Annotated in this window: 54 protein-coding genes and 1 pseudogene (1 of these 55 running past the window's edge); 22 read left to right on the forward strand and 33 right to left on the reverse strand. The window is 35.8% G+C overall.

The features are described 5' to 3' along the window. Positions 1–252 precede the first annotated feature (252 nt). From L2737_RS06170 to L2737_RS06180, 3 genes are all read left to right on the forward strand, one after another. Positions 253–639: a hypothetical protein gene (locus L2737_RS06170; protein ID WP_248955130.1), complete on the forward strand. Its 387-nt coding sequence runs from the start codon at positions 253–255 to the stop codon at positions 637–639. 117 nt (positions 640–756) lie between these two features. Further along, positions 757–1,158, forward strand: coding sequence for a hypothetical protein (locus L2737_RS06175; protein ID WP_248955131.1), 402 nt, complete (start codon positions 757–759; stop codon positions 1,156–1,158). A gap of 108 nt (positions 1,159–1,266) precedes the next feature. Continuing rightward, positions 1,267–1,554 carry a hypothetical protein gene (locus tag L2737_RS06180; RefSeq protein WP_133146633.1) on the forward strand — a complete coding sequence of 96 codons (288 nt, stop codon included), beginning with the start codon at positions 1,267–1,269 and terminating at the stop codon, positions 1,552–1,554. Between the two features lie 218 nt (positions 1,555–1,772). Here the strand turns inward: L2737_RS06180 and L2737_RS06185 are convergent, their stop codons facing one another. The 7 genes from L2737_RS06185 to L2737_RS06215 form a co-directional block, all read right to left on the reverse strand. Next, the gene (locus L2737_RS06185) at positions 1,773–3,803 is read right to left on the reverse strand and encodes a hypothetical protein (protein ID WP_248955132.1); all 2,031 of its coding nucleotides are present in this window, start codon (positions 3,801–3,803) and stop codon (positions 1,773–1,775) included. Then, a complete protein-coding gene (locus tag L2737_RS06190; RefSeq protein WP_248955133.1) occupies positions 3,757–4,740 on the reverse strand; it encodes a hypothetical protein in 984 nt (327 codons plus the stop codon). Before L2737_RS06190 ends, L2737_RS06185 begins: the two co-directional genes overlap by 47 nt. Beyond that, complete coding sequence (locus L2737_RS06195; RefSeq protein ID WP_248955134.1) at positions 4,737–5,435, reverse strand: hypothetical protein; 699 nt, start codon at positions 5,433–5,435, stop codon at positions 4,737–4,739. Before L2737_RS06195 ends, L2737_RS06190 begins: the two co-directional genes overlap by 4 nt. A 204-nt stretch (positions 5,436–5,639) precedes the next feature. Next, entirely contained in the window at positions 5,640–6,005 is a 366-nt protein-coding gene (locus L2737_RS06200; protein ID WP_248955135.1) for a hypothetical protein, read from the reverse strand. Positions 6,006–6,271: 266 nt separating this feature from the next. Next, complete coding sequence (locus tag L2737_RS06205) at positions 6,272–9,082, reverse strand: hypothetical protein (protein WP_248955136.1); 2,811 nt, start codon at positions 9,080–9,082, stop codon at positions 6,272–6,274. Between the two features lie 75 nt (positions 9,083–9,157). Beyond that, a complete protein-coding gene (locus L2737_RS06210; RefSeq protein ID WP_248955137.1) occupies positions 9,158–9,709 on the reverse strand; it encodes a hypothetical protein in 552 nt (183 codons plus the stop codon). Further along, on the reverse strand, positions 9,699–10,472 hold the full coding sequence (locus L2737_RS06215; protein ID WP_248955138.1) for a DNA/RNA non-specific endonuclease: 774 nt from the start codon (positions 10,470–10,472) through the stop codon (positions 9,699–9,701). Before L2737_RS06215 ends, L2737_RS06210 begins: the two co-directional genes overlap by 11 nt. 280 nt (positions 10,473–10,752) lie before the next feature. Between L2737_RS06215 and L2737_RS06220 the strand changes: the two genes are divergently transcribed. From L2737_RS06220 to L2737_RS06235, 4 genes are all read left to right on the forward strand, one after another. Next, a complete protein-coding gene (locus L2737_RS06220; RefSeq protein WP_248955139.1) occupies positions 10,753–11,130 on the forward strand; it encodes a hypothetical protein in 378 nt (125 codons plus the stop codon). A gap of 4 nt (positions 11,131–11,134) precedes the next feature. After that, entirely contained in the window at positions 11,135–11,353 is a 219-nt protein-coding gene (locus tag L2737_RS06225) for a hypothetical protein (protein WP_248955140.1), read from the forward strand. Positions 11,354–11,795: 442 nt separating this feature from the next. Next, positions 11,796–12,122: a hypothetical protein gene (locus L2737_RS06230; RefSeq protein ID WP_248955141.1), complete on the forward strand. Its 327-nt coding sequence runs from the start codon at positions 11,796–11,798 to the stop codon at positions 12,120–12,122. 483 nt (positions 12,123–12,605) lie between these two features. After that, positions 12,606–13,754, forward strand: a complete 1,149-nt coding sequence (locus tag L2737_RS06235; RefSeq protein ID WP_248955142.1) for a protein NO VEIN domain-containing protein — start codon at positions 12,606–12,608, stop codon at positions 13,752–13,754. A 19-nt stretch (positions 13,755–13,773) separates the two neighbouring features. Here L2737_RS06235 and L2737_RS22440 read toward each other — a convergent pair. Beyond that, positions 13,774–13,872 (reverse strand): annotated as a pseudogene (locus L2737_RS22440) (transposase); the annotation flags it as partial. 93 nt (positions 13,873–13,965) lie between these two features. Here L2737_RS22440 and L2737_RS06240 point away from each other — a divergent pair. Both L2737_RS06240 and L2737_RS06245 read left to right on the forward strand, forming a co-directional pair. Further along, the gene (locus L2737_RS06240; RefSeq protein ID WP_248955144.1) at positions 13,966–14,577 is read left to right on the forward strand and encodes a TIR domain-containing protein; all 612 of its coding nucleotides are present in this window, start codon (positions 13,966–13,968) and stop codon (positions 14,575–14,577) included. Between the two features lie 53 nt (positions 14,578–14,630). After that, positions 14,631–15,782, forward strand: coding sequence for an SIR2 family protein (locus L2737_RS06245; RefSeq protein ID WP_248955145.1), 1,152 nt, complete (start codon positions 14,631–14,633; stop codon positions 15,780–15,782). 39 nt (positions 15,783–15,821) lie between these two features. Here L2737_RS06245 and L2737_RS06250 read toward each other — a convergent pair whose 3' ends face one another. Continuing rightward, on the reverse strand, positions 15,822–15,995 hold the full coding sequence (locus tag L2737_RS06250; RefSeq protein ID WP_248955404.1) for a hypothetical protein: 174 nt from the start codon (positions 15,993–15,995) through the stop codon (positions 15,822–15,824). A gap of 363 nt (positions 15,996–16,358) precedes the next feature. Here L2737_RS06250 and L2737_RS06255 point away from each other — a divergent pair, with 363 nt between their 5' ends. From L2737_RS06255 to L2737_RS06270, 4 genes are all read left to right on the forward strand, one after another. After that, complete coding sequence (locus tag L2737_RS06255; protein WP_248955146.1) at positions 16,359–19,205, forward strand: UvrD-helicase domain-containing protein; 2,847 nt, start codon at positions 16,359–16,361, stop codon at positions 19,203–19,205. Between the two features lie 519 nt (positions 19,206–19,724). After that, on the forward strand, positions 19,725–20,345 hold the full coding sequence (locus tag L2737_RS06260; RefSeq protein ID WP_248955147.1) for a hypothetical protein: 621 nt from the start codon (positions 19,725–19,727) through the stop codon (positions 20,343–20,345). Positions 20,346–20,480: 135 nt separating this feature from the next. Next, a complete protein-coding gene (locus L2737_RS06265) occupies positions 20,481–21,224 on the forward strand; it encodes an abortive infection family protein (RefSeq protein WP_248955148.1) in 744 nt (247 codons plus the stop codon). Positions 21,225–21,582: 358 nt separating this feature from the next. Further along, complete coding sequence (locus tag L2737_RS06270) at positions 21,583–22,416, forward strand: pPIWI-associating nuclease domain-containing protein (protein ID WP_248955149.1); 834 nt, start codon at positions 21,583–21,585, stop codon at positions 22,414–22,416. A gap of 291 nt (positions 22,417–22,707) precedes the next feature. On the opposite strand, the gene L2737_RS06275 is transcribed toward L2737_RS06270, so the two are convergent. From L2737_RS06275 to L2737_RS06295, 5 genes are all read right to left on the reverse strand, one after another. Beyond that, positions 22,708–24,042, reverse strand: coding sequence for a TniQ family protein (locus L2737_RS06275; protein WP_248955150.1), 1,335 nt, complete (start codon positions 24,040–24,042; stop codon positions 22,708–22,710). Then, positions 24,032–25,027 (reverse strand): TniB family NTP-binding protein, encoded by a 996-nt coding sequence (locus L2737_RS06280; protein ID WP_248955152.1) that lies wholly within the window; start codon positions 25,025–25,027, stop codon positions 24,032–24,034. Before L2737_RS06280 ends, L2737_RS06275 begins: the two co-directional genes overlap by 11 nt. Then, entirely contained in the window at positions 25,027–27,084 is a 2,058-nt protein-coding gene (locus L2737_RS06285; protein WP_248955153.1) for a transposase family protein, read from the reverse strand. Before L2737_RS06285 ends, L2737_RS06280 begins: the two co-directional genes overlap by 1 nt. A gap of 2 nt (positions 27,085–27,086) precedes the next feature. After that, a complete protein-coding gene (locus L2737_RS06290) occupies positions 27,087–27,734 on the reverse strand; it encodes a Tn7 transposase TnsA N-terminal domain-containing protein (protein WP_248955154.1) in 648 nt (215 codons plus the stop codon). 1,172 nt (positions 27,735–28,906) lie between these two features. Continuing rightward, positions 28,907–29,290, reverse strand: coding sequence for a helix-turn-helix transcriptional regulator (locus tag L2737_RS06295; protein ID WP_248955155.1), 384 nt, complete (start codon positions 29,288–29,290; stop codon positions 28,907–28,909). 554 nt (positions 29,291–29,844) lie between these two features. Between L2737_RS06295 and L2737_RS06300 the strand changes: the two genes are divergently transcribed. The 6 genes from L2737_RS06300 (at position 29,845) to L2737_RS06325 (ending at position 34,465) form a co-directional block, all read left to right on the forward strand. After that, the gene (locus L2737_RS06300) at positions 29,845–30,687 is read left to right on the forward strand and encodes a hypothetical protein (RefSeq protein ID WP_248955156.1); all 843 of its coding nucleotides are present in this window, start codon (positions 29,845–29,847) and stop codon (positions 30,685–30,687) included. Further along, positions 30,684–31,163, forward strand: a complete 480-nt coding sequence (locus L2737_RS06305; protein ID WP_248955158.1) for a hypothetical protein — start codon at positions 30,684–30,686, stop codon at positions 31,161–31,163. Before L2737_RS06300 ends, L2737_RS06305 begins: the two co-directional genes overlap by 4 nt. Before the next feature lie 287 nt (positions 31,164–31,450). Next, a complete protein-coding gene (locus L2737_RS06310; RefSeq protein ID WP_248955159.1) occupies positions 31,451–32,344 on the forward strand; it encodes a hypothetical protein in 894 nt (297 codons plus the stop codon). A 116-nt stretch (positions 32,345–32,460) separates the two neighbouring features. Beyond that, positions 32,461–33,231 (forward strand): CBS domain-containing protein, encoded by a 771-nt coding sequence (locus L2737_RS06315; RefSeq protein ID WP_248955160.1) that lies wholly within the window; start codon positions 32,461–32,463, stop codon positions 33,229–33,231. A 79-nt stretch (positions 33,232–33,310) separates the two neighbouring features. Then, complete coding sequence (locus L2737_RS06320; protein WP_248955161.1) at positions 33,311–33,589, forward strand: hypothetical protein; 279 nt, start codon at positions 33,311–33,313, stop codon at positions 33,587–33,589. A gap of 69 nt (positions 33,590–33,658) precedes the next feature. After that, positions 33,659–34,465, forward strand: coding sequence for a hypothetical protein (locus tag L2737_RS06325; protein ID WP_248955162.1), 807 nt, complete (start codon positions 33,659–33,661; stop codon positions 34,463–34,465). Positions 34,466–34,711: 246 nt separating this feature from the next. Here L2737_RS06325 and L2737_RS06330 read toward each other — a convergent pair whose 3' ends face one another. The 10 genes from L2737_RS06330 to L2737_RS06375 all read right to left on the reverse strand — a co-directional run bounded on the left by L2737_RS06330 (position 34,712) and on the right by L2737_RS06375 (position 48,126). Next, positions 34,712–34,990 carry a hypothetical protein gene (locus L2737_RS06330; protein ID WP_248955163.1) on the reverse strand — a complete coding sequence of 93 codons (279 nt, stop codon included), beginning with the start codon at positions 34,988–34,990 and terminating at the stop codon, positions 34,712–34,714. Between the two features lie 583 nt (positions 34,991–35,573). Beyond that, positions 35,574–36,860 (reverse strand): tyrosine-type recombinase/integrase, encoded by a 1,287-nt coding sequence (locus tag L2737_RS06335; RefSeq protein ID WP_248955164.1) that lies wholly within the window; start codon positions 36,858–36,860, stop codon positions 35,574–35,576. Positions 36,861–36,970: 110 nt separating this feature from the next. Further along, positions 36,971–38,053, reverse strand: coding sequence for a response regulator (locus L2737_RS06340; protein ID WP_248955165.1), 1,083 nt, complete (start codon positions 38,051–38,053; stop codon positions 36,971–36,973). Between the two features lie 26 nt (positions 38,054–38,079). Further along, positions 38,080–42,855 carry a PAS domain S-box protein gene (locus L2737_RS06345; RefSeq protein ID WP_248955166.1) on the reverse strand — a complete coding sequence of 1,592 codons (4,776 nt, stop codon included), beginning with the start codon at positions 42,853–42,855 and terminating at the stop codon, positions 38,080–38,082. Further along, a complete protein-coding gene (locus L2737_RS06350; RefSeq protein ID WP_248955167.1) occupies positions 42,842–44,062 on the reverse strand; it encodes an EAL domain-containing response regulator in 1,221 nt (406 codons plus the stop codon). Before L2737_RS06350 ends, L2737_RS06345 begins: the two co-directional genes overlap by 14 nt. 287 nt (positions 44,063–44,349) lie before the next feature. After that, positions 44,350–44,730 carry a SpoIIAA family protein gene (locus L2737_RS06355; RefSeq protein ID WP_248955168.1) on the reverse strand — a complete coding sequence of 127 codons (381 nt, stop codon included), beginning with the start codon at positions 44,728–44,730 and terminating at the stop codon, positions 44,350–44,352. Between the two features lie 495 nt (positions 44,731–45,225). Then, positions 45,226–45,777 (reverse strand): hypothetical protein, encoded by a 552-nt coding sequence (locus tag L2737_RS06360; RefSeq protein ID WP_248955169.1) that lies wholly within the window; start codon positions 45,775–45,777, stop codon positions 45,226–45,228. A gap of 257 nt (positions 45,778–46,034) precedes the next feature. Then, positions 46,035–46,343 carry a YkgJ family cysteine cluster protein gene (locus L2737_RS06365; RefSeq protein ID WP_102527333.1) on the reverse strand — a complete coding sequence of 103 codons (309 nt, stop codon included), beginning with the start codon at positions 46,341–46,343 and terminating at the stop codon, positions 46,035–46,037. 173 nt (positions 46,344–46,516) lie between these two features. Beyond that, positions 46,517–47,269 carry a pseudouridine synthase gene (locus L2737_RS06370; protein ID WP_248955170.1) on the reverse strand — a complete coding sequence of 251 codons (753 nt, stop codon included), beginning with the start codon at positions 47,267–47,269 and terminating at the stop codon, positions 46,517–46,519. A 110-nt stretch (positions 47,270–47,379) separates the two neighbouring features. Beyond that, on the reverse strand, positions 47,380–48,126 hold the full coding sequence (locus L2737_RS06375; RefSeq protein WP_248955171.1) for a hypothetical protein: 747 nt from the start codon (positions 48,124–48,126) through the stop codon (positions 47,380–47,382). A 295-nt stretch (positions 48,127–48,421) separates the two neighbouring features. Between L2737_RS06375 and L2737_RS06380 the strand changes: the two genes are divergently transcribed. After that, positions 48,422–49,402: a hypothetical protein gene (locus tag L2737_RS06380; protein ID WP_248955172.1), complete on the forward strand. Its 981-nt coding sequence runs from the start codon at positions 48,422–48,424 to the stop codon at positions 49,400–49,402. A gap of 204 nt (positions 49,403–49,606) precedes the next feature. On the opposite strand, the gene L2737_RS06385 is transcribed toward L2737_RS06380, so the two are convergent. Further along, positions 49,607–50,725 carry an acyltransferase family protein gene (locus L2737_RS06385; RefSeq protein ID WP_248955173.1) on the reverse strand — a complete coding sequence of 373 codons (1,119 nt, stop codon included), beginning with the start codon at positions 50,723–50,725 and terminating at the stop codon, positions 49,607–49,609. 614 nt (positions 50,726–51,339) lie between these two features. Between L2737_RS06385 and L2737_RS06390 the strand changes: the two genes are divergently transcribed. Further along, the gene (locus L2737_RS06390; RefSeq protein ID WP_248955174.1) at positions 51,340–51,855 is read left to right on the forward strand and encodes a hypothetical protein; all 516 of its coding nucleotides are present in this window, start codon (positions 51,340–51,342) and stop codon (positions 51,853–51,855) included. A gap of 138 nt (positions 51,856–51,993) precedes the next feature. Beyond that, positions 51,994–52,314: a glutaredoxin family protein gene (locus tag L2737_RS06395; protein ID WP_248955175.1), complete on the forward strand. Its 321-nt coding sequence runs from the start codon at positions 51,994–51,996 to the stop codon at positions 52,312–52,314. Here the strand turns inward: L2737_RS06395 and L2737_RS06400 are convergent. The 8 genes from L2737_RS06400 to L2737_RS06435 form a co-directional block, all read right to left on the reverse strand. After that, positions 52,311–52,811 (reverse strand): DUF7000 family protein, encoded by a 501-nt coding sequence (locus L2737_RS06400; protein WP_248955176.1) that lies wholly within the window; start codon positions 52,809–52,811, stop codon positions 52,311–52,313. The genes L2737_RS06395 and L2737_RS06400 overlap by 4 nt on opposite strands. 41 nt (positions 52,812–52,852) lie before the next feature. Beyond that, positions 52,853–53,194, reverse strand: a complete 342-nt coding sequence (locus L2737_RS06405) for a cupin domain-containing protein (RefSeq protein WP_248955177.1) — start codon at positions 53,192–53,194, stop codon at positions 52,853–52,855. Between the two features lie 125 nt (positions 53,195–53,319). Continuing rightward, positions 53,320–53,925 (reverse strand): DUF998 domain-containing protein, encoded by a 606-nt coding sequence (locus L2737_RS06410; RefSeq protein ID WP_248955178.1) that lies wholly within the window; start codon positions 53,923–53,925, stop codon positions 53,320–53,322. Between the two features lie 86 nt (positions 53,926–54,011). Then, positions 54,012–54,452 carry a UPF0158 family protein gene (locus L2737_RS06415; RefSeq protein ID WP_248955179.1) on the reverse strand — a complete coding sequence of 147 codons (441 nt, stop codon included), beginning with the start codon at positions 54,450–54,452 and terminating at the stop codon, positions 54,012–54,014. Positions 54,453–54,661: 209 nt separating this feature from the next. After that, positions 54,662–55,774, reverse strand: coding sequence for a serine hydrolase domain-containing protein (locus L2737_RS06420; RefSeq protein WP_248955180.1), 1,113 nt, complete (start codon positions 55,772–55,774; stop codon positions 54,662–54,664). Between the two features lie 246 nt (positions 55,775–56,020). After that, a complete protein-coding gene (locus L2737_RS06425; protein WP_248955181.1) occupies positions 56,021–56,545 on the reverse strand; it encodes a hypothetical protein in 525 nt (174 codons plus the stop codon). Positions 56,546–56,588: 43 nt separating this feature from the next. After that, positions 56,589–57,014 carry a hypothetical protein gene (locus L2737_RS06430; RefSeq protein ID WP_248955182.1) on the reverse strand — a complete coding sequence of 142 codons (426 nt, stop codon included), beginning with the start codon at positions 57,012–57,014 and terminating at the stop codon, positions 56,589–56,591. Positions 57,015–57,112: 98 nt separating this feature from the next. Next, a protein-coding gene (locus L2737_RS06435) for a hypothetical protein (RefSeq protein WP_248955183.1) crosses the window boundary here: on the reverse strand, positions 57,113–57,671 show its 3' portion. The gene runs 38 nt beyond the window's last position; only the last 559 of its 597 coding nucleotides appear in the window; its start codon lies off the right edge, out of view; it ends in the stop codon at positions 57,113–57,115.

Below are 57,671 nucleotides of genomic sequence, written 5' to 3' on the forward strand. Positions count from 1 at the left end.
CGAAAGCATTTTGTTGTGGTTGGCTTTGGTGAAAGCTGTACACCAAATATAATAAAAGAAGTTTTTTACCAATGAAACATAACAAGCTAATAAATAAGGACAAAAAACAGTTGGCTGTTTTCGTTCCTCAACATTTTAGCCAACAATTTTTTGCCCATTATTAGGGCGTTATATCTCTAGGAGTATTAAGTCATCATTGAGTTACTAAAAAACTATGTATTTTTAGCTCCATACGCAACAACACTAGGTGTTATGGTTGCCTTATATCAAGTTTGGAAAAATACAGAGCAGTCTAAAACAACCTTTGAAGATTCTCTGTCCAAAGAGTATCGAGATATCTCTAAAAACATTCCATATAATGCTTTGATCGGTAAAGAACTTGATGATGATGAAAAGAATCAAGCTTCTAATGAGATATTTAACTACATGGACTTTTGTAACGAGCAAATATTTCTTCGTAAATCAGGTAGGGTCAGAAAAAATACTTGGAACAATTGGCAAGAAGGTATGTGTACCAATTTTTCTCTTCCAATATTCGCAAGCGTTTCGGAAGAGGTATTCAATGAATTACCTGATACATTTCAAGAGTTAAGAAAAGTAATAGAGCAAAAGTTTAATACTGACCCAAACAATTGGTAAGAGATATAACAAGGCAATTAAACGGAAAATTTACAGTTGGCTGTTTTTCGTGCCTCAAACATTTTAGCCAACAGTAATTTTCCGCTTATTGCGGCGTTATATTGCTAAAGGATTATCGTGAATTATTCTAGGATAGTGTTATTTTCAATAAGTATTTACTTTTTATTGGTACTAGCATCAACAATTGCCACATTAACAGTTGGGGCTGGTGATGCGACTCAAAACACTTCTTTTCTTGTAACACTAGAGGTTTTAGGATTCATCATATCTTTGCTCGTGTATGTATATCTTGCTTATAAGCAAGCATCTAAAACCTATCAACATGCTTTTTACGTTTTTCTCCTTTTCTGGATTATTAATTTAGGCTCTAGTTGGTTAATGAATATCTTTCTAGACATACCTCTTTTGGCACTAGCGTTCTTACTTCCTTTTTTACTTAGTGTAATTGCGGTTTTATTAGGTACAGTTCTAGGCGTTCAGTTACGCCAGAAATTAAGTAATGGAGTAACCGCAATATAACAAGGCACTCAAAAGGACAAATAACAGTTGGTTTTTGCTCCTTCGTCGCTTATTTTAACCAACTATTATTTGCCTCTTAGTGAGGCGTTATGTGTTTAGGGAGGTTGGGTGAATATGCATCGGGATTGCAGCAATAGGCTAACATATGATTTTGATCAGATAGCCTCAAATGATTACCATAAAATCACTCAATCTGTTGTTAAAGAATTCAACTTAATTTCCCATTCAGAGTTGACTCAGGGTCTTGACGAAACATTCCAAGATTTTATCTTAAACCAATCAATTGTTGGCTTAGAGTGGGATATTTGGTCAGGTTATATTGTTAATGCTAAAAATACTGATGCTGAGGCACTAGTAGATAAAATCGCTAATTACATCAGTGCTATAAACACATAACAAGCAAATTAATCAGGACAAATAACAGTTGGTTTTTGCTCCTTCGTCGCTTATTTTAACCAACTGATATTTGCCCATTATTTGGGTGTTACCACATATCAGGTCGCCATACTTTACCTAATGGAAGTCGTTGGTTTCAGAGTTTCAGCTCTAAATGATTTCTGTCCAGAAATGGGTTAGGGGGGCTTACCAGGATATAAAAATCATGATTTTCTAAATTAATTTATTTTCTCCAGTAATAGTTCGTAAGTTCCAGAACCTCTAGAGCCACTGACCACAAGATGATGTTCACCATCTTCAACAGTGCCAAATTCCCACTGGGTTGGCTTGTCAGTTCTAATCCTTCCAGATGACGCTAACTTTTTCCCTGCAGGGTTTTGAAATTCCAAGCTAACCAATACACCATCGCTTTGTTTGAGACTTGTCAGTCTATAAGCTGTATTACCTCGTGACAAAATTTTATATACAGCAAATGTACCTGAAGAAATCATCCCTTGAACTGTATCTCCATGCCCAAGCACATTACTTTCAGATATTAACTGTTCAGGGGTTGCTATTACTTCGAGTTGCATTTCGAAATTGCCGGAACCTTTAGAGCCACTCACCACAAGATGATGTTCACCATCTTCAACTGTACCAAATTCCCACTGGGTTGGTTTGTCAGTTCTAATCCTTCCAGATGACGCTAACTTTTTTCCTGCAGGGTTTTGAAATTCCAAGCTAACCAATACATCATCGCTTTGTTTGAGACTTGTCAGTCTATAAGCAGTATTACCTCGAGACAAAATTTTATATACAGCAAATGTACCTGAAGAAATCATCCCTTGAACTGTATCTCCATGCCCAAGCACATTACTTTCAGATATTAACTGTTCAGGTGTTGCTATTACTTCGAGTTGCATTTCGAAATTGCCGGAACCTTTAGATCCACTCACCACAAGATGATGTTCACCATCTTCAACTGTACCAAATTCCCACTGGGTTGGTTTGTCAGTTCTAATCCTTCCAGATGACGCTAACTTTTTTCCTGCAGGGTTTTGAAATTCCAAGCTAACCAATACATCATCGCTTTGTTTGAGACTTGTCAGTCTATAAGCAGTATTACCTCGAGACAAAATTTTATATACAGCAAATGTACCTGAAGAAATCATCCCTTGAACTGTATCTCCATGCCCAAGCACATTACTTTCAGATATTAACTGTTCAGGGGTTGCTATTACTTCGAGTTGCATTTCGAAATTGCCGGAACCTTTAGAGCCACTCACCACAAGATGATGTTCACCATCTTCAACTGTGCCAAATTCCCACTGGGTTGGTTTGTCAGTTCTAATCCTTCCAGATGACGCTAACTTTTTTCCTGCAGGATTTTGAAATTCTAAGCTAACCAATACATCATCGCTTTGTTTGAGACTTGTTAGTCTATAAGCTGTATTACCGCGTGCTAAAATTTTGAAAAATTCAGAACTTCCTTTAAATGCATTTCCTTTAATAACTTGTTTCGAAGAAATTGATGAAATAGGCTTCATTTTTTTAACGCTTTTATCTGCTTGGGATTTGTTAACAGATGTAGATGGTCTTTTCTCGTATACTCCTAACTCAATTAATTCTTTATCAGTAGCGTAGGTCCTTATAACGGAGCTAGATAAGTCTGCCATAGTATCCATTCTTAAAACTGTTCCAACACCTTCATTAACGGAAAGCAACATACCTATAGGATAGTTACCAACATTAATTATTGAGCCACTCATACCTTTAGTAATTGTTTTAGTCGGGTGGTTAATTTTAATTTTGAAGGTACTATGAAGTTCTTTTTGAATGATATCTATGTCATAAGAAATTACTCGTCCATTACTTTGTCTAAAGTTTAGCTCTCCTTTATCTATTACCTCTAAGATAGTGTTAACTCGATTTCCTTCGTCTATCCAGCTACTTTCCAAACATGTTTTAGTGTTTTGAGATGGCAATTTTAGTAATGCTAAGTCTTGAGGGTAAGTTGTAATCAGTTGAGAGTTAATTCGTTTTTCTAATCGCGTACTGACTAAAAAATCACTAGATTTTTTAACAACATGCGCAGGCGTATAAACAAAGCATTCTCCGCCTATAGTTCTTAATATCCCTTGGCCTTCACCTGTATGAGTTTCAATATACACGTCCGAAGCTGATGCGTTAAAAAATCCACAAAGAAATATAAACACAATGTACCTATAATTTTTCAACATCATGTTTTTCTTTTTGTTTAGGAAGTTCATTAGGTTCTCCGCTCGTAGAGGAAAATAAAGCCAGACGGAATAATATTGTTATATAAAAGCCTATAAACTGAATAAAAATAATCGCCGTAGATAGTGCAAATGCCAGTTCACCATCACTCATCACTCTATCAAAGAAAGAAGGTTTTACTGGGTTAGGTGTTTTTGAATAAAGTCTAGATAATAGAATTTGATGACCTGTTTGCTGAAAAATACCGGTTAACCCGCTATGTTCATGTGATGCACGAATAATCCCTTTAGTTTCAGTCATTTTAACTGTGTCCCCAGGTCTTATTAAGTGAGGGGATAATGTGATTAAGGAATGTGTAAATGTTGCCTTATCTTGGATAATTATCTGACCGCTTTGTACTAATGGGTAATACCCATCAGGAGCATCACCGATTATTCTCCCAATTTGAATATCACCAATGATATTAAGTGAAAAAATAGGGTTTTGAGGCGATAACTTAATATTAAAAACAACGGAACTGTATAATTTACAACGTTCAAAATTGTTAATGAGAGTTCCTAAACGCCGTTTTTTGTCGCCATTATCTGTTTGACTATCAAACACTGCGGTGAGCTTAATCATTTCCGTGCTTTTACGTTCAATAAGCACCTTAACCCCTTTGTTTAAAGAAAGATTTCCGTTTAAATACTCTTGATTGTTTTCCATTGAAGAGCAGGAATGCTTGATTGGAACAAAGCGGTTTAACAGAATATCTGGAGCAGTTTTAGATATTACACTGTATTCAAAAGCTTCAGACATGGTGTCGACATTATAGATTGCGCTGTCATCTAATTTTTTAAACGTCGCTAAAGCGCAAAGATATAGAACGATAAGGCATGAAATGACTAATACAACGAACATTATTGAAATTGGAATCGTTAATTTTTTAGCTGATATGAAAAGATAAATCTTTTCTTCAAAGTTCTTCACTTATGGCCACTCCATACTAAAAACTTCTTACTTGAAGACCCTTCAGCTTCTGGAGTTGGATTTACAAATATGAGTGTAGGTTTTTCAGCTATCACGACTTCATATATGCAGGAATGATTAAATGCTCGTGTTAGTTTATTTTGAATTTCTTTACACGGTACAGTGATCGTATGTCCTGACTTATCTTTATAATAGAACTCAGGAGAAATTCCTGAAGTGTTAATGAAAAATACCCTTTGGCCATTTGTAGGTTTCCCCCAAGATGATGGAAATACTTCTTGCACATACAAACCAAATCCATCTTTGCTGTCAGCAAATACATAAGCTACGAGTTCATTATGTGCATATTTTTTTAGTGCTTTTTTATGTTCAGAAGGGATATCTATATTTATCCATCCAGCGGTGTTTGAGGTATGAGTTAATTCAATATCGGCTGAATAATGTCCGTCTATGCTAACAACAGATATGTTTACTTCTTTTTTTTCAGGAACGACATAAATATACAAGGATTCTGTTGCAACGTAATTTAGTGCTCCAGTGGCAAGGTAAGCAGCCATTATTGAACCGCTGACTGGAACCTCAGCATCATAATCTTCTTCAAAAGTATCAATTTTATATGAAAGCGATTCAGCAAAGGCCAAGTTAGAAATGATTAACGTTAAGCTGACTAACAGTATTTTTAGACGCATATCCATTGCATTTAAGTCATTTAATTATGCATAAAGAATAGGAGAGTTTAATACCTTGTCAAAGACAACAATTTTGAGATGTCAGAATCAAATTAGTATTAATTTACTACTAATTTGATAACCATTAGTCGCTTAAAACGTAAAAAAACTAAGTGTAGAAGTAAGTTGGTTTGTTCATAAGCTATTGATAGTATGCGGTTGTTTGATTGTTTATTTCAGTTTCTCTTTGATTTTCATTATGTAAAGAATTAAAAAAACAATTGTAAAAATATACATAAAGAGGATAAATCCACTTTTAATATCATCATTTTGCCCGAACCTATTTTCGTAGATTAAGAAGTCAGGGATATCTGAAGTAGGGCGAAGAAATGTAACGCAGCCTGGTATAACAAGTATCAAGGAAGTGATAATAGCTGGCCACATGGATTCAAAAGCAGCATCAAAAGAGTCATTAAAGTTCAGTCGCTTAGTAGAAAATCCAAACAAGCCCATCAGTAAACTCAACAAAATTCCAAATACAGTGAATGCTAACCCGATTAAAGCAAAGCCAAGGAATAAACTTAGTATAGAAATCATTAGCTATCCTTAAGGTGTTCAAATTTCTGTATAGAAAGTAGATTGCGTGTTTTTTGATTAACTAAAACGTTATCATGATGACTATTTATAACTTCAACAAAGAAGGCCATTTAGTTTAGGCCAAATTCCCCTATAGCATTTGGCTCACTAGCTGACAGAGTGTTAAGTCCAGATAAAAGTAGGGCATAAGTTATATTATGCCCATGGGGTACTTGAAAGGCGTTGAATAAAGTTTGTTTAACCTAGCTCTATTCAAATTTACCATTTTATAAAATCACAATAGGTTTAACTAGACCATCTGAATTCTGATAAATTAGCGGGATTATCGTCTCAGGCTCAGTTTCTGATAGCTCTCTAAACACACCTAGTAATGCAACAGAACATGGATGAGCTCTATCAATATCGAGTTGACCAATCGTAGAGAAAGTTTTAACCCAATCCTGAATTAGTTCATTTAAGTGTTCTGAGCTATTTGTTAGTAAATTGATGGTTGACTCTGATAGGGTTTCATTTATTTCACTTGGAACATCTTGATTTATTAATGTTTTCAGACTTTTAAGATAGCCGATCATTGAAGATGCATTTTCACAAGTTTTATTTACCATTTTATTAGCATCTTTTACACGATCCTCTACTCCTTCACTTGGCGCTCTATCGTAAAGTCCATTTAAGACTTTCTCCAATTTTTTGTTTCTTTGAAAACGTGACATATCAGCCAATTCAATTACATTTTGATATAAAGGTTGAGTTTTATTAAAACACTCCAATAACCAGAGCTGTTCAGCATAAGCACTATGAGGATGTAACAACGCATACTGTTTCCAAGCTAAAAGTTGCTGCTTTAGAGCAATTTTAAATATTTTATCTTCGGGAACATTACAAGCACTTTCAACTTGATGTCTGGATAAACTCAACACGTTTGTTAATCGTAAGTTATGCTCTTCAGATGTATCAATAAGGCGCTTAGCTGATAATTCATTAGAAATCTTTTGAGTTGTGCCTTTTTCAATCAACCTAGTACGCTCAAATATTTGTAAAAAACCATTCAGTTCAGAACTTGTTAGGTCACCATCATTGTAACCAATAGTTATACTAAACTTACTTTTGCTACCGTTTAATAAATTAACGTGATTAAACAATTTTACATAATTTTTTTCGTTACCAACCTCATTAAGGGATATAAGAATAGACTGTGTTTCATAAACGGAAAGCTGACCTGAACCGTCATATTGAATTACAGCTTTAGAATTAAACATTGTGCGTTTTGATGTTTTTATACCAAAAAAGTTGATAGCAAGGGATATTGTCTTTGTGTTGTCCTGCATTTGTGTAAATACTGACTCTTCTAACTGGTATAAATCATTTGCATCATTTCCTAATAAGACATTACGAAAGTCACCAGTTAAACATTCACCGATTAGAGTATTAAGGGTTTCTTTGTCATGAGAGTCCATGTTAAATCTAACTTTCAACAAAGACTGATTAGTATTTAGTTTTTTCTCTGAACGCTTAAAGTCGACTCCTAGCTCTTCAATCATTGTGTTTTCAATAAAATCGGTCATTACTAAAACGTTTTTATTATAGTGATTTAAAAGCTCTAGAAGAGGAGCCATGACTTTCTCTATACTTTCCTCTGTATTATCCAAAGTTTCATCAACTTGTAGCCCAAATTCAGAAAGCGGTTTTAACAGATTTCTATCAATGGAGTTTGTAAGCCAACCTTTTACTTTTGAAGACAATGCCTGATAATAATCATTAGCTGTCTCGTTCAATAATTTAAACAAGTACGCTTCAGTTTCATTAGCTTTGTTCCTACCAATACGGCTGGCTAAGTTTTCGCTAATAACATTTTGTTTATTTAGGTCTTCAGACCAACTTGAAAAAGAACTGAATGGCTTTGAAAGCTCATCTGCTATTAGCTCAGATACCTCTTCTTGTAACTCTTGATTGTTAACTTGTCCTAATCCAACACCGAGTACCGTTTGTTGCCAATCTGGTTGATTTTCTAATCGTTCATTGATGTTATTAAGGAGCCATTGTTTAGGTTCAGCGTATGTGTTGATAACTTCCATAATTTCATCATGGTAACTTTTTAACTCTTTTACATACTTTGATGCTTGTTCTTTAACTCCAGGAGCAACAATCTTTGCCCCGATACTTAGTGAATTTGTTGTCGTTGTGCTTCTTTTTCTTGCCACTTGAATAATTAAATCTGTCGAGTTAGCAGCAACATAGCAAGAAAGTTGCATTTCGCCATCAAGCTGCCATCCAACACTTGCTCCGACACCAATTTTAAGGGCTACAGGTTTACTGGTAATTGTTTTATTAAGACTGTATTGAGTTTCGAAAACACTCCCTAACGTCATATCAGATTGAAGTTTTAAGCCGCCTTTTATATCCACTATTAACCCTGCAAAATTACTACCCTGAATAACAGCAAAATCTGTTAATGCATCAATATGCGCAAAATCATTTATTGCTGACTCTATAACTGATTTCGTTGCATCATGTTTGAAATAAATATTTAGATTTCCGGCTCCTGTACTTTGCACACTTCCACTGACATTTAATGCTAGCGCACCACTAGTCATTGATAAGTTTAAAGCTGTACCTGCTGAGAATTTACCTTCAATTGAATAGCTCATCAGTGATTCACTTCCTAATAAGCTTGGCCATTCTTCATGCGGAGGTTTGTCTATTGCTTCAATACAGAGGTTTGAACTAACTTGACCATTGTAAGTAAAGCTAGCTGAATGAATTGGTATTGATTGTGATGCGCTGATGTCAATAAGTGGCCACTCTAAAGGCTCCTTGAGTTCCGATATTGGATTCATTAACTTACTTGTCGGTTCTTGATAATCGGGATACTTTTGACTTAACAATGAAATTAAGTCATTTGCATTATCTACGGTTAAACCTTTAGATGATAAGTTTTCTGACAAGCCTTCCCAATCAGATAAGCTATAGGCTATTAAACTAACAGCAGGTGAATCATCACCAACAATATCTTTTAAATTATTAAAAACACTTGCTGAGCTTTGTTTGTTTAATGCTTGTATATTTCTGAATAAATTCATAATAATTCCTTTTATAAAAGTTAAAAAAACGATAGCGAATTCTTTGGTTTACCTAAAAATATGCAAAAAGTTTTTCTAGCTGGCACTTGAAGCTTTAATTGCATTGTCTTTTCCTGCTTGAGCGAATGCTTCAATGGCACTTACAATTTTGTTAATGCCTTTCGAACCACCAGCAATAATGCAACCCATTACAAACACTTCAAATAAATCAAACATGATTATCTGAACCGATGAGGCATCTCCAAAATCAAACATTCCTGTAAATACCCTAATGCCAATAATTGCCATTAAAGCTCCAGTGATAAACCCGACCATTGCAGACTGCCTTCTCGTGACATCCCTAAACTCTAGGAGCTCAGCTTCTAGTATATGAACGTTATCGGTACCTGCTTTTTTAGCCTTACTGATTTCAGCTAATAACACCTTACTTTTCTTGGATCGAAATAAAAGGTTGTAGAATTCAATTATTCGTTCTGCAATTAATGTTAGAAATAACAACCTCATTATTAGCACTAAATAGTCTTCAGGCTCTGTGTACTCCACCCACGTTAAGCCATGACCGAAATCAAAATAGATACCTATAAGTGGAACAACTGCTGCGGTCAGAAAAATAAATTTATGATTCATAAAACTTGCACCTCTTTGAATATGTAAAAGGTTCACCTAAAGTCACCGTGATATCCCTTAGTAACTCTTTGGATTTTCGTATTTTGACTCGTTCCATTAGCTTTTCATGACTGACTTCGTAGTGAACAAGGTTCGAACTCCTAGCACTACCGTCATTAGGTAAAATCCATGCAGAGTAAAATTCTTTTCCATTAGAATTAACTCCAGATAATAATCGCCAAAAATAATCTGGAGTTTCAACCCCATGGCTGTTAACAAAGTGGTCATTGGAACTATCATTGCCCCATATGACCCCACCCAAAGTAGTCACTGGAAATAAGTCTCTATAACATTCAATGAGCTCTTCAGTTCTTTTCCACGCTCCGCGATTTAAAGCTACGGTCTGAGGGAGGACGTTGGCCATAAAGTTAGCTTCTTTAAGTAATGCCTTGCTTGAATCAAAGTGATTTGCCGCAGCTAAATGCCCTCTATCATAAGATAACTCTGTATTTTTATTGATGAGGCGATAGGGGGTTCGGGAGAGTTGTTTACAGTGGGAGGGCATATTTAAGTCTTCATAGAAACTTCCATAGCGTGTTTTATTGCCAGTATCAGAGTCAATAACGTAATTAAATGCAAAAGAAGCCTTTCTGTTGCAATCTATGTAAAGGGTATATTTTTGGTATTTAGCAATATATACCTGTACAGGAATATTATGAGTAGCCTCAACTAAATTATTAAAAGTATAGATATAAACCAAAATTAATAACATTAAATTTCGCATGAAAATCCCTGTCTACTTTCTTGTATTACAGACTTATCCCAATGACGATGTTTTATAATAGTCAATTTACAAAAAATAACCAGATTACATTTTAATTAAAAACTTTTTAACGCCATAAATTAAGTCATAGGTATTATTGAATCAGTCGCGGCCTTAATTTATAGTCGGATTACTTAAGAGACGAATCTTAAAGTTTGTTTAAATTAATTTTTATTAAATAATGTAAAGGTTTTTCCGTAAATTACAAAAATATGTTTTTAGGCCTATAAATGGAGAGAACATGGATAATCCAGAAGCATATATTGCGATGATGGAGTCATGGAGAAGCTTAGCTTCAGAATTTGCCCAGCTCGCCGTAGCTGCGTTAATACTACCAATCCTTTTTTTGAGAAAAATCATGGGCATACCTGATGGCGAAGGCTTATCAAGTAAAATCAATAAATGGTTGTATATCTCCTGGGCATTTTTATTTATGTCTATAGGTTTGAGCATGGCCTATCAAAGCACTGCTATTTGTAAAATTGGTTTTGTTTCCGGACTAGGTACTGGATTTGCTTGTAAATTAAACCCTAACATTGTTTTTACTTCATTTTTTGTTTCATTCGCACTTGGAATTTTTGCATTTATTATTGGTGCACTTCAGTCATTAAAGGAATAAAACAATGACTCAAAATTTAATTGCTAGTTTTCGTTGGTTTTTACTTTCTCAAGTATCATTCTACGTATCTTGGGTTATCCCTTTTAAAGAAGAAATAGATGATATGTTCAACCTAAATTTTGAAGATAACCTAACCTATATATCGACACTTTTAAGTTTTTTATTTTTAATTGTTTCAATATTAAAACTTCATCCTAAAAAACAATCTAAATCGGGCTCTTAAATAAACCGCCATTTTATGTACTAAAAGAAATTGAATTAATAAAAAGGAAAACTTATGAAATTTGTAACTTGTAAGAAGTTTGGTTTGGATAATCGGAAGTATACAAAAGTAGAACAAATCGATTTAATCGTAAGGTGACGCAGTCAAGTAAATCCTGCCATTTTATGTATAAAACCTTCTTATATCGACATAAATAGATAGTTCAGTGAACTTATGTCGATTCAATCGACATGTAAAGCAATCATGTTTAAAAAACTAAAACTAATCGACATATATTGCGATAAATAGGTGATTATGTCGTTGGCATCAACATGTTTTTTTGTCCAATAATACATTACAACAAATACTTACAAGTAATAGCTTGAAGAAAAGACTTACAATAAAGCAGGAGGTTATCCTGCTGCTAATTAATAAGCTGTAATACGTATATTAAGGAATTAAAATGGATTTGGAGAGAGCGGGAAAAATTACAAGTATGCTAGCTATTGTTATTCCGATTGTTTTAGGGGGAGTAACATACGCAATAGATTTGAATAATACGCGGATAAATAACAACTTTAAAAATTTCCACGACTTAATAGCTGAGATATATGATGGTGGTAGAAAAGGTTACTCAGGTTCGCAAAGAGCGCTAATTTATGAGTTAACTAACTTTCCAGAATATATTGATTTTACGTGTAGAGAGTTACCTCGTATGAAAGAAACTTTTACAAATGCTAAAACAGATAACGAAATTGATTCAGTTTTCAAAATGTTAAAATGTAGCTAAATACGTATAACAAGTTACTCAAAAGGACGCAAAACGCTTGGCTTGTTCTCCTTCGTCGCCAATTATAGCCAAGCTTTTATGTTTAGTGGTTTAGCAAAACTGGCCTCTACTTTGAAGTCAATTAATGTGTTTGGCATAGGATAAGTTATCAGAAAGTTCAGCTGCACTTATTCATCGTAACTAGCTTTTGTCCAATTACGTGTTAACTGCTTGACATGACTAAGTTCAATATATGAATATTGAACTTAGTCATGTTATCTTCTCATATGATGCTCTTGGTTATTTGATCGCAATTTTGCGAGCGACTTCCTGAGACCCTTCTTCAATAAAAATTCCTTGTTACTCTCTAGTAGTTAACTTTGAATAACAGTATGTTATTCAATGGTGATTTATATACTGAGTGTTTTCATCGTCAATGCAAGACGCACATAAGCAAAATTAGATAATTACAAAATCAAAATATTTTCTAAGGGAAGAACGTCGATGCGAAAGCTTAAAAAGAGTGAACTAAAGCATTTTTCAGAGAATTATAATACAGACAGGGAATTGGCAGCCTTGAATCAGCGGGAAAACTTCATAAGGGCGTATCCGTCTGATGAGTTGGTTGATATAAAACTCGCCGAATATGTCATTGGGCGAAAGGATATAAACGAGATAGAAACGTTCTGTTATCTCGTTGAGGTTGGAACAAGGAGTTGGGCAAGAATCACCGGATCAACAGCATATAAATTTGGTATATATTTCGGCCAAACAAAAACTGATACAACCAAAATGTATCGCTTTACCAAGAAGTATGGCGATACCAAGATGAAAGCCTTTAATGCCGTAAAAGCATCTTTGCTAGAGCTTATTGAAAGTGCTCAAAACAATGATTACGCAGCAATCGACTGTAACTTGTTATCGCAAATGTTCAAAGCGAAGATCATTTCTCTGTATTTCCCCGAGAAGTTCATTAATATTTGCAGTAAAGATCATACACTTCTGTTGGCAGAAGAGTTGAAACTAGAGGCCAATCTGGCTGTCAGTGAATATCAACACCTCCTATATGACTTTAAACTTCAAAACCCCATCACAGAGTCTTGGTCGAATACCAAGTTTATGTCTTTTTTGTACTCGAAATTCATTAGGAGTAATCTTGATGAAGTTTCTCGAAAGAAGCTGAAAAAGGCTGTGCGTAACCACCCTGAAGTTAATTACCCAGACAAGAATGATGCTAATGATAAGATTGGCAAGAACAGTGAAAAATTTGCTCTGAAATGGGAAAAGGAAAGGTTGAGAGAATTAGGACTTACTGAATTAGCCGGTAAAATTGAGGACATGACTAAAAGGCCTGGATATGGATATGATTTCTTGTCATTCAATGTTGACGGTTCAAAACGCTATATTGAGGTCAAGACCTTAAGACAACTTCCAAATAAAGAGGGTTGTAGTTTTCATTTATCATCAAATGAGCTGGCTAAGTCAACATCCCCTGAACTCAAAGATAATTATTACTTCTACTTAGTTTCCGTAGAAAAGGGAACTGAAGTTCTCCCCGTTCCAGTAAGGCTTGATGCTTTCCTTGCAGAAGAGGTTCATCAGGCATCTATCAAGAAGCCTACTTCTTACGTTGTTTCGATGGAATATGAGTAAACTATCGTTAATGCTTTATAGGCGTTACTTCTAAATTTCTAGCAGCTTCTGCAATACTGTAATTTTGCTCTCTAACTAATGCGATAGCATCAAGTTTGAATTCTTTTGAATTGGATATATAACTGACATTAGATTACGCAGTGCTTCTGTTGTTATATGTTTTGAATTTGATCCCATTCTTCCAGCACTTCCAATAGGCGCTATTGAAGCAATGCGGGTAGATATTGATCTAGGTCGATGGGAGTTATCTAGAACTCACTGGGCTGTAAAGGACGAACCTATTTTTGATATTCTTATGCGCCATGGCTACCTAAATCGTCAACAAGTAGAAGCATCACAGAAATTAAGAATCCCAGAGCCTGCAGTATTACCACCACAAACAGTTGATGATAGCTTTAATAATTCACAGGTGTTCATAGTTCATGGGCACGATGAAATCGCAAAGCTTGACGTCGCCAATTTTGTAACGAGTCTTAGTCTAGAACCAATCATCCTTCATATGCAAGCTAGCTCAGGAATGACGATAATCGAAAAAATTGAGCGTTACTCAAATGTTGGGTTTGGTATTGTCCTATACACGCCATGTGATGTTGGGCAGAAAGTTGGAGACTTAACTGGGCAACACAGAGCTCGCCAAAATGTCGTTTTTGAGCATGGCTATCTCATTGGTAAGTTGGGTCGCCCTAGGGTGAGTGCCTTGGTAAAAGGCGCAGTTGAAACTCCTAATGATATTAGTGGAGTCGTGTATGTTGCTATGGATTCAGAAGACAATTGGCAAGAACAGTTAAAGATAGAAATGCGTGGCGCTGGATACCATGTATAAATCTAACAAACGCATTTGCGGCTGGTTTTACCATTTAAGAAAGTTGGTCAGGTATGAATAATATTGGATATAGAATTTTTGTAGTTGGTGCAGGATTTTCTGTACCTGCGGGTTTGCCGACGGCGCCAGAGTTATATGGTTTAGTTAAATCTCGTATTGAGTCTGTGCATGGCACTGACACTAAATTTCACCGTTCACTTGATGAGTTCATTGATTATAAACAATCAACTTGTAATGTTAATACCACACACGATGATGTGGATTTAGAAGAATTTATGTCATTTTTGGATATAGAGCATTACTTATGGCTAGAGGGAAGTGACACATTCAGTTCGCAAGGGAATGGAGCTCAGTTGCTAATCAAGAAATTTATTGGGCAAATTATTCATGAACGAACTCCTGATGGTCAAGACCTACCTTCAGAATACATTGAATTTGCTAAAAACCTAAAATCTACGGATGTAGTTATTACACTAAACTATGATGTCATATTGGAGCGCTCACTTGAATATGTTGGAAAGTCATATAGGCTCTTCCCGCATCGTTTCAGCTCGACGAGCGATCACGGAGGAACGGTCGGTAATGACAATGACGAAGTTGTTATATTAAAACTTCACGGCTCCCTAGATTGGTTTACTAAAGAAGACTACCTAAAAACTATTACCTCGTACAGAAAACAGAATTTCCATCAATTACCAACAGACCCTATTTTTAACAATAATGATAAGTATGGACCAATTCCTCTAGTTGATGGTCCTAGAGTTGGGGATGACCCACTTGAATTTGTACATCGTGTTACCAATTTGGATTTGTTTTATTCAAATTATAATCCACCGGGTGTGCCAATGATCTTGTCGCCTTCACATATGAAAATTGTGTATGCAAACCCGTTTATAAGCTTTTGGCATGGGTTAGGAAAATCGGGAGGTTTCAATTTTGGAATTAATATCGTAGGTTTTTCATTACCTGAACATGATGATTATCTTCGTGTTTGCTTATATAAAATGATTAAAAATTACCAGTGCTTTGAATGGGATCTAAAATTGGATGGGGTTACGAAAGACAATGTGAAAATAGTTGACTTTCGGTCTACTGAAGAAGGTATCTCTCAGTTAAAGAAAACTTATAGCTTTGTCGATAATAGTAAATTATCTTACTATCTTGATGGTTTTTCTAGCGATGCGGTAAAGTTTTTGTTCGCGTAAAAAAGGTATAACAAGAGACTATGGCGTCAATAGCTAATTTTATGCTTTTGGCGCTTCCCACATGACACCATCCCTTAGCATCGAATTTAGCGTTACAACCATCTTTCTAATACAGGCTTTGAGTAAGGGTAAGGTTTTGGCTAACTCCCCACGTTCGTTATCTAGCGGTAGCGGGGGTAAATGGTTGTATGCTTGGTCAGCCTGCCATTTCATGTTTAAACACATTCTTATATCGACATAAATAGATAGTTCAGTGTACTTATGTCGATTCAATCGACATATAAAGCAATCATGTTTATAAAACTCAAATTAATCGACATATATTGCGATAATCAGCCGATGAAAACTTCTAACATCTATGCAGGTTATCGCTATCCAGCTCAACTTTTTGATACCTCTTGAAACTATTTATAATAATTTTAAAAGCAATTGTAATATGCAGAACAATGGTATCGATATTAATATTGTAATATCACTTTATTCACGTCATTAAAATTTCTTAGGTAGCTCGTAAGGCTCAATTAAATAAATAACTGCTGCCGATGTCATGCTTCACTTTAAATTAGGTTACTAACGATGCTTACCAAAAAAAATCAACTTCAATTTAGCTGGATAGGTAAGCTTTTAGGTTATAAATCAATAACGTTAATTGATTCTTCGATTGAACTGCAAAATTCCAAACAAGAAACTCGTATCGAAATGTCTGATTGCATAGTATTCCCAATACTAAAACACAAATGGTATGGAAGTGAGCTGACTCTAGATATTGCTGGAAAAAAATATAGCTATCGTTTTCTAGCAAAGAAGAACTCTGAAATCTTCATGGATAACCTTAATACTGAAGTTGCACAATCAGTTAAAGGTTACATTTCTAGTATGGTTTTCACTTGGGAAGAAAACCTCATAAAGCATTACCCAAGGCAGTCCAAGGTTGATGAGTTATATAAAATTTGCTCCTTAATCAATAGAAGCTATAAACAAGAAACTTTGACTTGGGAAAAGTACCTAAGTGAGAGTTTACTATCTCAAGTTAGGCAAATCGTTAAATTTTATCCTGTTACTTACAAATCTCTTCAAGAACATCATGAGTCTATTCAATTAGAAAATAGACAGCATTTTTTTGATTGTGTGGAATCTAACCCTTTAACTCAAGAACAACGACTTGGTGTACTTCGTTCTGACGATTTGAACATGGTGCTTGCTGCAGCTGGAACGGGTAAAACGTCAGTTATGGTTGCAAAAGCGCTCGACCTGATAGATAGAGGGTTAGCAAAGCCAGAAGATATATTAATCTTGGCTTACAACAAAGCTGCCGCTAACGAGTTAAAAGAACGTTTAGATGATAAAGCTACAAGAAGCGGTATCCCTTTAGACAAAACGCCTCATATATCTACGTTTCATTCACTTGGAAGGCAAATGTTAAAAGAGGCGAAAATATCAACCTACATGAGCATTTTCGTTGAAGACCCAATAAAGCTAAAGCAATGGGTAACGGATTGGTTATTAAATTATTTATCAAAAGATACAAGCAGGCTAGTGGACTTTATCAGCTTGACTCCTGAGCCTGTTGACCCGTTTACTATCAAAACTCAGGCAGAGTACGAAGCTTATGTTCGAGATAATGAACTGAGAACGTTAAACAATGAACTAGTTAAAGGTTACCAGGAGCTTGTAATCGCAAACTTTATGTACCTTAACGGCATTCCTTATACTTATGAAGATAGATATGTCAGTAAACGCAGAGTTGAAATTGGCTTTGATTACAGCCCTGATTTTCATTTAGATGGCACTGATATTTACATTGAACATTTTGGCATTGATAGAGAAGGTGGGACACGCCCTGATATCGATGCTGAGCAATACAATGAAGAAATGGAAAGTAAGCGTGCTTTACACGTTGAGTTTGAAACAACTTTAGTAGAAACATTTCATTATGAATGGGTCGAAGAAACGCTGACTATTGGACTTGAGAAGCAGCTAAAAGAATTGGGTGTAGAATTTAACCCAATCAACAGTGATGAATTACTCGAAAAACTACAACAGTCAGGGAAAATAGGCAATTGGAGTGACTTACTCTTAAAAGCACTGGCATCGATAAGAGTAGAAAGGCTTGATTACGATGGTATGTTTAGGAGATTTGAGAATGCCAACATATCACAACCGCAAAAGTACACATCATTACTGGATGCTTTGCATGTAGCTTATGTCGAAGAGCTCAAAGAGCAAGACGCCATTGATTTTGATGACATGATAATCAGAAGTATGGATTCGATAGAAAAAGGGCTGTACGTCCCTAAATGGTCTTACGTTCTAGTCGACGAATTTCAAGATATCTCCACAGCTCGAATGGATTTGGTAAAAGCCATTGTTGATAAAGGCCCAAAACCATCACTAACGGTAGTTGGAGATGATTGGCAATCCATTTACCGATTTTCAGGTGGTAAACTTGAATTGACCACTCGTTTTGGTGAGCTTGTAGGTCAGTATACTGAGTCAAAACTTCAAAAAACCTTTAGATATAATAATAGTATTGCTGATACTGCTGGGCTGTTCATCATGGAGAACCCTGAGCAATATAAAAAGCATATTGAAACACATACTCAAGTTGAGAGCTCACAAGTGTACTTACTTGATGACAAAGTGGGAGTCCGTGACGGTGTTTATCAGAGAGTCTCGGAAGTTGTTTCGAAGATAAAAAGCCAAGATGAAAATGCCACCATTGCTATCATTGGTCGTTATAACTATCTCTTAAATGAATCAAAAGCCGCTTTAGCAAAAGCAGGGTTAAATAATAATGTTTCCCTATGGAGTTTTCATAAATCAAAAGGGTTAGAAGCTGATTATTGTATCTTAATTGGATTTTCACAGGGTAAGTTAGGCTTTCCTAATGACAATATCGACCAAGCAGTCGTAGAAGCATTATTACCGACTTTAGATGCATATCCTCACTCTGAAGAAAGAAGACTACTTTATGTTGGTCTAACGCGTGCCAAGAAAAAATCCTACATCATTGGCGACCCTAGTTCGCCATCATCCTTTATTTCAGAGCTACTCGCGCCAAAGTTTGAAGTAAATATACATTCAAAGGCTTTTCAGGAACGCTATAGAAAAATGTTTAAATGCCCAAATTGCCAAGACGGTTATTTAAAACTGATTAATGGTAAATTTGGTGGGTTCTACTCATGCAGTACGGGTAAAGGCTGTAAGGTCGGTAAGGCTAGAGTATGTTCTGATTGCGGAGCACCTTCTATCGATAAACGTTCTACAAGCGACTGTAACAATCAAGATTGTAATCATTCAATGAAGATTTGCGACAAGTGTGGAAGACCGATGAAACTCCGCAAAGGAAAGTTTGGTGAATTTTGGGGTTGTACCGGTTATGGAATAAAAGATGATCAATGCAGTAATACTCAAAAGCAGTGACTAATATTTATATTCGTGCTGGAAGCTTTAACTAAGAATTGTCCAGAAACAGGTTAGGTGATACAACTTACTTTTGTCCCAAAGCGAGTTGGTGCTAGCAATGGGATAATCAGTATAACCTTACTTTTTTTATCAATTATGACCGCCTTACTTGTCGTCTAAATGACTGGTTGCCTATACAGGTATAACTGTTATTTTCCAAATTGAGATAATTCTGGCACCAAAGGATTCGTAAAATGAACTTTTTACGCATCGATAATTTTGTAACATTCGAGAAAACCCATATATATCAATCTACTGCGGTTTTTTTAAGTGTTGTATAGACCTCGTAAACAAAGACGCATTCTTTTTCCGGCAGTATTTTGAGCATTACTTACGTATTAGCGAAAATATTCGATTTACAACAAGAACTTAGCAATGGTACCTTTGAAGTTTGAATTGAGCAGCCTGGAACATTATTGTGCTGCAATTGAATAAGCTATTAGCAGTTTCGAAAGCATCACGGAGTAGGGTTTTACAATGAGCATGGATTACTGGGAATATCAGCAAGAAGAGGCAATGAGTGAATATTACGAAGAGTTGTATCTTTCCGAATTTAAAGAGCGAGCAATTGATGAGTTTACAGCTGAGAGGCTTTGCTCTTATTATGTCGATAACTCAAAACTATTAGATGACTCGTTTCGTGCATTTGATGAGGCAAAAAAGGTTGCTGCTTTATCCCCTACATCTGGGTTAATAATGGCTGCAATTTCTATAGAACTTGCAATTAAGATCGGGTTATTGAAGCCAATCGTTTTTGGCTTTGTGCATAGTGAAGCTGTTGCTGAATCAATTTCAAATACTGTTATAAAGCAGACAGGAATTGATCGTTTTAAAGCTCTATTAGTCGAACTATTAAAAAATATTTCACAAATTGACATAGTTACATATAAAAGAACAGGGCAACAAAATATGTCGCTCTGGGACGAGCGCGGAAAAGTTCAAACCCTAAGAAACTCAATTTCTCATCGCGGATCACTCACCTCAGCTCAAGACTGTCAACTAGCAATTGATATTGCTGATGCTGTATTAAATGAGCTCTTGCCGGATGTATTGGCTTCTCTAGGTTTACGCATACAAAACAAAATCATCGTAGAATAAACTACTAACAAGGCAATCAAGTCGGACGCGTAACACTTGGCTCGCGCTCCTTCGTCGCTAATTTTAGCCAAGTGTTTCTTGCCGCTTATTGCGGCGTTAAGTTTTTAAACCGAGAAATATTCAACTATGGATGTAATGCAAGAACTTGAAACGGATTATGAGCGAGCGGTCTGTTTACAGAATATTCTCATAGCGAGGGCTACCGGAGAGACGCCAAGAACTGGTGATTATCAATTACTCCGCCAGATTCTCATGGAAAAGGCAGCGCTCAAACAGCTCATGCCTTCGTTTGTCCGAACTAATCGTGACCTTAATCAGTTTTGGCAATTCATCAAATATGAATTTGAAAAGTATCAGCAGCGTCGAGATTATATTTATAAAGAATTTCAACCGCTGCTAGATATGCTAGAAGGGAAGAATCAAGCACCAGCAGATACCTCAATTTCTGAAGCCTTGAAGTCTTTTGATGAGGCAGGAGTACATGCTGCTTGGGAAAAAGCCTTAGATCGTAGAGTTGATGATCCAGATGGAGCAATTACAGCGGCTAGAACTCTATTAGAAACTGTATGTAAGCATATTCTTGATCTTCAAAAAGTTGCGTATAACTCCAAGAAAATCGAGATTCACGAACTATATAAGTTGGTAGCAAAAGAGTTGAACTTGTCACCTGATCAGCATAATGAAGCTGTTTTTAAGCAAATTCTTGGAGGCTGTTCGGCAATAATTAGTGGGTTAGGTACGCTAAGGAATCGACTTGGTGATGCTCATGGTCAGGGGAAGGTTAGCGCCAAGCCATCCCCGAGACATGCAGAACTTGCTGTGAATCTTGCTGGCTCTATGGCAATATTTTTGGTCAGCACATGGCAAAGCCGACAGTAAAGAAACTTGAGGATTTAATGATTTGAACATAGAGGGTTTAGGGCTGGACGCATAGTCCGCGGAGCAGGGTCACTGGATACGAGCCAATCAACCACGCATAGCGCGAAGAAGAGAGGTAAGAATCATGAGAAATAAAATTCAAAAAACAGTGAAAAATACAGCAACGCAATTACGAGGTTTCTGCACATTGGAGACCGCCCTGATAATAGTAGGATGGATAGCTTTTGCTATCGGCATTTATGTAGTTACGGACCCTTTGGGGAAACTAATCATTCTGGCTGTATCCAGGGTCCTGCCCTAAGTCCTTTGCGTTCAAACTTAATGGGCGATTGTGCTAATTTAAGCTCAACAGGAAGTTATGAAGCTAAAGAAATTACAAAACCTAGATTTTATGCAAAAGTTTCAATCTCTTTTGGAGACTGAATTTGAGCATAAGCTTTTCATTGCAAGTCTAAGAAACTATGCATCTCATGGCAATCCTCTAAGATTTCACAATTTTGCGTTCTCAATGCGCGAGCTTGTGCTTCATGTACTTAAGAGAAAGGCTCCCGTAAAAAAAATAAAAAAAGTTTCTTGGTATGTACGTGAAAGCGAAAAGCACGAAGTTACTAGGCGCCAGCAGTTAAAATATTGTGGTCAAGCAAATATATCAGATGAGTATCTCGGAGAGGATATACTAGAGCACTTGAATGAGTGTATCTCTGAGTTCTTGGACGAGTTTCACTTTTTCAATAAATATACTCATATCACAGAGAAGTATTTTGAGGCATGCCCCAAAAAATTCTTTGAGGATGCTAGACAGGTTATAAAAATTGCAAGTGACTCGTTAAGTCAGCTAGATGACATAGAGCGTATCGTTATTGATGCGCTTGAAGAGAAAGTTCATGATTCAGTGGTAACCACTGCTGTTGGTGCTATACCCGATAGTCTATCTACTATTGCCAATCATGTATTCGTTGATTATTCAGAAGTCGAAGAAATAGAATGTACGAAAATTGATCATGAATATATTCATGTTACAGCGAGAGGCACAGTGCACGTAACTCAAGAATACGGGCCAAAAGATGACTTATGCACTATAAATGAAAGTTACCCATTCTCACTAGAAATGAAATCACATGTTGGAAATCCCGATGACTTTAAAATTGAAGCAGAAGAGTTAGATGTTGATACGTCATCATGGTACGAATAAAACTTAACAAGGCGCTGCTACGGAAAATTTACTCGCTGCCACTCCTAAACTTCCGCATAGCGCGGCGTTACCACATATCAGGTTGCCATACTTTACCTAATGGAAGTTGTTGCTTTCAGAGTTTCAGCTTTAAATGATTTCTGTCTATAAGTGAGCTAGATATTTAAAGAAGTGCCAAAATTCACTTTGTAACTTCACCTACATCAAATCATAAAAGTTAATATTGATAAGTTTAGTTTTATAAATTGTTGTGACCCAATAAGAAATTAGATGTAGGTTTTATATTTACCTTTAAAACTCTAAAGAAAGCTGGTTTTTTAACTTTCTAATATTGAGGACATCATTGTAATCCACCAACTCATCACTATTATATCCAGCCCACCTCGGAATACGGGCCTTCCCACTCTTTCTAAACGCTAAAATTTCTTCTCTAGAAGCGCCAGTTATTCTAATCGCTTTATCTATATCCACCATTCGTTTTTTGATGCCATCAAAATGCTTCTTCGCAAACCTGTGCAGTGTTTTACTGTCACAATAAATAGAGTCTAACAAAGTTTTACCTGGTTGATAGCCATAAGCAAGTTCGCCTTTATAAAGCGCAATGACAACATCTTGCATTTCTATATCATTTTTTAACAGCAAAGCCTTAAAAGAGGACATCGGTTCCATTTTTGTAGAAGGTTTAGTTAAAGAAATCATTAAAAATAATGGCGATACATCAACAACGGATTTATTTGATAATCTTGCATTTGTTTGCGTTCTAATAAGTCCTTCTGAGGCTAACGTAGTTAAACCTTCAATTGTGATACCGATAGATTTACAAGCTTCACTAGCAGATAACCAAACTTCAGACACATTTGATAAACATCTTATGTGACACTGCTCTGTTTCTTTTTTTAAGGTCTTTACCGCAGGCCAACTGGTTTTTAAGTGACTTAACAGCCTTATTATTTCTACATTAGCAATGCTCTTTGTGTAATACCCTGAGATTGAATGAATCGATTGTTTAGCCCATTTTTTCGCACAATCTAAATCAGTTAGCAGTGCGTAGCCCAATTTCAATGCGTATTGGAAATTTGGTAATTGTGGATACTTAGTAGATTTGATTGGGCCTATTTTTTCATAATGATGTGCAGCCAGTAAGACATCGCTTACTTGCTCATGTGAAAGGTGAAGGTGTTTATTACGTTCTGCAGTTAACGCCTTGTGGCAAAAAACGTTCGTACATCTTGCTTGTAACAGCGTAGGTTCAAATTTTAATAATGAGTTGCAATGAGAGCAGACACTTATCAAGTCATTACCATGTATTGCACAATATGACTGAAAAGGATTCTGCCATTCATTACGGTAATACGGCTTTTCTCTGATACAGTCTGGGCAAATCTTAGGAGTCAGTTGCAATGAATAATTAAACAGTGGACTCTGCATGCTGGATAAATGAGTGCGCTTTGGTAGCAACAAATCAATTTCAGGTACATTAGAGTCGATGCACTTTATAACACGGTTCAATTGAGCATCACTCACTAAAGCAGATGTCCTGGTTAATCCGTTGCGAGTAATCAAACGAAGTAGGTAACCAATTGGGGCTTCATTTTCGATTTGAGCGGGTTTAATACTAAACTGCATAGGTTTGTTTTTTCGAATATGTAAGATGATTGGATTTTTCTAACGTGTTTCTTTTCTTTGCTTCTAAAATAGTATTGTTAATCCACTGTATTTCGGACAGATTTACAAAAGGATTATCAATACCTTTGCAATACAGATTAAAATTGATACTTAATGCTTGATATAGAGATTCTAAATCAGGGCTTCTCATACAATTTTCTTGAATGAATAAATCATTCAACGTACTCATGCTTTTCTCTTGATAAGCGACATATACTCGGTCATAAAACTGCTGATGTAATACATTGGAGGGGTCTAAATCAGGCCCTATGATTTGCTTAAGATACCAATTTACACAATCAATCCACTGACTTTGCCTTGGTGCATGACGCCTCAATGGCAGCGGCCGTAACATGCGCCGTGATAATTGCTCATTATCATTAAGTTTCATGTTGTGTTCACCAAATGACATTAGCCTTGAGGCAAGTTGACTACCGGCAAAAACAATGGAGCATTGAATTGCATCTTCATCGAGTAACCAGCAAAGATATTTGATGATGGATTGAAACAAAATGCCGTCATAGGATGTAGAAAGGTTTTGTATCTCATCTAAAATGATGAGTTCTACCTCTTGCTCCTTTAGTAAGGTAATGAATTGAGTTTCTAGCTCCGAGGAATGCGGCCTATTTCTAATAGGCGGACCTCCCAACGCAGAAATCAACGTTTTCATAAAATCGTTAACGTTTGATTTGCCTTGACGTACTGCATAATAGAAAACAGGTATTGTCTTTTTTTCAATGTCTTCAACAGGTTTATATAATTTCTTATAAGCTTTGAGCAAATGTGTTTTGCCTTCGCCTGAAGCGCCATAAATAAGCAGTCCTTTTTTAGTACACTGCTTATCGAAATACATGCCATGGACCATCTTAATCCGCTTAATTGTCTCATTGACTTTATCGCTCTTAAATATGTCGTCTTCCGCTATATCGACGGTTAAATCACGCATTACCACTTATCCTTGCCATGTTTATTTTCAAATTCATCAAAGCTTGAGTGAATGACATCGTCTTCTTCAAACGTCTCATGCACATTACGGACGTTTTCATTGAGTCCAGCACCTCGCGTCGCCTCTTGCGGAGGCGGGTTTGATTTAACATCAACATGTTGCATCGAAGTAATCTTGTGTGACTTTTGTATTCTTGCCTGTGTCATCAGGCCAGCCTTGTTATTGTCTTCATAACTCGGAGTTGCTGGACCTCGTTTAGGAGAGCGGCGTTTACTTATGGGGTAGAACTGCTCAATTTTTAAGACATTACCTGTATTAAGCGGAATGACCCCCTCTATATCAATAGACTCCGTGATGTTTGCCGTTTTATTAAGTTCGTTAAATGAAATAGGCTCAGGGCTATCATGCACTTCTATGTTTCTAGCAACGACTTCAATTTGTTTGTGACTGCCATAAGGCATCGCGGTTACCGTAACTTGACGAGCATCAAAGTGGTCAAAATACACTTTCACTTGAGGAGTCTCATTACAACCAAATTCTTTTAGTTTTCCATACAACTCTCTTAATTCAGCACTTTCAAAAACTTGCTTATTACAACGCACTGAACCATTAGGCTGTAGCTTGCTCGTATCTTGGAACAGCTCTACATGAAAAGCTTTTTTTACGTCATCGTAGCTATAGTGGTCTCGTGGGGTGTTAATAAGTGATGCCTTCCATAATTCACTTGGTGTTTTACCTGTCGATGGGTGAGGGGTGTTATGGTAATCAACTAAATAAGTATTTAATAACCGCTTAAAGTCGTTCACTGTCAAGTTAGCAACGTCTTTGGGCGGCTTAGTTTGTGACGCACCTTTGTCTGTCCGTTTAGCAACGAGTGAGTTTAAGCCAATGGTAAACTCACCTGAAGCCGTTTCAATATGAGTACCTTTCAAACAGCTATTGCGAAAATTATTATTGAAACTTTCAATGAAAGGCTTCTTTTCAGGGTGGTTAGAGGGACAGTAAACGATGTTAACGCTTAATGACTCTGCCAGTTTTTTAATTAATGTATTGTTGTATCCTGGCCCGTTATCTAACACGATAGATTCCGGTCGTCCTGAGAACGGTAAGTTATCAGTTGACGTAAATATGTTGCGCAGTGAATTCAATACACCTATTTTATTTTCGGAGCCGAAATCGAGAACGACAGATATGATGGCTCGAGTGTAAACATCAATAGCAAGGTACAGTGAGATGCTTGGTGTCACCACTTGAGTATCATCATCAATTAAGCACAAATTAAAACAAACACGGTCTAACTCTACTCGCTGCAAAGCAAAATGTGTTTTTATTTTCTTTTGCAAAGATAACAACAGCCTGTTGCGCTCTTTTTGTGTCAGGTTAGGATTATTAAGTTTTAGGGATACTTCGTTAAGCTGACCAAGCCGACGTCTGAATGTGCGCTGAGATACCACTTTGATTTCATCATTTTCGATGGCTGCTTTCTTCGCTTTTCTTATATAGCTACGGTAATAGTTTTTAATAATGTTTGAATTAGAATTAGAAAAAGCTGTATTAATAAAGGCAGATAAATGTGCCTCTGTTGCAACACTTAAACGTGTACGACAATCCCTTTTCTTACAAGCGAGCGCTTCAAGCTCATAATCTGAACTAACAAAACGTTTCCAATACTTACAGAGCGTTTTCCAGCCAGGATGCTTACTGCACATCGTTTCAGGGTGCAATGTTTCTACTAATTCAATCACCTTCAAATAAGTGATGCGGGTTGTTGGCTTGTTACCTTGCTCTACAACCTCCTGCATTGCGTGCATGTATTTAATCTTGTCACTTGCGAATTCTTTTTGGTATTTAGTCAGCTCGATAGGCGCAGCTATTGGCAGCCGCATTTCAATCCGTTTTTCAGATATATTTTTCTCAAATACCTTACGGTCTAAATACACCTCTGTTTCAGCTGAGTTCTCTCCACTAAGGATGACACTATTGGCTGTCATCGCTAAGATTTGCTGAATGCCACCAGATTGAGTGTTGAACTCTGTACCAACAGTGTATCCGAACATGTTTAAGAGCCTACTCGCTGCAGCACTGAGTTTGCATTAATACATATCGAATTATCGTATTCATATAGTCCTGAAGTTAGGAGGGTATATGCTTCTGAAGAAGGGTATTGTGTATACGCTTTTAACTCTTCTATTAGAGCCCCTAAAGTGATGGTTTCGGGCAGCGTAAATTGTTCAGGTTTGAAAGAAGGCCTTAACAGGTAGTTGTCAGCTAACAATTTGAGATTATGAAATTCGACTTCATGTTCCTCAATACCTTTAGAAGCGATGAGCTCAATGCCCACACTAGTGGTACTTGTTGCATAGTAATTAAAATCTAGAATTCTTCTTCTGTATTCAGGGGTTGTAAACTTTTCGTGGTGGATCTCAAAATATCGCTCACTGCCATCCGTATACCTTACTAAGAAATCAGGCGTATACCGACATTTCTTACCTAATATCTCAAGGTGCATACTTTCTGGTTGCGCGGCATAAGATTCAACATTGGGATTAGTCTCGAGACGTAAGGCTAGGAGCCACTCAAGGTAGGTTTCTAACTGAAGTGCACAGTCAGACTTCTTTGAATAGAAACGAATGACGTACCTATCTCTATGTATGTTTGCACTTCTTTTTACACCCATAAAACCTCTAGCATTAATCTTAACTGCCAACCTTAACACTCCTTGAATTCTAGTAAAATTTATGAGATATTCAAATGTTTTGCCACCAAAAAATGCAGCTATCAGTTTTCTTATTAAAAAAGATTAAAATTATTTTTCATGTCATTTGAAATGAATGTGTCATGCAAAAGTATGAGGGGAATGGTGAAGCAAATTAAAAAAGTGCGCAATAGGATTTTATTTATTAACAAATCGTTATTTTTCACATTTTTCAGTAGTTAAGAGCATTCTCTAAAAACACTTACGAACAATAGATATAGAATAACCCTATGGTTAAATTAACGATTTTAAATGATATTATAAAATTGTTCTTTCCGAATTATGAACATTCTCATAAAAAATAACGACTTTTACAAAAGTATGTTGAAATGTTTCAAGCGCAACAAAAATGATGTAACCCCATAAAGTAAAGCTGTTTTTTTATTTACATTTAAAATATTAATTTTTTTTCATTTTCTCAATAAATTGCAACGGTCAACTCAATAGTTCGATTGGCGGGTAGCCCCGTAGAAGCTTAAGTCGATTAGGGTGTTGTCGTTTTACTTTGTCACTCAGTGAATCCTTTCCTTTTTTTAGCATGAACAACTCCTAAGTTTGTCCTACACTTATTCAACATCTACAAAACAAGGACTGTTTTATGCTGTATTTAACCCGCCAAAATAACGAAACTCTTGTCTTATCCGGTATACATGATGCCAATGGAAATCTTCTAGATGATGTCGAAGTCGTCATTCTTCCAAACAATAGAGTTGGTATTCACGCTGATAAAAGAATACTGGTACTTAGAAAGGAACTTATTTGTTTGTATTCACAAGATGGGACACTTAAATCCATATAGACGGGCAGGTGTTCGACGATTGACCTCTCAACTGTTCCATTGATATTAGTTGGGAAACGCATACCCAAAAATTCTCAAAAAACCACTATTCAGGAAAACAAAGAGCAAGTATTTAAACATAGGGCAAATTCACTTATTGAAAGTTCATTTAAAGATTCACTCAAAAAGTAGGGTTGGAGAAGTCTCAAGTTAGTCCTATGATTTCACAGGAACGAAGGGTATTGGAAAATTGTGTCCATTAGATACTTAGGAGGAGCACTCTAAGTAAAATCTTCATTGGCTTAAAAGGTTTCCTTATGGGCAATTCACAACAACATAGAGTTGACTAAATTGCCTCATCTTCATCATTGATAAGTTTGGATTGCAAGAACTTATCTCGCGGTAAAACCACAAGGCTCAAACCTACACCTCTTAAAACTTGGTTTAGAACAGTAGTGCTTACTTTGGATTTATCTCTTTCAATTTCTGAAAGAATCTTTCTTGTAACTCCAACCATTTTGGCGTATTGCTCTTGATTGATAGAAAGCAACTCGACTCGCAACCGCTTCAACCCTACACCGGTAGTTATCTCACCCAAAATCATAGACTGACAAACATTTAACATGATTTCATCTTTGTCTGAACTAAAAATATTCTTACGTTTCGAAGATAATGTCTTTCTACCGCTTCGTGATTCAACCTTCATTTCTTTAGCTGGTTTAGTTGACATAAGAAGCTCCCAAGTAACAATTTAACTTCTAAACCTTGGTATCGTATAGAAGTGGAATTTAAAATAGAATCTGAAATATCTATTCAATATTTTGACTAGAAATGCTCGAGTCATTTTGAGTCTTTATAGGTTCAATAAGTCCGTAAAAACACAATTAATGTACCTATACTAGCGCAAAAATAACTAAAAACACTACTTAATGAGTCTTTTAGGGGACATTATTGACATTGTTCTCAAGCAACCATTTAAGTTCACTTCGTTTCTCGGTGGAATGCAACAAAGGTTGAAATAATAGCGATTGTTTATTAACTCATCGTTATCAATAGTTTGGAATATATGTAAAAGTGCTATGCAGACATCGTAAACACCTATGCTTCTTTTTTATCTGCTAAATTGTCATTTTTAACCTGTAATTTTTGTTAAATAATATATTTACAACAAATACTTACAAGTGATAGTTTGAAGAAAAGACTTACAAGAAAGCAGGAGGTTATCCTGCTGCCAATCAATAAGCTGTTAAGTATCCTCAAACTACTATGGAGTAGTATTAGAAAATGGAATTAAATGTATTACTTGTATCATTGCTTCCTATGGATGAAGAATTATTTGTCAAAAAAGAACAAGCTAGAGACATAACGTTATTTGAGAAAGCACTTGATAGAGCAAAAGAAAGGGATGATGAATACTCGATCAAAGTTTATATAAACGATCATGTTAACGGATATATGGCTGGGATTATTTCTAAAAAATCAAGTGTAAAACTTCATGATAGAAACTTTGAAATACATAATGAAGAGAATTTCCCACCCGTTGTCTGGCTTTGGGACAGAAGTGAGCAAGTCATACTTGTAGAAAATAAAACCTCTGTTTTTAGCAGCGCTAATGTTGCCGCAAAGACCTTTTCAAATATCTCGAATAACATCATTCTAGCGGAGCATGGTTTTCGTGCTCATGTTCATCCAAAAACTGTAGATAGTGCTTTTTGGGAAACGTTTGAATCCTTTGAATATGTTAGCGAAGTAAAATTTAATCTGGCGGCACCAAACCTATTCGGTAGTACCAAAAAAGAGATTGGTGACTTTCTTCATGAGGTTGTTGATGAAACTAATGCATCTGAATTTTCACCCGTATTCAAAAATCCTGACGGTAATCTAAACCTCAAGCCATCTAGCTGGCTTAACGCTATGGTTGATTGGGTTAAGGATGGAGCTGGCACTTGGAACATTCGAGGTAAAAGAACACATAAAGATAAGTATAAGAGTATAGGAAGTAAAACTCGTGCAAAACTACTTGTTATTGATGGTAATATTACTGAATTGGAATTAGAAAATTATAAGCCCCAAGACATTGCTGATATAGTTGAAATGATTAGACATAGGTATACATTTAAAAAATGAAATCATTAATATATTTAGCTGTATTAGCCTTTGTTGCCATCCTATTCTCAAGTGTGGAACAAAGTTCATACCATATACTTGAACGCACCTTACCTCCTGTTTTGGGAGCTTGCTTAGGTGGTGTGCTTGCCTGTACTTCTATTGTTGTAAGCGTTTTATCTGCATCCTCTAAAGACACAAAACAGAAAGCAAAAACTAGCGAAAAATTTTCAAGGTTCATTATTAGCCTTGAAAGGGACGTGAAAATACTTGTGGTTTGTTTGTGCCTGATTGTCGCTTTACCATATTTAAGGACATTGGAGTATCCAATAACGTTGAGTCTATTTGAGTTATCGCCTCAATATTTGAAGCAAAAATTATTTTCAGCCTCAGAAATCTTTGTAGCGAGCATCGGATTTTTAGTTATATATGAATTGGTTACAGTTTTGATAACAATACTAAAAAACATGATGGTCATTCATGATTCGGAGACCTAACAAGTTACTTAAAGGGACGCAAAACGCTTGACTTATGCTCCTTCGTCGCTAATTTTAGCCAAGCTTTTATGCACCTATTAGTAAGGCGTTGAGGCTGTAGAATTACTCATGAATTGAAATTATGAGTGAAAATTAGGTGCGGTGAGCGCGTAAAACAATTTTTTAGAAGGGAAACTGACTAATAATTCGCATAGCTTCGCGTTTATAAGCTTAATTTTTATAATTTTTGAGCCTGTTTTTTCAACAAGAGAAATTCTACAGTCTCGTTATGAGTGTAAGGAACACATGTGAATATTTCTGAAGAAGTGGATAAAATTGCAATGCGTAATCTAGAGCACAATAAGTCAAATCTTATTGGCTTAAAGGTTAAGTTGGAAAATTACTTAAAAAATAAAAATACAGGACAATACCTTTCTCACCTGTACAGTAGTGATATAAACGAAGACTGGTTTGAAGCGCAATGTAAGTCAGCTTGCAATCAAATTGAGAAAGTTACTAACGGAGAGTCTAAGTTCAACCAATATTATCAAAATATTCTAACTGAAAACGATCTGGTGCTACTTACCAAAGAATTAATTTCTGACATTTCATTACTTAATCAAATTTTAGGTGGCCGTTTGGCCTTAGACAATCAAGTTAGCCGTGATAACTATCTATCAAGTCATCAATTCTTTCTACATGCGAAGTTTTCATACTTTACCCACAAACACATACCTGAAAAGACTTGTAGAAACTTTAACTTTTCTACAATGCCAACTTTAATACGTCAATCTATCGAAATTAAGTTAAAAAATATGATTGGCTTGGAAAAGGTCGAGAAAGTTGGTGGAGGGTTTAAGTTTGTTCCAATAAATTCTCTACTAGCTTTTTTTGCTAACAATCCTAACTTTATAGAGTTTCCTGTATGTATAGACTTATTGAAAGCAATAAATACATGGACTAATACATTTGTTCACTCTGGTGTCGTTCCTTTTTGCTGGCAGAGTCTAGAAGCAGTTGATTTAATAGAAGGATTATTCTCTACAAAGAATGATGTGTCTGGTTCGTTGAGTTGGCATGGATTTACATACCTAAAAAGCAACGTAACTATTGAGGATATTCAAATGGCTTTAAATGAACATTTTAATGCTGAATTCACCTTGAATCAAAGGAGTGTAGAGGGCTGTGTAGTATACTCATAACAAGGCCTTAAAGTCGGATTCGTAACAGTTGGCTCGGTTCCGCTTCGCTTCACATTATAGCCAACTATTACTCACCGCTTAAGGCGGCGTTAAGCATAAAACCAGGAACCTGAAGAATGGATGCTCTAAAGAAATTTTGGAATGAAAATACGGCTCTATCAGTCGGAGCAATAGTTTCGTTGCTGATGCTGTCGGTCTTCTTTATTTTTCAATATCAACAAGCAAATATTCTAAAGCTTGAGTCTAGGTGGCTTGTCACATCTGGAGTCCCCATTTTGGTGGCTCTCCTTGTTGGGGGGTACATAAAGAGTTTTAAGGGCTTTGGCGTAGAGCTAGAAGCAAGCTTACACAAGCCTGTCTCAAATCTGGAATTGACAGCTACAGAAGGTATGGCCGAGATTCAGGGAGACGAAAAGCGCAGTATCAAGTATTTGCACAACCTAAGCCCATCCCAACGGCGAATAATAAGCCGGCTTTCTTTTGTTATGGGAAGAGAAAATTACTATCAAACGTATGCTATCGAGCAATATATCCGTGAACTAGATCGTTTGAAATATTTCGAAGTTAAAAGTAGTGACGGGAAATTTGTGGCTATTCTTCCTTTAAGTGACTTTAAGATAAATAACGAGATCAGCTTTGGAGCTATTGAAAGCTTTATCAGGTCTCTTGAGGAAATGACTATACAACAAACTTATGGAAGCCTACTAATCACCCATCATGTGGTTGAGGGTACTGACTTGATAGAGGCCTTAAAAATAATGCGTAGTAAAAGAATCAAGCGCCTTGCTGTTACCGACGAAAACAATGTTTTTATAGGCTTGCTTACCGAGACTTCAATAGAAAAACGGATAGTTGATAATGTCTTATCCGCTAAAGAAAATGCTTAACAAGTCAAGCAAGCGGGACGCCGTAAACGGCGCACCTTCTTGAAGCGTTATAAGCTAATCCAAGATTAGAGAGATTCAAATGGACGACGATATAAAAGGCGCCGTGATTACAGCGCAAACAGGGTGGAATGAGGCTTTTCTAGTTGGCACGGAAAAGGAACTTCTCGATTTCGCTCAAAATATTATTGATTCAGTTAGAGCCGCCAAAGAGGATGAGCTCTTTGGTGAAAAGGTTAAAACGATTAATCTACTTGGCGGTAAATTGGCTTCACATAGTGAAGTTCAATTCGATTGGCTAGCGGTCACTAAAGATAGTGAACAAACTTTGGAAATATCGCATAAGGTGCAAGGCTTATAACAATCATAGCCAGGTCGACATTTATAGCTGCGTTTAAGATTGCGGATACCGTATTAGAGGGGAATTAGAATGAAATGGAGTGAGTTACCAAATTATGTACAAGGTGTAGTTGCTATCGTGGTTGTTATAGCCGCAGCCCTTTCAGGATATTTTGGTGGACGTTCAACCTTTTATTCTGAAATAGAAAAAGTTGAAAGACGTATAGATGAATTAGAAAAACATAATGTGAAATTCTCTCCATTTGTTGGTCTACAAACTAAAAATCAGTTAATAACAGCAGCAACAGCTCTTCTAATCCTAGAGGACGAATTTAAGAAACTAGTTCGCTGGGCTAGAAATGTCAGTCAGCCAAAATTCGAATATAGCACTGATCCCAAGCTATTAGTTGAAGAATCAAATCGCTCCTTTCTCAATCAAAGTAATCCTGACTTAGTGATGCTTAAAGAAGTTGAACACTACTTGAATACTAAGATATATTCGAGAGAAGAAATTAAGAGAGGCTTTAATACTGGAGTTATTTCCAATCAAATGTTTCGAGGAAGTGGTCTAGCTTACACCAACAAAGATCTTCACCTTGTAAGAGATATAAACAAGACACTTGCTTTAGTTTCATCAATTGGCACTAGAGTATTGGAAATTGAAGTAGTTAAAAATGCAGGCTTTAGTTCTGGTGGGTATGGCGGAAATATGTATGGTCCTATAGGTACTTTTTCCATTCCGTTTGCTGCAAAAAAAACAGCTGTTGAGGAGTATCTAAAATTTGAATCTGAAACAATAAAATCTATTTTGGAGTTAGCTGACCTTATCCCAGACAGAATAGAAGAACAAAGAGAAGATGTAGAAACTTTACTTTCAAAATTAGATGCCTCTGAGTAAAAAATTGCTAACAAGTTACTTAAAAGGACGCATACAGTTTGGCTTGTGCTCCTTCGTAGCTAATTATAGCCAAACATTTATCCGCCTCTTAGCAAGGCGTTACCGAATATCAGGCCTCCATACTTTACCTAATAAAAGTCGTTGCTTTCAGAGTTTCTGCACTAAATGGTTTCTGTCCAGAAACGGGTTAGGGCTGATGACTCATTTATGCTCCATTGTGTTTTGAGTTAGTTTTCGATCAATCATTCATTCCTCAGAAATCCCCAATGAAATAGCCATTAAGCAGAATATTGTTAATTTTATAACGCTCCATGCTTTTAAAGGGAATATAGGTTTATTAATGTAGCGAAATAAGTAAGCTAATGCGATTGCGGTCAAGCCTGATATGGGGGAGAAATAAATACTAAATTCGCTTATTCCGATGCTAAACACCAGAAATACATATAGTAATTGCAAATAGTGAAAACGACTCTTCAGTTGACGGATTTTCACTGGATCAGGGGAAATATCTTCTAAATTTAGCATATTACATCCTTGTAATGATTAACTAATTACAGCTTAGTTTAAAATTATTTTATTGCCACCCAATTAAACTACCACTTCTATTTAGGGTTTCACAAAATATTTTAGACATTACCGTCATCAACACTTCAAAGAAAATCAACGATATCCATATGAACAATTGGATACAAGAAGGCCAGGTAGTGAACCTAGTAATAGAAAATTCCCCAAGCGTAAAGATAGTTAAGTATATAGATGGGTAAATCAGTAATTAAATTTTTGATAAATGAATATTCTAGTTTTATACAACAGACGTCATAAGGGCACGTACAACATTTAGCAAATTCTCTAAATTCTCGCTTAGACCGGAAATCTCGATTTATAGGGATATAACCACACTGAACGAACTTTCGAATCCTTAAAGATGCATTCAATTTAACATAATATACATTGTGCGCAGTTATATGTAATCGTATTAATCGTGCTGTTTTAACAAGCATCCGCCACTTTACAGGCAAAACAGCACATTATTTATGGCGTCGCTACGTGAAATCTGAAGCTAACACCCTTGATACTCATTCAGATTTCACATACGAGCGCCTAAGTTTTAGGCTAAATGATCCAGTGGTTTGTTGGCAGCACTTTGATGACGTTCTGTTTGTGTGGTGTGCAAGTACTGTGACGTTGTATCAATGCTTTCGTGACCGGCATCAGCTTGAACATGCGATAACGGCCTTTTATTAATATTGATGTCATGAGTAATACCAGTATGCCTGATATTGTGTGCTGATAGTTTCCTCATCAATTCACTGTCATGATCAAAGCCATCTTCTAATGCTTTATCTGCTGCAAGATTAATGAGCGTATCTATTTCTTCTCTTATTTGCCTGATACCTAAATTTGCATTTAACTCACCAGAGTCTCGGCCATGAGAAGCTGCTTTGTGTCTAATAAAAATTGGGTGTTGCTCATTAATATTAGGTAAATCACTAAGCCCAAGAAAATGGCGATATGTTCGAAGACCGTCTAACAGTGACGCAGATATTGCAATACTTCTAGCTTTGCCGCTTTTTGAAAATGGTACGTAGAAATACCAAATGCCATTGTGAGCATCTTTTCTAAACTGACTCATCATTGGTGAGTAACCAGCACGGGCGCTAATCTCAGAAATACGTAAGTAACAGCTATATAATATGTTGATTAAAAACAGACTTCGTTGATGTTTTTCTGGTTCTTTTTCTGCCAATTCAGTTACTGTACTGACGACATATGACCATTGTAATTTAGTAAAAGCATGATGGTTGTCATCGTCATTTTTTACGTATTTACGATTAACAGCAAAACGACTGTGTTTTAACCATAATTGTGCAGGATTTCGCTCAGTATATTCTTCACTATTTAAATAGCCGTAAAATGATGAAATAATTGCAATTTTAGTCTTTAATGCATTCTCACTTAGGCTGTATGGCAATTGTTTACCAAGCTTTTTCTTACCGATAAACGGTCTCCATGCAGAATTTGGATACCTTATTCCTGTAGGTTTATCTGTCTTAAATTGTGCCACATTAAAATAACCAACAAGATCAATTGGCGGGTTTTCACAATAGTTTATATAACGGGCAATATCCTTACGCGTTACTTGAATCGGTGAAAGTGACGCGACATCAAAACACCAATGCAAGAACGTTGTTAGCTCGCTACGATACGCTTTGTAATTATTCTCAGATTGTTTTTGTTCAAATAACCAATCGGAACAATGCTCAATAATTAAGCCAGCATCTGGCACTTTATGAAGCGTTATCGTGGTGATATGTTGATTAACAAAGCTATTACCCGCAAGGATAAAGTCAGCGGAATCAAATAGAGGGTAAACTGGAGGTTTCTCGTTTAGCATAATCTTATCTTGCTGAAATAATTGATTAATTATACCAGATTTACTTAATGCCGATAACGTTATTTATCGGCACAAAAATAGCCGTTTATATTGAATTTATTACCTTTAAGTTAAATTACCGCAAGTATTTTTTTCAATAGTGTTTCTGCATTTGTAGGTTTTACAATGTAATCAATAGCACCCAATTCACGGCATTCGATAAAGCTTTCTTTGTCTGTGTTACTTGTTAGCATAATGATTGGAACCTGGCTTAATTCATTAATTTCTTTTATGGCTTTTAGTGTTTGAATTCCATCCATTACTGGCATATCAATATCCAATAACACAAGTTCTGGCTGACAGTTTTTTAGTTTGTTTAGTGCTTCAGCCCCATTAGTTGCGACTTCAACATCAAAGCCTTTGGGTTTTAAAATTGTGGTAATAATTTTAAGCATTACATTTTGATCATCAACCACAAGTACTAAAGGCATTTTTTTCTTAAAGCTAGGCTTAGCTGCCCTTACCTTGCTGCCTATTTCGTTAAAGTATTTCTGATTATGGGCCTTAAAATTTTCAACTCTAGGTTTAATCTTTTCTACTTGCACTTTGACTTCGGCACTCTCAGTCATATCCCCTTTACATAACTGATCGACTTCAGAAATAAGCTCGGTTAGTAAATTATGCTGTATGCCCTTTTCGTCTGTTAAAGATGTTTCAACCTCATGCAGCTGCTGTGAAACAGATTGTAATTTTTTAATCACTGCCTTTTTATCTTGTTGGTAAGAGTTAACTTTATCTTGGCTGGTTAATAAGTCACCCATTTGCGTTATTGAAAGCCTAATCCTATTCATATCATATACGGGTCTAAAGGTTTCATAGCTATAGAAGCGCCCTTTCGAACACTCAAAATAGGCAGCTTCACGATGTTCTCTACAACAGATTAATAAAGATAAATATTTATCACTATGGATTTTCTTATTTTTATTGAGTTCTACAAAAATCTCATTAAATTCAATTGCTTCTTCAGTTTTTTCAAAAGCATAAATAAATAACACCGGCTGAGATTTATCCGTCATAAAAGCAATAAACTGTTCTTGGTTAGTATTAACATCGCAGTACAAAATACTTTGATATTTATTTCTAAGGATTTCTTGAATCACTTTTTTAATTTCAATTGAATGATAAAAAACCACCACACTCATTAAATTGTCCATAAACCGCCCTGTTGCTTATCAATGTATTAGAGTACTGATCTGGTTTCTAAAACACGTTTAATTAATACTAATTCTGCTTCAATGTCATTGATATGAGTTACTATCCCCTCAAAGTTATCGTTGTTTTTCTCGATCCACTTAAATAACTCACCTAATGATATTGCGCCACTTGATACGGAAGCGCCTTTTGCTGCATGGCCTCTACTTCGTATTGTTTCTGGGTCTCTATTTTCAAGCCCTTGCTTAATTAACTCAAAATCATCTACTACACTTGACCAAAACATAGCTAAAATCTCATCAGTAATGTCTTTATCGTTGGTACCAATCACAGCTTCTAATTGACTGAAATCAATCACGGACTGTGTAAACTCTTGAGTTGGTAAGTTTGAATCTGCCGTTAATATTGATTCTTGACTGTTAATGTCTAAATACTTTGCTAGCTTTTCCTTTAAAGTACTTATTTCTATTGGTTTAGCGATGTAATCATTCATACCTGCATCAATACAATTGTCAGACTCGCCAACCATGGCATTAGCTGTAACTGCGATAATGATAGTAGGAGTCTTATTCTCGAGGTTTTCTATATCTCTAATGGTTCTAGTTAATTCTAATCCATCCATATTTGGCATATGCCAATCAGTTAGTAATAAGCTAAACCGACCTGTTTTCCACAGTTCGAGGGCTATAACACCATCTTCAGACATTTCATAAGCATATCCAAGGCTATCTAGCTGTTTACCTAAGACTAAACGGTTGGTAGGTTGATCTTCTGCCACCAAAATTAACGTATTATTTAACTCAGCTTCTGCAATAGTTTGAGGCACAACAGCTTTATTTGATTGATTATCTTCAGTGGACCAATCAAGTATCGGACTTTCTAGACCGCATAACACTGCAAGACCGAATATCAATTCTGTCGGTTTAAGTGGGTGAGTGCCTACTACATAAGTGTAAGGATCAATATGCCCTTTTCTTTCAATAGGATCTGAGTTTAATTGTAAGGTTTTAACTTGTTTACATTCATCAGAACATTTAAATTGCTCTGTATCAGTAAGTAATACAGCAGGCATTGATGATTGTGTAACAAGATAACAGTCGTCAATAGATATAACGTGGATATTGTGATGTTTAAGTTGCGCTAAAATTGTATGGCAAGAATTAGCAAGGTCATCATTAGAGCATGCAATAAATACTGCATACATAGAAAAATCGAATTGCTCAAATTCCACTTCTTTAGATGATTCTGCTTGTACAGGAAGAACAACTTTAAATGAGCTTCCTTCACCAAGCTCACTGTTAATTTGTATGTCGCCTTTCATTAGTTCAGTAAACGATTTGGTTATACTTAGTCCTAAACCTGTACCACCAAACTTCCTCGTTGTTGATGAATCGGCCTGTGAAAAAGGAACAAATAATTTTTGTTGCTGCTCTGTTGAAATCCCCACACCATTATCAATCACTTCTAATGACAATAAATTTTCTTCAAACTGTGTTTTAACCGTTACCTTTCCTTTGTCCTCTTTGCCACCTGAAAATTTAATCGCGTTTCCTAATAAATTAAGCAGAATTTGTCTTACCCTAACAGTATCCAGCATTAACTCTTTAGGCATTGATAAGTCAGGGTCGATGTACAGTTCAACATTTTTGTTTGATGCATTAATCCATAGACTATCCATGGTTTTTTCGACTATCGAAAGTACATTACATGGTGTTAAGTCAATTTCAATTTGACCCGACTCTATCTTTGAAAAATCTAAAATATCATTAATAATATCTAACAATGAAAACGACGAGTCACGAATGGTCGTTACCATTCTTTTTTGGTCTGAGTTAAGAGGTGTGTTTTTAAGAAGGTCAATCATCCCTATTACACCATTCATCGGCGTTCTAATTTCATGACTCATCGTAGCTAAAAATCTAGACTTAGATTTACTTGCCTGCTTCGCCGCCTGGCTTTCTTTTTCTAGCGCCAATAGAATGGTTTTTTCATGTGTAAGATCAATATTAATACCATACATGATGACTGGTTTTTGATTTTCATCCAACAATAAGTCAGCTGAACACTGAACCCATCGAATAGACTTATCTACTTTATTGATGACTCTAAATTCAGTTTTAATTGAACAAATATTTTCTATAGCATCAGCGACTTCTTGTTCTGCTATTTCAACATCATCGGGATGAACCCCATTTCGCCAATCTTTATAAACTATAGCTTGATTCTCATCAACACCATATAATTGGCACGTACGCGAATCCCAATTTAGTTCTCCAGTTTGAAGGTCATAAGACCAATTACATACGCCTGCGGCTTCTGAAGCTAAATTGATACCACAAAGTAATTTATCCCTTTCGTCGTTTGCTAGGAGTAATGCATCTGCCGATGCGATTCGTTCTGAAATATCTTCAACAACAGCGATAAAAAATAAAGGTTGTTGAGTGACATCTTCTCTGACTAATGAAACAGATAAATTAGCCCAAAATACAATTCCATCAGCCCTAATATAACGCTTATCTGTAGTAAAAAATGACTTCTTGTTTTCAAGTAGTTCTTTTATATATTGAAATGATTGAGGAATATCTTCCTCATAAGTGACATCTTTGATTTTTTTAGTCAATAAGGCGCTTTCTTCGTAGCCTAAAATCTCACACATCTTTGTATTAACTTCTAAAAAATTTGAATCGGTTCCAACACGTGCAATGCCAACAGCAGCCTGATCAAATGCAGTTCGATAAATAAGTTCCTGATCATGTAATTGTTTCTGTAATTCAAGTTCTCGCCGTTTAGTCTGCTCCTGTACAGAAATATCCCTTAGAATTGCTACATACATTGTTTCTGCTTCAAGAATTGTTTCACCTACGGAAAATTCAAGTGGCACTTGATGCCCTGATTTATGTAAACCATAAATTTTCTGTGTTTGTCCGATGTAATTTCTAAGCCAATCTTTAAACGGTGATTTATGCAATTGATCTTGTTGATTATATTGTAAGCTGACAAGTAATATACTGATGTTATAATCAATTAACTCTGTACGTGTCCGACCAAAGATTAACTCTAAAGATCGATTTACATCTTTGATATTACCTCGTTCATCTAAAACAATTGTGCCGTCAAAAGTGGTATCAAAAACAGCTCTTAATCTGTTGGCAGAGTCTTTAGATTCTTTCGTTCGCTCTTCTAATATCAATGCCATTTCTACCATCGATGCTTCTTCTTTTTGCTTTTCTTCGGTTATGTCATTTTGCACACCGATGTAATGAGTTAACTGGTTATTTTTATTAAACACTGGCCCTAAAGATAAGTTATTAATAAACTCACGACCTGCTTTGTTATAATTGGTAATGACAACGTCACAAGGTTTTCCTTTAGTAATAGCATGTGACATCTGCTTTATTAATGCTTTTTCAGTATTAGGACCTTGCAAGAAACGGCAGTTTTTACCTAAAACCTCTTCTGCGCTGTATCCAGAGATATCACTAAAAGCTTTATTGATAAAAATAATAGGTTGATCTGGCAGTCTGATATCAGTAACAACAATTCCCGTTTTGGTTGAATCAATTGCACTTCTTTGCAAATCTAATATTTCTTGTTGTATTTTGTTTTTATCAACCAGCTTTTGGTTATCGATAAATTTTTGCTCTAAATCGTCAATAATAATATGTGTTTCGTGATCAACATTTGTTAATCGATGCTTACTAATTGGGTTTGTTGATAAATTTTTTATAGAGTGAGTTAAGTTATTAAGTGGTATAAGTAGTTGTTTATATATCAAATAACCTAAAGTGAGCAAAAGTAAGAAGCTAATTATTAATGTTTGATATATATTTTTGTCGAATAACTGAGAAACAGAAAAAGCATCCTGTTGATCAATACGAATAATGGTTGACCAACCGATATTTGGGCGTTGTTTATGACCTGAAAAGTGGTTATAAATTATGATCTGTTCAACGTCTTTAGTTTCGTGGCTGGTTAATTCTACACCAGAAAAGCCAGCTATCGCGCGATCAGCCCCTTTAACCCCTGCGTCTATTAAATTAACTTGATTCAATATAGAAAAATCACGTTGATAACTGTTTTGATGTTTACTAATGGGGTCATAATCAATTAACAAGTAACCCTGGTCGTCAATTAACGCCAACTCGAGATGATGTAAGTCGTTTAGCGCTAGTTGTTGATAGGTATTTTTAAAAATATCTTCTATGAGGCTAAAATCAATGATGTTTATCCATATCGCAATTTTATCTCCGTTTTCAGCAAAAATTGGATGACCTATTAGTAAGTCATATCTATCAGGATAATTATCAATAAATTGTTGTTGCGGCCCAAACAAGTCAGCCTGTTGAATGCGATTAACCTGGTTGTTTCGAATTGCTTTAAACCATTCTGAATTAGCGATTGTTAATTGGTCTACGTTAAACTTAGGAACATTAGCAGACAATTTATTTTTAGTGGTTTCGACTAAGACCTTACCTTGTAGATCTAATATCGCAATTTTGATGTATTTGTCTTGTTGTGTGGTTAGCGTATTTAGTTTAGTTTTAAAACTCTCAGTACTAATAATATCGATCAAGTTATTTTCATTGACTGGCCCCATGATTAAAGGCTGTAATTGAGTATCGTTTTGCTGTTCATATAAACTCTTCTCGACTAACCCAGTTAGCATCTTTGATTGTTTTTCATAGAAAGATACCGTCTGTTCTTGAAGTAATTTATCGTTATTTTGTGCAAATATATAAATACTAGTTAACAAAACAACAGAAATAGCCAAAAAGCTTACAGTCATTAATTTATTTTTGTTCAATTGGACTTACCTCTTCTTTTGCACCAAAACCTAAGCCTAACTGATTAATTTTATTCACGACGTCATTGGCAGGTAATGGTTTAGAAAAGAAAAACCCCTGGGCAATTGAACACCCAAGTTGCTGAATTAAACATTTAGTTTCATAGTCTTCAACACCTTCTGCTACTGCGAGTAAATCAAGGTCATTAGCTAATGAAATACTTCTTCTGAAGAGTGCTTGAGACTTTGTGTTATTTAAAATATCTGACACAAAGCATCGATCGATTTTAAGCTCATCAAAAGGCAACATATGTAATTGCTCTAATGAAGCAAACCCAGTACCAAAATCATCAATTGATAATTTAAATTTCATCATCCTTAACCTGAGTAAGGCGACAATCATGATCGAAGGGTTCGATGGAATGGCTGTTTCTGTTAGCTCACATGTAATGGCGCTATTTGCAATCGCGTTTGCAGATGCGGTGCTTTCAATCCATTGCGGAAGAGTGTCATCCACTAAAATCTTTCCGGACAAGTTAATTGATAAGTTGAGTGATGAGAATGTGTTATTTAATTTTGAAAAGTTTTCAAAGGCATCTGTGATCACCGCTTTCGTTAACGGTAAAATCAAGCCTGTATTTTCTGCTGCGTTAATGAATTGCGATGGCAAAATAACGTTATCGCCATCGACTATTCGGGCTAGTGCTTCAAATCCCGAGACTTGATTTGTATTTAGATTATATTGAGGTTGAAAATATGCTTTTACATTACCTTGCTTTAGATGAAACTGAAGTTGTTCTTGTGTGAGCTCTAGTAATGGTTCTTGTACTGTAAATGTTTTTAGTGAGCTCGCCTGCTTAATCAGAGATTTAAGCATCATTGAAGTTATTGGTTTGGGAACGATTGAAAGTATGTTTAAGTGGTAATGAGAGGCTAATACTTTCGCTGAGTTAAGCAGATTTTCATCTTCACCACTAAATAATACGATTGGGCTAGTGTATTTAATTTCGATTAATCGTTCTAATAGATACAGACCGTCTTTGACTGGCATGTTTAAATCACAAAACACCATATCAAAATCACATGTTTTAATAAGATTGAAAGCATCTAATCCATCAGCTGCTTCAGAAATATCAAATTCACCCAACAGCTGTAGGCTTTTGATAAAAATCTTTCTGATGATTGATTGGTCATCGACAATCAGTATAGAACGTATTTCCTTAGCCACTATACCTCCACTTATTCGAAATTCCTTTTCATAAAATAAGTATAGACATAAATAAGAAAAAACAAGGAAGAAACAGGATGTTGCCAGTTAAGGTTTAATACATTGATCACATAAAGACAAAGCAGTTTGAAACTTATCACTTATTCAAAGCTTTTGACCGAAGCAATTAACCTAAGTAAATAACCTAAGCAATAAAGATTGCTCAAATGCTGCTAAGCCTTATAAACCCTAAGCATACCTCGTTAACTTTTACTTATGGTAAACAAGGTGTGTTTAGGGTTTCGGTATTAGTTCAATAACCATTTAAGTGCTTTGTCTTTATCTTCAAAGAACTGTGAATCACCTTGTATAAACCATTTCGCAATTTTGCCAGCAACCTCTTGCCAGCCTTTATTGCCGTAAATAGCTATTTTTTCAAATTCGTTGCCATGTTTCAGCCCTAACTTTAAATCATCCCATGCAGCTCTCATTTCCCAACCGTCTAGCTCAGTACCATCAATGAAAACTTTAACCTTAGGGTGGTCAACTTCTGCTAAAGCAGAATCGATAATCGGCGTTATTGTAAGATAGTTCTGATGAGTTAATGTCCCTTTTGCTTTTAGTGATAAAAAAACATCACTGTTAATTCTTTCTATGCCTATAGAAAAGCCATGTGATTCCTGGGTCATAAATTTCTCCTTCTAACATTGATAGCGACGAACCGAATTACTAGAACACTACTAAGCTAGCATATTTGTACAAAAAAAAAGCTACCCAAAGGTAGCTTTTTATAAGTATTCAATTTAGAAATTCATACGTGTATTAAGGTGGAATTTCAGCCTGTTTGGTACTGATAAACGCTACGTGAGTCCGTAGAATTAGATGACAGTGGACTTCCTTCATCTGACAATTCACCATAAACACAGAGGGACCAGCTAGTGTCATACTGACGTTAAAATTCGTTATTCAAGTGCACTGCTTTAACTTAGGAAGAAAAACTCTTCATACCCTTTAGCCAAAATCATAGATTAAAGCCTGAAACTAAGAATTTAAGCTTGCTAATCAGTGATAAACCGTTAGCCCAATCGTGAACTTTAAATGTTTAAATACATCACACCACAGTATTGTCGACGGCTGCTAAAACAGTTCACCGATACCTATCTCATTCTTGGCTATAGTGACTATTAAGATTGTAATTTCAATTGATTCAAATGGTCGACCATGACGAAACATAATTCAATATATTGAATAGCTTCAACTTTCCCAACCTCATAACCTTTTGCATGAGCCACTTTGTTGCGTAATTGGCGAAGTTCACTAAACAACTTACCTTTCTTAGTATCAATTAAATCTTCAGTCACTAAAATCTCTTCAATGTCTTTGTATCGAGTGTCAGAATCGAAACTAACATTGGCTATTTTCGCTTTAATTAGCCCTTCAGCAGCGCTATCAACTTCAGCCCACGCTTGTATAATTGACGAGCTAGGTAAATTTTCAACTGAAGCAATCAAAACTGATTTCTTGTCAATTTCAAGTTCAGGGAAAGCACCTTCAGCTTTTTTAGATACTGCCTTTAATTTTTGACCAAACTCAATTTCAAAGTCTTTAAATTTTAATTTCTTAGCTAATGGTATTAAGGCAGTAAGTGGTTTCTGAAGCGTTATGATGCTAAAAATAAACACCGCAGGCCAAATTAACTTATCTAACAGTTCAATAAAAAATTGCATTCCATCCATGTTGATTCACATATCCTTTGTTCTGTCTGTATAAGGTTAAAATAATTACGCAAGTAACTCAGCCAACTTTTTGAAATTATTCATTAAACACTATAAATATTGGGACGACAAACTACCCATAATATTTACAGAACAGCTTTGTGTTACATTATTGGTGTTTAACATTAAAGCTTTGACTTTAAATGATAAATTTAGCTATTGCTTGAGAAATAAAATTGAAAGAAAACAACTAACAAGAGTAAAATCAAACGGGTAAATTACAGTTGTTGTCTTTCTTCAACACACTCATAAGAGCCCATTTCAAATTCACGGCAAACCCAAGGGCGGTTTTCATAGATAGTACACATAAGTGTTTCTCTATCTACAGCTACACACCAACCATCATCTAATCGCTTCATGACTTCCCCGCCCCATTGATCTTCACCAATATATTCTTCAGGCACGCCAGTATCCGAGATTAAAATCACTTCAAGTTTACAGCAGCAGGCCTTACAACCTGTGCAGGTGATATTGGGATCAATATCTGTGCTATCAACACTTAGGATTTCGGTGATTTCAATTTTCATTTAAACCATTTATTTTGGTAATAGCTAATAATAAAGCTAGTCGTTTAGCGATAGATGTAGCTAGGGAATCTATTCTGTAGCAGATAATAACCTAGAGGCGGCTTTCTACATAACATAACATCTGATTTCAGTGCTGTTTGCACTCGTTTTCAACAGTTCGTAACTAGCATTGGTTAGTTAATGAATGAATTAACTTCACATTGAGTTAAATATCGCCAGTGACCGAGCGGTATATCTAACTTAAGCAGGCCGATTTGCTCACGATGCAACGCATTGACGCGATTACCTACGCTGAAAAACATCCTTTTTACTTGATGATAGCGCCCCTCTGTTATGGTCAATAATACTTGCTGTGGCATCTGAGTTTTATAACCATCTTGCTGGTTTTGGCTTGGATCTGGCGCGAATGCTTGTTCAACACTAATTTTCTTCAGTTTAGCTGGCAGTGTTGGTTTTGCCTCACCCGATAACAATACCCCTTGCTCAAAACGTTCAACGACGTCATTCGCAAGTGGTTTGGACAGAGTCACCCGGTATGTCTTTTCGCAATTTTGTTCAGGCCGCATAATGTTAAATGACCATCGACCATCGTCTGTGATCAAAACGAGCCCAGTTGTATCTGCATCTAACCGCCCAGCAATATGCAATTCTTGTTTATCTTCAATATTAATTTGATTAAGAATAGAGGGATAGTCACCATCAACATTTGAGCAAATGGTATTAGCTGGCTTATTAAACATCAAATAACGAAATGCTCTAGGAATAAGTTGCTCACCCAGATAATCAATCAGATTATTTTCATGCACTTGGTAACGAACATCTGTTATGGCTTGTTGATTAACAGTTACTTCACCAGATTCAATACAAGTGGTTACTTGTTGCTTCGTTAATCGAGTGCTGCGCATTACAAATTTGTCTAATCTCATTTATTTATCTAATCACTTATATTGGCGAGTATTTTACAGTTAACACCCAAACAAAAAACGGCCCTGAAGCCGTTTTGATACTGAAATGATTTACTGATTAGCAGATAACGTTAGAACCAAACTTCTTCTATGGCATCAGCAATAACCGGCGCAAAGTTACCTAAGATATTACTGTGACCACCGGTGTAAATAGCAAAGCTATTATCAATAGGTTCTAACGAGTCATCTAAGGTTAACATATAGGTTAATGATGGAAACAGAACCGTCGTAATGTCATCCATTACTTCAGCACCAGCAACTAATGTATAGTCGTCATTTGATAATTCAGAATATGTGGTTTCATATAACTCATCAGTTGAGACTTCTTCAATCTTGCTTACATTAGTCAATAAAACAGGGTTATCACTATCACTTGCTAATGAAAGTGATGTGGTTTCGTAACCTTCAGGCTCAGACCAAGTGTAACTATAACCATCGCTTTGAATATATTGGCGAGTATTTTCAAAATACACTTTTGATGCAGAGTCATCGGTCGCTAAATGAAATACAACACGGCTATTATTATAACTACGGGCATTATCTTTATTGATAACCGCTTGTTCCATTGAATATTCAATTTTCACTTCTCGGACGTCGTTGTCATTGACTGTATTAATGCAATGGGTGTCGATTTTTTTAGTGGCCACACATAAACGGTTAATGACCGCATCAGACAAGCCAAATTGGCGTGCCTGATCTTTAAAACCCGAATCTATCTTAGCGTCAGGAACAATGGGTTTAGGGTGAATAATATCATCGAGTAAATCACAGCCACTAACACTGACACATAACACACCAAAAACGATCAATTGTTTCATTTAGATTCTCATTAGATAGCACACTTATAAATGTTATTGTGTCAAAAAATAAATAAAATCAGTAGCTTTATTTTTTATGGTTCAGCAAAAAGTGGGGAGAATACAGATAAGCTAACGAAAAATTTAAACAGAATGTACCTATTTTTAACGATTATTTACCCTAAATAGCAACTAGGTAATATGTCCTGCTACCTTTTCATACAGAGAATCTAATCTCTCATAATAAGATGTTTTGTTGTATTTACAGTTTAAGACTAATCTATAAACAGAATGATGATTAACAAGGATAAGTTACATGACCTTTAATCCCCTTAAAATAACTACACTTTCATCAATATCTTTATTAGCTATGGTAAGTGTTAATTTATCTGCAGCTTCTTTAAGTGGTCTCAGTCAATACAAGGGCTCAGGGAATATTACCCAAGGCTTAGCTAAAACAATTGAACTGAATATTTTTGAATGTAAAAGCGGACGCAGTCGCATGGCTGGTATTGGAGAAATTTCCGATTCAAAAGGTAAAGTATGGACTGTTCCTGCTACAAACCACTTTACTACAGCTCCAAAAGCAATCGATTTATATGAGCAATGTGCAGGCATCACTCACAGCAGTATTGCTGATGTCAATCAAGCTGATGTGCCACTCGTTGTTGTTGACCCTGATGGGGAAGAAATTACTGGCTATATTTTTGCTGACAATTATTTTGAGCTATATATCAACGGCAAAATGATCGCAGTTGATACCGTTCCTTTTACGCCATTTAATTCAAGTCTGGTTAAATTTAAAGTTAGTACACCCTATACGATTGCAATTAAAGTCATTGATTGGGAAGAAAATCTGGGATTGGGAACAGAAAAGAATCGAGGTAAAGCTTATCACCCTGGTGATGGCGGTTTTATAGCAAGTTTTAGTGACGGCACTGTCACTAATGAAGATTGGCAAGCGCAAACTTTTTATACCTCGCCTATTTATGATTTGACATGTTTAACAGAATCTAAAGGTAAACGTATGTCCAATACATGCAGTACACTAGGGACTGATGAAGGACAAGATGCTTTTGCTGTTCATTGGCAGACACCGAATAACTGGATGACTAAAGAGTTTGATTCAAGTTTGTGGCCACAAGCAACGCTATACACAGAAGATGAAATTGGTGAAAACAATAAAAGAGCGTATATGAACTTTATTGATAAATTTAGCGGTGCTGGCGCCAGTTTTATTTGGTCAACGAATGTAGTACTCGATAACGAAGTATTATTAAGATACACAGTAAAATAATACGCTTAGGTTATTTTAATCATACCCACAAGGAGTGAAATGATGCTCCTTGTGGTACCGTTAATTAATTCATCAGGCACATTCCAACGTTGAGTTTCAAGCCCCTATCTCAGATAGGTTCTATTATAAAAAAGCGACTATATCCTTAACACTTTAGTGTTTCGAATCTGTGATAATTTCATACTATCTGCTCAGCTACCTAGGTCATGCACCGATCAATTTTCTCGAGCTATTTGAGAATGTTTTTTGAAATATGAGTGTAAGTAAGACACTTGCCAAAATAGAGCCAACTAAACTAGCGAGCCCATATAAACCTATTTCGAATGTATTTCTGTCAGTTATTAGCCAATTTTGAGCTACATAAATAATCCAGCCCATAAAAAATACATGTAAAAAATAAACTGAAAACGCCATATCACCTAACACAGTCACCAACGATAAGAATGAGATTTGCTTTGGTGTCTTTGCAGATTTAAGTTTTTCTGTTGCTAAATACAACCCAACTAACACAACACCTGTAATAATCAATTTTTGCAAATAGATTAATGACTGCCTAACAGAAAACCAACCAGTATAGTAAAAGTCGAAAAAATAACTAGCAACAATCGCTACACTTAACACCACTAATAACAATAATAAGCTTTTGATGTGTAGATTAATCAAATCTAAAATTCGCTTAAAATGACAGCCGAAGAACAAGCCTGTTGTGTAGGCACCAGCAAAATAAAAAAACGTTTGTAACTTAATAAAGTCAGGAAATGGACTACGTGAAATGACCAAAGGGATCAGCATAATGGTCAATGTAAGCCATTTATATTGAGGATTGCTAACCAGTTGCCATAACAATGGCGTTAATAGATATAGCACCATTAACACGGGGATATACCACAAATGAATTGACGCTTTTCCTAACAACAAACTGATGAAAAATTCATTTTGAGGCATTTCGCTTTGCCAACCCCCATAAAACGAAAAGTAAAATACCGATACTGCAATATAGGGTAAAATTACATGTAATAACTTGTTCGTATAAAACTGTTTCCAGGAGCGTTTTGCTAATACCATGCTAAATAGCATTCCAGAGATAAGTGCAAAATAAAGCGTTGAGCCATGAAACAACATTTCAGTTATCGAAAAAAGAACCTTAAGTCCTATCGAGTCTAACGACCCTGTCCAAAAAATCATAAATGACCAAGCATGTGCGCCAACAATTGCAATAATGGCTAAACCTCTAAACAAATGTAGTGGCTGATTAAAGCTTGTTTTAGTTTGGCTGTGTTTATTAAGTGCTAATTGGTCGAATATTCTGTTTAGCTTTGGCATGTTTTTATCTTAATTAGCAATCCCTTAACTTACTAAGCTAGCGACTGTACTAATAATATTCAATTACATACGATTGCAGGTAATTTCTTTTATACCCCTATTTATTTTTTATCAGTGAGCTAACAACATTATTCCGTTCATCAGGGCTTCTGTTTTAAGGAGTCAGGGATGATCAGCTAATGCGACTTGAGGGGTAATATGGTGGAAATTAATGCTGGTAAAACACTAGTATGAAATTTTATTATGCTGCCTAGTTATTATTAATTTCAGCTATTTTTCTCAAATATCTTAAAGGCTCAATGATAAACTTCCACAATGAGACAATGTATCACAGCCGAATTTGAACACTGTCACCCATCTGATTCAATTGGATATTTTACTAATTCTGTGTCATTTAGTTAGGTTAAATTTACCAAGACACACTTGTCACAAGCTATTAACATAGGTAGCATCGAGCCATAAAAATATTCAATTATGCACAATAGGATTTCCCAACATGGAAAGTGGTATCCCGCCAAATTCTCAAGTAAATGATCAAGTAATCAACCAAACAGAGACTGAGCAAAGGTTAGGCTACTAGAGAACAGCAAATTGACAACCTCATCGTTCAACAATTGGCTAAAAAACCTTGGTATCAAAATCCTGAAATGATTGTTGCTTTTTCTGCATTAGTCATTGGCATTGTGACCACTTTTACCTCGATTTATTCTGCAGCAATCGATCGCGCATACGCTAGAGCTTCAGTTTGGCCCAGTGTTGAAATAGCTAGAGGCTATGGTTACGATTCATTTAGATATATTGTTTCTAACAATGGTACAGGACCAGCGGTCATCAAGTACGCTAAGGTAACACACGATAAAAAATATCTATCCCAATGGAGAGATATCAATGTATTCGAAGAGGTTACGCAATCTCACATAGGAAAAACTGTGTTATCTGCGCAAAAGACGATCACGCCAGTGCTGTACAAAGGTAATAAAGTTGATGATATTTTAAAAGTGGATAATTTAATTTCGATAGAGCTTTGCTACTGCTCTATTTACGACGAATGCTGGATTGTGAATCGTGATAATAATCCGAGGCCAATTGAGCAATGTGTGATTGATGATAAGCACAAGTTTTTACAATAATGAACTCAACTCATTCATCTGAGTAAATAAAAACTCATCGAATTAAATTTAACATAAAAATTGATAATAACTTATTGTCAGATTCAATGACGCTAAGTTATTTCTCTAAACCACTCATTACTCCACGGAAGGTGTAAATTGAAAAAGTTATTCGTTTTAATCGTTCTTTATGCGTTATATCAAAATTGGGATGTCATAACCAATAACACGAACAAGCCCACTTTTGCAGCCGACAATGTCGTGGTGATGTACTCAACGGACTGGTGCGGTTACTGCAAGAATGCACGTCAGTTCTTTAATGACAATAACATCGCGTTTGCTGATTATGATATTGAAAAGTCTTATGATGCTAATGAGCGCTATGAAGCATTAGGTGGGCAAGCGATTCCCCTCTTACAAGTCAATGGCGTGATTATCCGTGGGTTTCAACCTCGTAAGATTGTTGCTTCATTGCATTAAGCCTTGCTAGATGCTTGTACTTGCAATAACGCTATGATTTCATCCGTTACTTGAATCATATTCTTCTGAATATTTTCGGATAGTAATTTTAGGTTATTAAAATCTGGTTTATTGATAATTACAGCCTCAATAATTGAGTATTGAGGCATTTCACTGTTCTTTTTATTCCACTTTGTTGATTTTAACCAGTTCCAGTATTCTTTTTGAACTGGAATAGTATTTCCTAACAGCCAAACCTCGAATCTCATTTCTAAGTGATTTAACACAAGAGCAAATTTTAAATTTTTACGCTTTAAAAAATCATTGGTGTAATAAAAATATGTGAAATCCATGTAGCCATGGCGAATTTTTGTAAAAGAGTATTGGTGTTCTAAATCTTTTACTAGTTCCGTTCTGGTGTTCATTACAAATTTCACCAACTCGTTATACGCAACTAATATATCGCCTTTGCGCAGCTCTTTATGATAAAGAGTCACAATGTCATTCAAGTTTTTCATTATAACCTTCCAACCTACACTTGCACTGATACCTAGCCTCATTATATTTCAATTCGGTCACCATGACTCGGTGGCGTCGAAGTGACTGTAAAGACTAAATCAAGATCGTGTTGGTTGCTCAATTGATGTCTTGAACCTGCAGGAATATGTATCCCCTCATTTGGGGATAACCTAAAAGTTTCCCCCTCAAGTTCCATGGTTGCAATACCGGATAATATAAAAAAGAATTGCTCAGCTTTAACATGGAAATGGCGAGACTCGGCACAACCCGCAGGAACTCTTTCCTGGATTACACTTAAGCTATCTGATTTTACAAGGTGCCAACCATCACATTGATTACCCCAAGTATAATGTTCAGCTGATTGATGACTAATGACGGTCAAGCGTGCTCCTTAAAATAAAACGCTACGTTAAACGCAGCAATAATCGAAAAATTATTATGAAATAAATGATGAGACAAAATAACAGTACAGTAGATTTTTAGATTAATGACCTTGTTAATTCACAATTACACCAATACTAATGAAAAACAACTTAACCACATGAGTTGAATACCATAAGACATACGTTGATGAATGCCAGGGTTACTTTGAGATTTTAAGGCTTTTGCCATAGCGAATAGATAATAAATAGCAGCGATAACAGAAACAACTGAAAAAATACGGAAATATAGAGGGATCATTATTGTTGTTGGACTTATAGCAACTAAGACTGGTGCTACAACTAACGAAAGTAACATAATGAAACCGGCCCAAGAATGTACCTTACAATTAAAAGTTGGATTCTTAGTAAATGGATCAGCGTCCATAGGAAAGTAACCTGCAATCCAAGTACCAATGCCATGAACTATTACCAACCCACCAGCCACATTAACTAAGATTGATACATTTGAGAGTTGCGCCAGATACCAACCGAAAAAGCAAAATAGAAAACCAAGAGGATAATTGTTGATTATGGGAGACAATTTTTCTGTTGGGCTACCAGTTGCCCCTAATTCACTGCAAAATTGTTTAGAATGATTGTAACCATCGTAAAATCTGCTTACTACGTATACACCCATGAAAATCCAAACTGTTGCAATTAACCCTGAATAGATCGCAATACTTTCAAACACCACTAAAACCCTTTTTGTAAACTAACGCGCGTTAAGAGCACGAAATAAAGTAAACTAAACACCTAAAGATTCTAAAAATCAGATATTTACCTGTTGATTGACAGTTTATTAGCTGATATTTGTGTAACACCTTGTTCTGCGCACCATTCTTGTAGTGCTTCCTCAGTACGTTTTAATTCATATTTATACCATTCTTCAATTTTATCAGCGCTCTCTAGTAACGTTTTGAACTTTGCATAAGCACCTTTACGATTAAAGATTGAACGTACATTTTCATATTCTGTAGGTAAGTGTTCTAGCGTAAAATCGAAAGCGAGATTATTACCAAGGTTTAATTCTGTTTTATGAGGGATTGCCAAGTATTTTTCATCATTAATATCGGCTGGTAATTCTTCTTCATTATCACCAAACTCAGAATAAAAATATGTTTTACCTGATTCTTTACAAATGTAGCCCTCGTGATCAAAAGGAGCACCAAAATTGACGAGTTCAAATAGATCTAAAGCGTCGCTAAATTTTATATTCATGCTGACCTCTGATGTGTAATTTAGTAGCTAACACCCTGTTAATTCGTAAAAAATGTTTGCAAAAAATAGCAACCAAGAAGAAAACAAACTGTGATTTATCAATTAGAATCAGTTGTTAACTTATTATGTTTTTCACGTTAGAGTAACTTCTAAGTTCCTGCTCATAAGTCACAACAGTCCATCCCATCTTTCTAGATTATCTGCTTATGTTATTCAAATGACGCTCTACTTCTTTGCATGCTATCTGCACCAAGAGTTATTTCTTTTAGTTCAAAGGTTAGAGTACGAATTGGAAATTTCCGAACGTTTGCCAGAATAATTACAGTAAGTTGGTCATCTGTATAACGATGTAAATTTGATGAAAAGCCATCCATTGAACCACCGTGACGGGTTAATTTACCAAGTGTATTATGTTTGCTACTTCGTTGATATTCTCTGATTCTAAAACCATAACCGTAATAACCAAAAGCTTTACTCTCCCCATTGAATATCAAGTCGAGACTTTGTTGTGATAAAAAGCTTGTCGTATAGAGAGCTTGCTCCCACTTTAATAAGTCTTCTACGGTTGAGTAAATATCACCTGAACCGAGGGCATAGGAAACAATATTTTCATCTCTATTGATACCAAACACATTTTTTCGATAACCATTAGCACGGTTTTTGGCTGGATTAGCAATACGTTCAACACCAGATTGCTGCATATTTAATGGCGCAAAAACTAGAGCTTTCATTGCCTCTGCGTAGTTTTTTCCCGTAATATTTTCAATGATGATTGCAGCAAGGTGATAATTTAGGTTTCCGTATTCGTATTGTGTTCCAGCTTCGAATGATTGTTCTGATGTGTTGATAATATTGAGGATTTCACTAGACGTGATATCTTTTTCTTCAAAGCTTGCAAGGTGCTCTAAGTGGCGAGTAAATCCAGATTGATGTTTCAGTAAGTGGTGCAAGCTAACACCGCTCGCCAGTTTACTATCAAGTTTTGGAATATATGTGGTAATAGGAACATGTAAATCAAGTTTGTTTTGTTCTACCAAACGCATTACAGCAACTGCGGTTAATGATTTAGTCATTGAGCCAATAAGAAACTGATGGCGCGTTGTATTTGGCATTTCTTTTTCGATATCTGCATAGCCGTATGCTTTCTTAAATAGGATTTTACCTTGTTTGGCTACAAGAACAGCACCTTGAAAATTATCCTCTTCAACATAATACTCAATACGCTGATTTAGTTTATCGCTAACTGTCATGAGTGTTTTTCCGTAAGCCAAAGATTGTAAAAAGAGCATTAATACAATACTAATAACAACTGATTTAATCATAGTACTTCCTTTTGAGCTGGTTATGTTTTGCTGCTTACGATACGACAAGTAATCTTGCATCACTGCAAGGAATTAAAGATGTAGCTAATTCAATTAATATGATTTATTCACAAATATATACTTATAAATAAGGCTGGTTAAAACCTTATGCCACATGAAGATGCTAAAAATAGTTGGTTCCAAAGTTCAGAGGGATGAAGCCTAACCCGCTATTTTTAAGCTGTTTTAATAACTTGCTGCATTACATTACAAAAGGGCTTCTCTATAACTGCTATCGAAGTTAGCAAGCAACTTACTTAGGTATTTTAAATTTATTTTATTTGGTTTAAATCCAGAGTTTATCTGAATATTATCGATATGCTTTTTTAAGCTCTGTTCATTTTTTGACCAAAAAGCTATATTCCCCAACACAAAGTCATTCCAATGCATTGGAAAATTAGATAAGTCTTCGTTGTCTATTAAAACGCTTTTTGCGTGTGTGATTGCTTGTTCATAATTACCAGCAAAGCCTTCCATTTGAGCAAGGTGCCAGATTAAAGCATTCTCTTTTGAATTATTATGTTTGATGAAGGCTTTAATTAAACTTGCTGCTTCAGCATAACAACCTGACGCTTCTAACAACCTAAAACCTGAATCATTTGTTTGATCAAATTTCTGATAAGTTAAATTCAAATCTGCTTCGAGTCTATCAGCAATTTCAGATTTACAATCAGCGACAACTGAATTAGAAAAAGTAAGTAATAGAATTGCTAGTGAAACGCCAATCTTCATTGTGATACTCCTTTTAAACAACTTGGTCTGTGTTTGATTGCTGTTAAACCTCGTTTGAGATAATTTTTACTTTTTCTTTTTTTACTTTATGTGACAAACGAAGACCATAGATAATTGAAGCTATGCCAAGCAGTGATATCATTAGTGCTTGTTGAGAACCTGCAAAGAATGACCATACTCCTGGAATTAAAATAATTACACCAATGGCATAGAAAATAGTTGGTCCTATTAAGCGTTTAGACTTTTCAGAATGTCCCTTATATAAGGCATCTTTTCCAAAGCTTATAAAAGAGCTTCCAAATAGTATTAACACGATCATCGCACCAATAACAAAACTATCATCTTCTTTCCACATCATTCCTTCCAACAGTCTGCCAATAACAAGCCAGAAAGCACTGACGACAGAACCAGTACCAATAATAAAAAATGGTATAGCTATTATTACCCTTGAAGTTTTTAACTTATTCATTTAATCCCCGTTATAAAACAGAAGTAATAACTCTTCACATATGGAGCAGATGCTTGCTAGTTACTATTTTTATTTAATTTCCCAAAAAATTATTTTAGCTACCAGTTTTCACTGTATTTTTTATTAGCTTCAAATGCTTCCATTTCTAACGGTGCTTTATCGTATTCGTATTTCGACATATCAGAAAAATGCTGGCTTACTACTACATCCAAGCTGGCTCTTTCTATTTGTAGTACATGAACCAATTCATGAGCTAGTCTCGTCCTATTTAACTCAAAGTCTTTACGAGCGTATATTGAATAACCGAAAACTTGAGCATTGTTTATTATTCCTTCACCAACAATCCCAACCGCTTCACCAAAAACCTTCAATGCGAAGTTTTCATAAGGGAAAGGTACTTCATTAACATAAACAATTCTTACTTTTTCTGGATGTACGATTCCAATTTCAGCCGCGAGCAACAACTCTTTTTTATCTAAGGAGACGCCTATTTCCTGCCCTTTTCGATCTACCTCATATGCCCAGTCTATATACTGAGGCAACAATACACTGGTGATAATTTTTTCATAAGAAAGGACAATAACAATGGCTACAGTTATAAACATTAAAGTTATGATTTTAAGTATTTTCATTTTATTAAACATTCTTTCTCTTATT

The sequence above is a fragment of the Shewanella electrodiphila genome (assembly GCF_023283985.1).
In the GTDB taxonomy this organism is placed as follows: domain Bacteria; phylum Pseudomonadota; class Gammaproteobacteria; order Enterobacterales; family Shewanellaceae; genus Shewanella; species Shewanella electrodiphila.

What these genes read in the sequence shown, in the direction of transcription:
- L2737_RS06195 (WP_248955134.1), bottom strand. Translation starts at nt 5,435, where the DNA reads ATGGATATGCGTCTAAAAATACTGTTAGTCAGCTTAACGTTAATCATT.
- L2737_RS06360 (WP_248955169.1), bottom strand. Translation starts at nt 45,777, where the DNA reads ATGGATGGAATGCAATTTTTTATTGAACTGTTAGATAAGTTAATTTGG.
- L2737_RS06320 (WP_248955161.1), top strand. Translation starts at nt 33,311, where the DNA reads ATGGACGACGATATAAAAGGCGCCGTGATTACAGCGCAAACAGGGTGG.
- L2737_RS06270 (WP_248955149.1), top strand. Translation starts at nt 21,583, where the DNA reads ATGAAGCTAAAGAAATTACAAAACCTAGATTTTATGCAAAAGTTTCAA.
- L2737_RS06245 (WP_248955145.1), top strand. Translation starts at nt 14,631, where the DNA reads ATGAATAATATTGGATATAGAATTTTTGTAGTTGGTGCAGGATTTTCT.
- L2737_RS06220 (WP_248955139.1), top strand. Translation starts at nt 10,753, where the DNA reads ATGGATAATCCAGAAGCATATATTGCGATGATGGAGTCATGGAGAAGC.
- L2737_RS06205 (WP_248955136.1), bottom strand. Translation starts at nt 9,082, where the DNA reads ATGAATTTATTCAGAAATATACAAGCATTAAACAAACAAAGCTCAGCA.
- L2737_RS06335 (WP_248955164.1), bottom strand. Translation starts at nt 36,860, where the DNA reads ATGCTAAACGAGAAACCTCCAGTTTACCCTCTATTTGATTCCGCTGAC.
- L2737_RS06260 (WP_248955147.1), top strand. Translation starts at nt 19,725, where the DNA reads ATGAGCATGGATTACTGGGAATATCAGCAAGAAGAGGCAATGAGTGAA.
- L2737_RS06315 (WP_248955160.1), top strand. Translation starts at nt 32,461, where the DNA reads ATGGATGCTCTAAAGAAATTTTGGAATGAAAATACGGCTCTATCAGTC.
- L2737_RS06235 (WP_248955142.1), top strand. Translation starts at nt 12,606, where the DNA reads ATGCGAAAGCTTAAAAAGAGTGAACTAAAGCATTTTTCAGAGAATTAT.
- L2737_RS06225 (WP_248955140.1), top strand. Translation starts at nt 11,135, where the DNA reads ATGACTCAAAATTTAATTGCTAGTTTTCGTTGGTTTTTACTTTCTCAA.
- L2737_RS06250 (WP_248955404.1), bottom strand. Translation starts at nt 15,995, where the DNA reads ATGAAATGGCAGGCTGACCAAGCATACAACCATTTACCCCCGCTACCG.
- L2737_RS06375 (WP_248955171.1), bottom strand. Translation starts at nt 48,126, where the DNA reads ATGAAACAATTGATCGTTTTTGGTGTGTTATGTGTCAGTGTTAGTGGC.
- L2737_RS06185 (WP_248955132.1), bottom strand. Translation starts at nt 3,803, where the DNA reads ATGAACTTCCTAAACAAAAAGAAAAACATGATGTTGAAAAATTATAGG.
- L2737_RS06300 (WP_248955156.1), top strand. Translation starts at nt 29,845, where the DNA reads ATGGAATTAAATGTATTACTTGTATCATTGCTTCCTATGGATGAAGAA.
- L2737_RS06200 (WP_248955135.1), bottom strand. Translation starts at nt 6,005, where the DNA reads ATGATTTCTATACTAAGTTTATTCCTTGGCTTTGCTTTAATCGGGTTA.
- L2737_RS06265 (WP_248955148.1), top strand. Translation starts at nt 20,481, where the DNA reads ATGCAAGAACTTGAAACGGATTATGAGCGAGCGGTCTGTTTACAGAAT.
- L2737_RS06210 (WP_248955137.1), bottom strand. Translation starts at nt 9,709, where the DNA reads ATGAATCATAAATTTATTTTTCTGACCGCAGCAGTTGTTCCACTTATA.
- L2737_RS06355 (WP_248955168.1), bottom strand. Translation starts at nt 44,730, where the DNA reads ATGACCCAGGAATCACATGGCTTTTCTATAGGCATAGAAAGAATTAAC.
- L2737_RS06215 (WP_248955138.1), bottom strand. Translation starts at nt 10,472, where the DNA reads ATGCGAAATTTAATGTTATTAATTTTGGTTTATATCTATACTTTTAAT.
- L2737_RS06330 (WP_248955163.1), bottom strand. Translation starts at nt 34,990, where the DNA reads ATGCTAAATTTAGAAGATATTTCCCCTGATCCAGTGAAAATCCGTCAA.
- L2737_RS06285 (WP_248955153.1), bottom strand. Translation starts at nt 27,084, where the DNA reads ATGTTCGGATACACTGTTGGTACAGAGTTCAACACTCAATCTGGTGGC.
- L2737_RS06275 (WP_248955150.1), bottom strand. Translation starts at nt 24,042, where the DNA reads ATGCAGTTTAGTATTAAACCCGCTCAAATCGAAAATGAAGCCCCAATT.
- L2737_RS06240 (WP_248955144.1), top strand. Translation starts at nt 13,966, where the DNA reads ATGCGGGTAGATATTGATCTAGGTCGATGGGAGTTATCTAGAACTCAC.
- L2737_RS06365 (WP_102527333.1), bottom strand. Translation starts at nt 46,343, where the DNA reads ATGAAAATTGAAATCACCGAAATCCTAAGTGTTGATAGCACAGATATT.
- L2737_RS06370 (WP_248955170.1), bottom strand. Translation starts at nt 47,269, where the DNA reads ATGAGATTAGACAAATTTGTAATGCGCAGCACTCGATTAACGAAGCAA.
- L2737_RS06400 (WP_248955176.1), bottom strand. Translation starts at nt 52,811, where the DNA reads ATGAAAAACTTGAATGACATTGTGACTCTTTATCATAAAGAGCTGCGC.
- L2737_RS06255 (WP_248955146.1), top strand. Translation starts at nt 16,359, where the DNA reads ATGCTTACCAAAAAAAATCAACTTCAATTTAGCTGGATAGGTAAGCTT.
- L2737_RS06385 (WP_248955173.1), bottom strand. Translation starts at nt 50,725, where the DNA reads ATGCCAAAGCTAAACAGAATATTCGACCAATTAGCACTTAATAAACAC.
- L2737_RS06415 (WP_248955179.1), bottom strand. Translation starts at nt 54,452, where the DNA reads ATGAATATAAAATTTAGCGACGCTTTAGATCTATTTGAACTCGTCAAT.
- L2737_RS06420 (WP_248955180.1), bottom strand. Translation starts at nt 55,774, where the DNA reads ATGATTAAATCAGTTGTTATTAGTATTGTATTAATGCTCTTTTTACAA.
- L2737_RS06340 (WP_248955165.1), bottom strand. Translation starts at nt 38,053, where the DNA reads ATGGACAATTTAATGAGTGTGGTGGTTTTTTATCATTCAATTGAAATT.
- L2737_RS06325 (WP_248955162.1), top strand. Translation starts at nt 33,659, where the DNA reads ATGAAATGGAGTGAGTTACCAAATTATGTACAAGGTGTAGTTGCTATC.
- L2737_RS06170 (WP_248955130.1), top strand. Translation starts at nt 253, where the DNA reads ATGGTTGCCTTATATCAAGTTTGGAAAAATACAGAGCAGTCTAAAACA.
- L2737_RS06305 (WP_248955158.1), top strand. Translation starts at nt 30,684, where the DNA reads ATGAAATCATTAATATATTTAGCTGTATTAGCCTTTGTTGCCATCCTA.
- L2737_RS06280 (WP_248955152.1), bottom strand. Translation starts at nt 25,027, where the DNA reads ATGCGTGATTTAACCGTCGATATAGCGGAAGACGACATATTTAAGAGC.
- L2737_RS06380 (WP_248955172.1), top strand. Translation starts at nt 48,422, where the DNA reads ATGACCTTTAATCCCCTTAAAATAACTACACTTTCATCAATATCTTTA.
- L2737_RS06425 (WP_248955181.1), bottom strand. Translation starts at nt 56,545, where the DNA reads ATGAAGATTGGCGTTTCACTAGCAATTCTATTACTTACTTTTTCTAAT.
- L2737_RS06295 (WP_248955155.1), bottom strand. Translation starts at nt 29,290, where the DNA reads ATGTCAACTAAACCAGCTAAAGAAATGAAGGTTGAATCACGAAGCGGT.
- L2737_RS06430 (WP_248955182.1), bottom strand. Translation starts at nt 57,014, where the DNA reads ATGAATAAGTTAAAAACTTCAAGGGTAATAATAGCTATACCATTTTTT.
- L2737_RS06230 (WP_248955141.1), top strand. Translation starts at nt 11,796, where the DNA reads ATGGATTTGGAGAGAGCGGGAAAAATTACAAGTATGCTAGCTATTGTT.